Genomic DNA, 55548 nt, shown 5'->3' with positions numbered 1-55548 from the left:
CCTGCCGAACTCCCTCGCCGGACGTGACGTGCTCGGCCGTGGCCGCACCGGTTCGGGCAAGACCCTCGCCTTCGGCCTCGCGATGCTCGCCCGCACGGCGGGCCGACGGGCCGAGCCGCGACAGCCGCTCGCCCTGGTCCTGGTCCCCACCCGCGAGCTGGCCCAGCAGGTCACCGACGCGCTCACCCCGTACGCCCGCGCCGTGAGCCTGCGGCTGGCCACGGTGGTCGGCGGGATGTCGATCGGCAGGCAGGCCGGGGCGCTGCGGGGCGGTGCCGAGGTCGTCGTGGCGACGCCGGGGCGGCTGAAGGACCTCATCGACCGCGGCGACTGCCGACTGGACGACGTCGCCATCACGGTTCTCGACGAGGCCGACCAGATGGCCGACATGGGCTTCATGCCCCAGGTCACCGCGCTGCTCGACCAGGTGCGCGAGGGCGGCCAGCGGATGCTGTTCTCGGCCACCCTCGACCGGAACGTGGACCTGCTGGTCCGCCGCTACCTGACCGACCCGGTGGTGCACTCCGTCGACCCGTCCAAGGGCGCGGTCACCACGATGGAGCACCACGTGCTCCATGTGCACGGCACGGACAAGCAGCGGACCACCACCGAGATCGCCGCGCGCGACGGCCGGGTGATCATGTTCCTGGACACCAAGCACGCGGTGGACAAGCTGACCAAGCACCTCCTGAACAACGGTGTCCGCGCCGCGGGCCTGCACGGGGGCAAGTCCCAGCCGCAGCGCACCCGGACCCTGGCGCAGTTCAAGGACGGGCATGTGAGCGTGCTGGTGGCGACCAATGTCGCGGCCCGCGGCATCCACGTCGACAACCTCGACCTGGTCGTCAACGTGGACCCGCCCACCGACCCCAAGGACTACCTGCACCGCGGCGGCCGCACCGCCCGGGCCGGCGAGTCCGGCACCGTCGTCACCCTGGTGACCCCGGAGCAGCGCCGCGACATGAGCCGCCTGATGGTGTCCGCGGGTGTCACCCCGCTGATCACCCAGGTCCGTTCGGGTGAGGAGGAGCTGACCCGCATCACGGGCGCCCAGGCCCCGTCCGGCGTCCCGGTCGTGATCTCGGTGCCCGCGCAGGCGACGGAGCGCCCGCGCCGCGGCAACCGCTCCTCGTCCCGGGGCCGCCGACGCGCTCCGGGCAGCGGCTCCACGGGCACGGGCGAGGGCAGCCGTCGTAACGGCTCCACCGGCGAGGGCGGCCGTCGTGGCGGCGCCACCGGCGAGAGCGGGCGCCGCGGCGGCTCGACCGGCGAGGGTGGACGCCGAGGCGGTTCGACCGGCGACGCCCCTCGTCGTGGCACGGCGCCGCGGGCACGGTCCAGCTTCGGCTCGGCCGCCTGAGTGCCGGTACCCCACCGGTCCCGCTTCCTCCCCAGTCCGCTCTTCCGCCCTCTGTGAGGCATCATGCGCTGCGTCATCGCCCGGTACCCGTTCGACCTCACCAAGGACGGCGTTCTGGAATCGATGAAGGGTGTCGACCCCGAACTCGTCGTCGGTGAGTCCGTGACCATCGGACGGCGCCGTTACCCCGTCAAGCAGGTGGGGCAGATCATCACCCGGCAGGACCGCCGCGACTTCACCAGCGGCGAGGTCGTCCGGGCGATGACCAAGCTCGGCTTCACCTGCCACCAGGAGCCCGCGGCCACGCCGGCCCCCGAGCCCTCGCTCAGCCCCCTCCAGGCGGCGTCGGCGATGCTCGGCGGCACGTCCGCCGACGAGAACGGTGGCCAGGCCGGGTAGCACCCGCACAGCACCACAGCCACGAGGGCCCTGCCGACGCGCGTCGGCAGGGCCCTCGTTCTCGTTCACGTCCCGCCAGCCCGGTCACCGGCGCGGCCGCCGCTCAGGTCACTGGTCGGAATAGCTGAAGTCGCCCACGGTCCAGGCGCTGACATCCTCGATCGCGACCCGGTACATGCCGCCCGTCTCGGGGATGCCGGTGGTGCCCTGAAGGATCCGGGCGAGATGGAAGTGCAGATGGGTGGGCACTTCGCCGGGGTCGGGCCGGGGCTGCGTCCGGTCGGTGGTGAAGACGTCGGAGAACGGACCAAGACGGTCCGAGTCCTTGAGGACCTCCGACACTCGCTCCCTCCACAAGGATTCGGGAGCCAGTCGTCCGGTGATGACGGCACCTGCGACGACGACGGTCAGCGACATCTGGTTGCTCTGCTCCCGCTCCACCATGACGGCAAGGGCGGCGAGCAGTTCGTCGGGGTTCGACATGAGAGCCGATTCTATGCCGGACCGCTCCCTTGGACCCCGTACTCGATCAGAAGGCGAAGATTCCTTCCGCCCTGGTGAGCTGAAATCTACGTTGGTCACCATAGACATTACTGATTTGCATGGGTATGGTTTCTGCGTTCAGTTTTCTCGGGGCCCTGGTGCCGTACGGCGTCAGGGCCCCTTCCACGCGTTGCTCAACGAGGTGACATGCCAGCGGATACTCCGCTCAGCGATCGTCTGGACGACGACGACTACCCCGCATACACGATGGGCCGGGCCGCCGAGATGCTCGGTACCACACCCGGATTCCTCCGGGCCATCGGAGAGGCCCGTCTGATCACTCCGCTTCGTTCGGAGGGCGGACACCGCCGCTACTCCCGCTACCAACTCCGGATCGCCGCGCGCGCCCGTGAACTGGTCGACAACGGAACCCCGATCGAGGCAGCCTGCCGCATCGTCATTCTCGAGGACCAGCTGGAGGAAGCCCAGCGCATCAACACCGAGTACCGGCGGGCCGCCCGCGACGGTGCCAGCACCGGCACCGGCTGACCCGACGGGCCGGCGGGGCCGGCGGACGCCCGCGCGCATCGCGCTCAGGCCCGCGCCCGGGCCGCCTTCACGAACGCCGTGATCAGAGCGGGATCCTTCACCCCGCGGGTCTGCTCCACGCCGCTGGACACGTCGACACCCCACGGACGTGTGGTGTCGACGGCGTCCCGGACGTTGTCCGGGCTGAGGCCGCCGGCCAGCAGCCACTTCTCCCCGGGGGCGGCCGACGGCTTGCCGGACCAGTCCCAGGCGAGGCCGGAGCCCGGGACGGGAGCGTCGAGGAGGAGCATGTCCTCGCCCATCTCCCCGCAGCGCGGCACGGGGTCGCCGAACGCGGTCGCACGGATCAGGGTCCAGCCGCCCGCCGCGAGGTCGTCGTAGTAGCCGCGGTCCTCAGGTCCGTGCAGCTGGACGGCGCGGATGCCCGCCTCGGTGGCCAGCGACCGCACCTCGGCCAGGGGCTCGGCGCGGAAGACACCGACCGTCAGCACGTGCTCCGGTACCCGCTTGCACAGCCGTGCGGCCGTGGCGGCGTCGACGCGGCGCGGGCTGTCCGAGAAGACGAACCCGATGGCGTCGGCGCCCGCCTCCACCGCCGTGTCGACGTCCCGCTCGGTCCGCAGGCCACAGATCTTGACGAACAGGGAATCGCTCACGTGCTGCTCCATCGCGTTCGGCGTACGTCGTCGGACCGGGGCAACGCTACTGGGGCCCGTCCGACAAACCGGCCGGCCGGCCCACCGGGACGGCGGCGACCGGCCCTCGCGGGGGCTACTCGAGGCCGATCGCCGCGCAGTCCGACGCGTACTTCGGGGTGCAGATGTCCTTGACGGTGTAGACGCCGTCCTGGATCACCGTGTCCTTGATGTTGTCCTTGGTGAGCGCCACGACCTTCACCAGCTGCGACGGGATGTTCTTCTGGGTGGGGCTGTCGACCGAGTCGGGGGTCAGCGCGTCGAACTCGATGGAACGGCCCTGGACCTTGGACACCGCCATCTCCGCGGCGTTGTCCGCCTCCAGCAGGAACGACTTGTACACGGTCATGAACTGCTCGCCGGCCACGATCCGCTGCACCGCGTCCAGATTCGCGTCCTGGCCGGTCACCGGCGGGATCTTGGTCGCGCCGGCCTCCTTCAGCGCGTCGATGACGGCGCCCGCCATGCCGTCGTTGGCCGAGTAGACGGCGGCGATGTTGCTGAGTCCGATGGACTGGATGGCCTGCTTCATGTTGGCCTTGGCGACCTCGGGCAGCCACTCCCTGGTGTCGTACTGCTTGGCTATGATCACGTGGCCCTCGAGCTCGCTGAGCGCGCCCTTCTTGAAGCGGGCCGTGTTGGGGTCGGCGACCGACCCGTTCATCATGACGATCTTGCTGGTCGCGGCCTTGTCACCGAGGGCACCGACGATCGCGCGGCCCTGCACCTCACCGACGAGCTCGTTGTCGTGCGAGACGTACGCGTCGATCGGGCCCTGCGCGAGCCTGTCGTACGCGATGACCGGTATCTGCGCGTCCTTGGCCTTCTGGATGGCCGGCGCGATGGCCTTCGCGTCCACGGCGTCGACCAGGATCACGTCCACCTTGTCGGCGACCATCGTGGCCATCTGCCCGCTCTGCTTGGACTGGCTCGCCTCGGCGTTGGCGTAGAGAACCTTGCCCTTGTTGTTGGTCAGCTCGGCGACCCGCTTCTTGATGAGGGGGTAGTCGAACTTCTCGAAGCGTGCCGTCTCCTTGTCGGGCAGGAGGAGCCCCACCGTGATGTCGTTGCCCTTCTTCGGGACCGCGGAGCTGCTGCTCCCGCCGACACCGTCGACCACACCGCACGAGGCGAGAGCGAAGGCCGAGGTGGCGGCGGTGACGGCGGTGACGATCCGACGGACCGCGGGACTACGTGGGGGGGAAGCGTTCACAACGGGTGCCTTCCGGAGGCGAGAGAGCAGCCTGTCGACCAGGGTGGCTGAAAGCCAACGCGGTTGCGGTGCACACCGTCAAGGGCTGCGGTTAACGAGATCGCAACAGCAACTACTGACGAGTTGCACAACGAGGCCTGCGTGTGGGGGGCCGGTGTCCGAACTCCGGTGAGCGTACTGCGGTGGATCATCCGGTCGCCGGGAAAGCGTCAGACCTGTCCGCGTCGCCCACCGCGTCGCCGGGGCCCCGGAGTTGACGGGCCGGCCGGTCCCCGGGCCGCTGTCCGCGGTCCTGGCCCCGCTATCCCCGCGCCGCGTGCAGCGCGGTCCGCAACTCCGCCCTGCTCCGGATGCCGAGCTTGCGGTACGTGCTGGTCAGATGGGTTTCCACGGTGCGCCGGGCGATGTGCAGGACGTCCGCTATCTCGGTGTTGGTACGGCCGTCGGCGGCGAGTTCCGCGATACGGCTCTCGCTGCCGGTGAGCGACCTGGAGCCGGTGAACGCGGCGGCGGAGCGGCGGGCACCGCCCGCTCGCAGGGCCTCCTCGACGCGGGTCCGCAGCCGTGGCGCGCCGAGCCGTTCGGCACGCTCGGCCGCCTCACGCAGACAGTCCCGGCCCCGCACCCGATCCCCGACGGCGGTCAACAACCGTCCCTGCGCGAGCAACGCCTCGACCAGTTCGTGCCCGCCGGGTGCGGGGCGCAGCACGGCGACGGCCTCCTCGGCCGGCTCCAGGCCGCGTCGGCCGCCGGTCGCCAGCCCCAGCACCCGCAGCGCACGGCCCAGCGTGCGCGGGGTGTCCCACACCCTCGCCAGCCGCAGTTCCTCCTCGGCGAGCTCCAGCGCCTCCCCGGGCCGGCCCATCGCGAGCCGGCACTCCGCGGCGGCCGTCCGCCACGGCGTGACCACGGGACTGACCACGGCCCGGGCCTCCTGGCGCCGACCGCACTCCAGGAAGTCGTGCAGGGCGCCCGTGACGTCACCCTCGGCGAGACGCAGCACGCCGCGCGCGTACAGGAAGCGGTTCATCTCCCAGGAGTCCGGCGCCCGACCGGGATCGAAGCGGTCCGCGAGCCGCCGTGCGGCGTCGGTGCGCCCGGTTTCCACGAGCGCGATGACGGCGTGCGCGTCGGCGTTGGCCGGGCTCGTACGGTGCTTCGGCACGGTCCGCTCGCCGTGCTCGGCGAGGACCCGGCCGTAGTCCCCGCGGGCGGCTGCGATGTCGGTGCGTACGTCAAGGAGGGCCCGCTCCATCGGGTGCAGCAGCGGGGTGTGCCGCACCGCCAGGCCGCGCTCCACCAGGCGTTCGGCGTGGTCGAGTTCGTCGGCCCACTGGGCGACGGCGGCGGCCGTGCCCAGCAGGAAGGGCTCGGCCAGTGCTTCGGCGGGCTGCGCCAGCAGCGTTCCCAGCCGGGCCATCGCCTCCTCGGCCGACACGGCACCGGCGGTGGCCGCGTACCGCACGAGCAGGGCCTGGCCCGCGGGACCGGCCGCCTCCGGGGACCGTTCGACGATGTCGCCCAGCCAGCGGTAGGCCTCCTGACGGATGGTGTGGTCGTGGTCGGACAGCAGCGCGGACGCCGTCCGCACGGTGTGCGCCAGGTCGGGGTGGCCGGTCAGCCGGTCCTCCAGGGTCCGCAGCACGTCCACGGCCGCCCGCACCTCGCCCCGGCGGGCCAGCGCGGTGCCGAGGGCGATCGCCGTGCGCACCCGGTCGTCGGGGCGGGCCGGCAACTGGAGCGCCTCGGCCAGGCGGGGGATGCCGGGGGCGTCGGTGGCGGCGTACTCCAGGGACCCCAGCTCGGTCAGCAGCCGCTGCCTGAGGTCGTCGTCCAGCGGCTCCTCCAGGGCCCGGCGCAGATAGTCGACGGCGTCTCGGGGCCGCGACTCCAGCAGGGCCGCCCGCGCCGCGTCCCGCAGCACACGCGACACCCATGGGGGGCGGACGGCCCCGGGGGGTGTTTGCGGAGTCGGGTTGTGCGCCGGGAGGGCGGGGGGTGCGGGGTCGGGTGGGGCCGTGTGAAGGGCGGGCCGTGCGGCGTCCGGCGGGCCCGCACGGAGGGCGGGCGCTGCGGGGCAGGCCGGGCTTCGCGGACACCCTCTGGTCCGCAGTAACGGCCTGGCCACCGCCTCGGCCGGGTCACCGCGCCGTACCATCGCCTCCGCCGCCGCCAGGTACACCTCCTGTCGCCGCCCGACCGGCCACCCGGCCAGCACCGCGTCCCGCAGCAACGGATGCGGGTAACGCGGGCGCCCGCCCGCATCGGCCCGCAGCACCCCGAACCGCAGCATCGCGGTGAGCCACCCGGCGACCCGAACGGGGTCGGCTCCCACGGCCTCGGCGAGGAGATCCACGGAGTCGGGCGCGGGCGCCGACGGTTCGCGCGCAGGTAACGACGGTTCGGGCGCGGTCCCTGTCGATCCCGACGCCGGGCCGACCGGGGGAGCCTCGGCTCCGGGTGCGTTGCCCGCCGCTCCACGTAACGGGCGCGCGGGGACACCGGACACGTCCCTCGCCGTCCCGTCAGCGGCGTAGGCCGGACGACACCCCACATCCCCGCGCGCCGAAGCGCCCGTCGCCTCGTCGCCCCCGTCCGGAGGCCACGTCGGTTCGAGGGCGGCGAGGGCTCGGGCGACCTCGGATGTCGCCGGGCCCGCGCTGTCCAGCCACCACTGGACGGCTGCCGGGTACGCGCCCGGGTAAAGGGCGGCGCCGGTGTCCGGCAGGGTCGGTGGGAGGGCCGTGGGCGGCAGGGCGCCCAGGTCGTCGAGCAGGGCCCGCAGCAGCAGCGGGCTGCCCGCGGTCGCGGACCAGCAGTCCGCCGCCCATCGCGCCGAGGCCGAGGGGAAGGTGGCGCGGACGAGTTCCGCCACCGCGGTGGGGGTGAGCGGGGCGAGGGTGTGCGAGCGGACGAGGGAGGGGGACAGCGCGTGGGCGAGTCCGGCCGCCGGCGGGTCGACGTCGTACTGGCTGCGCTCGGTGGCGACGAGCAGCACCGGTAATCGGTCGACGCGGCGGGCCGCGTCGACGAGCCAGCGTCGGGAGGCGTCGTCGGCGAGATGAACGTCGTCGACGGCGACCAGCAGCGGGGCCTCGTCCGCGTACGAACGCAGCAGCCGCCACAGCCGGGCCGCGCTGTCGCGTTCGTCGCCGCCCGCCGTCACCTCCGCGAACCGCGGTACCGAGCCCAGCAGATGGAGCACCGCGGCGAAGGGCACGTCGGAGTCCTCGGGGGAGCAGCGCCCCCGCAGCACGCGCATCCCGCGTGCGGCAGCGGCCGCCGAGGCGGCCTCCAGGACGGCCGTGCGGCCGGTGCCGGTGGCACCGCGCAGCAGGACGAGGCGGCCGTTCCCGGCGCGGGCACGCTCCGCCTCGGCTGCCAACAGCGCCTGCGCGGCCTCGCGTTCGTGCAGCGGTCCGGTCATCCCGGCCTCCCCTGATGGATGCGTCGCCCTCGGTGAGCAGGACGCGGGTGCACCGTGCCCGGTGCTGTGATCTGCGCCACGGACGGGGCCCGTCGCAGGCGTACCAGTGGGTCGGTGGGCGGGTTCCCTCCCCGTGCTGTGGCGAGGCTCACGGCGCCGCCCGGAGCGACCGCTCCGAACCGACCATCGCGCCCCTCACCCCAACTGACCTGCAACGTTGCCCGCACAGAGCGCCCCTGGCGGCGATCGCGCCGCTGGTCTCGTGGTCCGCCTCGTGGTGCTCCACGATTGCGCACGCCACAGGGGCCCCAGAAGTGTGGAGCACACCCACCCGTCACCGGTCCATACCGGACGGCGGGCCCGCGAACTTGGGGGAAACGGTTGCTCAGCTCACCCCGGACCACACACAGCGGCGCCACGGCCACCGGCGCCGCCGGACCCGGGCGCCGCACACCCGTGGCGGTGACGGCCTCCGACCCGCTGTCCCGTGAGGGCGCCGTCAGTCAGCTGCGCCGGCACCCGGAGATCGAACTCCGCGAGGAGACCGGCCCCGACACCGTGGCGCTGCTGATCGAGGACACCCTCGACGAGGCGGCGCTCACCCGGCTGCGCCGGACCGTGCGCAGCGAGGGCGCCCGTGCCGTGCTCGTCGTGGGCACGATCCGCGAGAACGAACTGCTGGACGTCATCGAGTGCGGCGTCGGAGCCATCGTCTGGCGCCGCGAGGCCACCCCGTACCGGCTGGTCCAGGCGGTCCTCGCCGCCGCCCGCGGGGACGGCGACCTGCCCTCCGACCTGCTCGGCAGGCTGATCAGCCAGGTGGGGACCCTGCACCGGGGCGCGGCGGGCAGACCCGGCACGCCGTCCCTGGGCCTCACGTCCCGCGAGGTGGACGTCCTGCGACTGGTCGCCGAGGGTCTCGACACCGGAGAGATCGCCAGCAAGCTGTCCTACTCCGAACGCACCGTCAAGAACGTCATGCACGGGCTCACCACCCGACTGCATCTGCGTAACCGGGCGCACGCCGTGGCCTATGCCCTGCGCGAGGGCTACCTCTGACCGGACGGGCAGATTCCGTCGCCCCCGCGGGCAGTACGGGTGCCCGGCCGCCGACCCCGGCGTGCCTGCGGCCGGCACAGCGCACGGGGGACGATCGGTGACGGACGGCACGGAGCGCGTCCGACAGCACCGCAGGGCAGGAGCGAGACAGTGATCCACGAGGTGGACGAGGTCCTCAAGAGCCTGCTCGGCGGCGGTGCGCTCACGGGTTCCGGCATCGAGGTGTCCTTCGAGGCCCCGACCCGGGACTGGGCGGCCCGGCGCAACGCGCCCGTCGTCAACGCCTACCTGTACGACATCCGGGAGGACGTGGCCCGGCGCCAGCGCGGTCAGATGGCCGTGCGCGACGAACGGGACGTGGTGGTACGGCGACGCCAACCGCCGCGCTGGTTCCGGCTGTCGTATCTGGTGACCGCCTGGACCAAGACACCGCAGGACGAACACCGGCTGCTGTCGGCGGTGCTGGCCACGATGCTGCCGCGCGAGCTGCTGGCCGCCGACGAACTCCCCGGGTCCCTGGGCGCGTTGGGCCTCGCGGTGCCGGTGACGGTGGCGGGCAGCCAGACCGAGTCCCGGTCGCTCGCCGAGATCTGGTCCGCCCTGGGCGGCGAACTCAAGCCCTCCCTGGACCTGGTGGTGACCGCGCCGTTCCCGGCGTACCCCGAGTACGACGCCGGACCGCCGGTCACCGAGGGCGCGGCGGTACGGGTGCGGGGCCTGGACGGGGACCCGCCCGAGTCCGCCGAACGCGCCCACCGCCCCCACCAGGTGGCCGCGGCCAAAGCCGCCCGCGCCGAGGCCGCCGCGCGTCGGACCGACCCGCGATGACCGCTCCGTACGCCGACATCCCGGGCGGGACTGGGGGAGCCGACGGTGCCATCGACCCCGCCCACCCGCTGCTGGTACGCCTCGCCGGGCTGCGGGAGCGGGTCGGTGCGCTGGTGGAGCGGCGGTCCGTCGACGACCCCACCGCCGGTGATCCGCTGCGCGGCCTGTACCTCTCCGAGGAGGCCGTACGGCATCTGCTGCACACCACCCCGGCCACCCCCGACGGCTCCTCCGGGGACGCGGCGTTCGCGCTCGGCCCCGGTGACCGTCTGGCCGCGCTGGCCGCCCGGACGGATCTGACCGAGCTGGACACCGCCATCCTGCTGGTCGCCCTGGCCCCGGACCTGGACCGCACCTTCGAACCGCTCTACGGCTACCTCAACGACGACGTCAGCCGCCGCCGAGCCACCACCGCACTCGCCCTCGACCTGTGCGCGACACCCGTGCACCTGGCGTCGGCCCGTGCCCGCTTCCACCCGTCGGCGCCCCTGCGGGCGCTCGGTCTGCTGGACGTGGAGGAGCCCGAACGCCCCTTCCTGTCCCGGTCGTTGGGCGTCCCCGACCGGCTGATCGCCCATCTGCTCGGCGACGACACCCCGGACCCCGCGCTGCACGCCCATCTGAGCCCGATGGCCGAACCCCCGCCCGCCGACGACGACCTCGTGCACCGGCTGGCCGCCCGCCTACGCTCCGGTCCGCTCACCGCCTACCTCCGTGAACACCGCGAGGGCGACGGACTCGCCGCGATCGGCGGCGCCCTGCGTGCCGCCGGTCTGGACGCCCTGCACTTCTCGGGCCCCGAGGACCGCGTCCCCGACCTGCTGCGCGAGGCCCGGCTCGGCGGCGGCGCCGTCGTACTGTCGGGCCTGCCGGACAAACCGGGCCCGCTGCTGCGGGCGTTGACGGCGGCGACCGACGTCACCGTGCTGCTGACCGACCCGCACCCCTACGACCCGCAGTGGAGCGTGCGCGACCCGCTGGTGCTGGAGGCTCCCCGGCGCGGGGCCGGCGGTACGGCAGCCTGGTCGGCGGCGCTCGGGCCGGAGGAGCCGGGGTTCGACCTGGCCGCCACCGTCGCCCCGTACCGCCTCGGCGGCGACCGGGTGGCCCGGGCCGCGCGGTCCGCCCGCGCCCTCGCCGCCTTCGAGGGCAGCCCGCTCACCGCGGCCCACGTCCGGCTGGCCGCCCGCCAGCAGTCGGCGTCCGGTCTTGAGCGGCACGCCCGGCGGATCCGGCCCGAGGTCGGCTGGGAGGACCTGGTGCTGCCCGACCGGCCCCTGACCCAGCTGCGTGAACTGGCCCTGCGCGCCCGCCACCGCGACCGTGTCCTCGGCGACTGGCGGCTGAGCGCGGGCGGCGGCCGGGGCCGGGGCGTGCTCGGGTTGTTCGCGGGCGAGTCCGGCACCGGCAAGACCCTGTCCGCCGAGGTCGTCGCCGCCGAACTCGGGCTCGACCTCTACGTGGTGCAGCTGTCCTCCGTCGTCGACAAGTACGTCGGCGAGACCGAGAAGAACCTGGAGCGCATCTTCACCGAGGCCGACCGCACCGACGCCGTGCTCCTCTTCGACGAGGCCGACGCCGTCTTCGGCAAGCGGTCGGAGGTGAAGGACGCGCACGACAAGTACGCCAACATGGAGAGCGCCTACCTGCTGCAGCGCCTGGAGTCCTTCGACGGCATCGCGCTGCTCACCACCAACCTGCGCGCCAACATCGACGAGGCGTTCACCCGCCGTCTGGACCTGGTGGTCGACTTCCCGTTCCCGGACCCCGAGCAGCGCCTGGCCCTGTGGCGGCACGGCCTCTCCCACGTCCCGTGCATCGCCGGCATCGACCCGGCGCCGCTGGCCAAGGACTTCGAACTGGCCGGCGGCTCGATCCGCAGCGCGGTCGTCACCGCCGCCTATCTCGCCGCCGGCCGGGACGAACCGGTCGGCGCGGACGACCTGCTGGAGGGGGCCCGCCGCGAGTACCGCAAGGCGGGCCGGCTGGTGCCCGGAGAGGCCAACTGGTAGCCGCGGTACCCGACTCGGGGGCGCGGGGCGGCCGGGTACCCATCGGTGCTCCGCACGCCCCCGCACCGATCACCGATCACCGATCACCGATCAGATCGTGAACTTGACGGCTTCGAGCCAGCGGTCGTTCTCCAGGGCCCCACCGAAGATGTACTTGGGGCGCTGTTCCGCGCACCCCTGCGGGCCCCAGTCGAAGCCGTGGACACGGGCGGTCTGGCAGACCTGGCCGCTGCCGATGTTGATGGCGAAGCCCAGCATGGCCGGCGCGTCCTTCTTGCTGCTGCCGATGTAGTTGTTCTTGCCGTCGGCGACGATGGCCGTCCAGGACGGCGACCACTGCCCCTTGCCGTCGGTCGAGTCGGGCTTGTGGAGGAAGGCGTTGGCCGCCGAGCCGCCGGCGCCGTACACCGCGATGTTGAGGGCCTTGATCGGCTTGTTCTGGCCCGTCGTGCCGGAGAACGTGCCGTCGCACACCGGCTTCTGCCAGCCGTCGCCGGTCACGAAGGCGCGGTAGCAGATGTGCCGGCCGGTCGGGTCGTCCTTGGCCAGGCGGTTCACGGCGGTGGCGGCGGTGTCCTGCGGGGGCCGCGCGGTCACGGTGGCCTTGCCTCCGCCGCCTCCGCCTCCGCCCCCGCCGCCCTCCGCGCCGGCCGCCGCGCCCTGCGTGTTCTCCACCACCGGGGCGGGGGGCGTCACGGTGGGCTGCGGCGGCGGGGTCGGTGTCGCGGTGGGGCTCGGCGGCGCGAGGGTGCTGCCTACCTCCTCGGACTTCGCCTCCGCCAGGCTGACCACCCGTGGCTTGTACGAGATCCAGATCATCACGAACGCGATCGCCAGGGCGAGCGTGATGCTCAGCGCGGTCGCCAGCCAGCGCGGCAGGAACCCCCGCTGCACGAAGGTGCCGTCCACCTCCGTCGGCTGGACGCCCGACCGGCGCACCGCGAGCCGGTAGGGCTGCTCCTCCTTCGATCCGAACCAGATGATCTGCCGGGGCCGCAGCGTGGTGTTCACGAACGCGGCCCGGCCGGGCTCGATCTGCACATTGGCCGGCTGGATCTCGTACGACAGCCGGTCCCCGGTGTCGCTGCCGCTGAGCGAGGCGGTGACCTTGGTGTTGCCCAGGTTGTCGATGGCGAGCCGCGGCCGTCCCCGGAACCGCCCCTTCACCGTGTGCGGCACCAGCTCGGCCCGCACCTCGCTGAACGGCGTGATGGTGAGGTTGCCCTCCGGGACGGTCACCGCGTCCGGATGCTCGGTCGGCGTGATCCGCACCGCGAACGGATTCGGTCCCGCCGTCGCGTCCGGGGTGCGGGGCGGCGCGAACGTCAGCTCCACCGTGCCCGTCGTGCCCGGATAGAGCCGCAGCGTGGGCGGCTCCACCGTCGTCCACGGCGCCACCGCCCCCACCGGCTCGAAGCGGTACTCGTCGACGACGTCACCGGTGTTTCTCAGCCGCAGGCGTACGCGCGTGCTGCTGCCGGGGTCGACGGTGGCGGAGGCGGGTTCGAGAGAGGTCCACAGGCTCACGCGAGGACGCTACGGCCGGTCCCCGGCCCGGGGCAGCGGACCGAGGGGCAGAGGTGGGCGCGGAAAGTCACCCACGCGCTGCCCGGAAGTCCCTTTCCCGGGGCCGCCGTGCCGGCGGCGACGGACACCCGGACACCCGGACACCCGGACACCCGCCGCACGGTCGCGGTCCGTCGCCCCGGCCGCCGGTCAACCGGACCCGGGGATCCCCAGTTCGGGCGCCGCCCCCTGGGCCAGCCGTCGGCCGTTCGCGGCGGACTGGACCTCGAAGGGGTCGTCGGCGGAGGAGACCTTCGCGCCCGCGCCGTTGTCGGTGCCGGGCACGGGGCCCAGGCTCTGCTGCCGGACGTGGTCGATCTCGTGGTAGATCGTCTCGTCGTCCAGCTGCGGGGACGCGGAGACGATGTGCGCGCCGGTGGTGTAGGCGAGAGCGCCGAGCTCCGTCGCCGAGCGCTGCGCGACCGGGCCGCTGTGCACCCGAACATGGCCCAGGTTCATGCCGTAGGCCTGCTCCGCCGTCGCCCGGATACGCGCGTCCAGCGGCCGCCAGGGGGACGCGACGGCGTCCTCCACCGACGGACTCCGCTGCACGCTCGGCTCCTCGGCGGCCGACTGCGGGTCCGTGGACTGCTGGACGGCGGGCGACCGCGGGGCGGTGGACTGCTGGACGGCGGGCGACTGCGGCGCGGTGGACTGATGGACGGCGGGCGACTGCGCGTGTCCGCATCCGGGGGCGTGCTCGTGCCGCTCCTGTTCGATGGCGCGGGCCACGGCCGCGTTCCCGGCCAGGCGCTGCAGGGCCAGCAACCGATGCGCGGGCCCGCTCGGCGCGCTCGCCCGGCGGGCCTGGTCCTGGCCACCGGTCTGCTGGGCCCGTGTTCCGTGTGCGCGCACGACGCTCCCTTCGACACCGGACGACTGGCCGTCCACCTCTACCGGACCGGGCCGGAGGGTCGAAACGTCCTCCGGGGCAACATCGCGGGCAGCGGGCCCACCCCGACGGACCGAAGGCCGCGCAGAAGTGCCCTTGAGGGCAGGAGGGTTGCCCCCGATCCGGCACCCGAGGCCGTTTCGGCCGACGCGCTTCGCGCGTGAGGTGAGAGGCGACCTGACTCGTACCCCGAGGAGAGCACAGTTATGCCGTCCTACCTGTCGCCCGGCGTATACGTCGAGGAGGTGGCCAGCGGCTCCCGCCCGATCGAGGGGGTGGGCACCTCGGTGGCGGCCTTCGTCGGGCTCGCCCCGACCGGCCCTCTGAACGAGCCGACCCTGGTGACCAACTGGACGCAGTACGTGGCGGCCTTCGGTGACTTCACCGACGGGTACTACCTCGCCCACTCCGTCTACGGCTTCTTCAACAACGGCGGTTCCGCGGCGTACGTCGTCCGGGTGGGCGGTTCCTCGGCGGGCGCCTCCGGCGACTCGGCCGCGCCGGCCGCGGTGTCCGGTTCGGCCGCCCCGGCCGCGCTGCCCGCCGGTGAGCCCAGGCAGCTCGGCACGTTCGCCGTGACCGCCAACGCGACGGGCCAGAACGGCAACCCGCTGAGCGTGGAGGTCGCCGACCCGGAGGGCGAGGGTCCCGCCGAGCGGTTCAAGCTGATCGTCAAGGACGGCGACAGGCCGGTCGAGACGTTCGACGTGACGGCCAAGAAGGGCAACCGCAACTACGTCGTCACGCAGGTCAAGGAGCGCTCCAAGCTCATCACCGTGGCGGAGGCCGCGCCGGCCGCGCAGCTGGCCCGCCCGGACAACCAGACGATCGCGCTGGCCGCGCCGCCCGCCGTCCCGGCCGGTGTCGAGGAGCCGCCCGCGCAGTCCGTGGGCCCGGCGCAGTACCTCGGCGACAGCGCCGACCGCACCGGCTTCGGCGGCCTGGAGGCGGTCGACGAGATCTCCATGGTCGCGGTGCCCGACCTGATGGCCGCCTACCAGCGCGGCGCGATCGACCTGGAGGCCGTCAAGGCCGTGCAGCTCGGCCTGATCGCGCACTGCGAGCTGATGGGCGACCGGGTCGCCATCATCGACCCGCCGCCGAGCATGAACGCCCGTCAGATCCGGGTCTGGCGCCAGGAGACGGCCGGCTACGACTCCAAGTACGCGGCCCTGTACTACCCCTGGATCAAGTCCTTCGACCCGGCCACCGGCCAGGCCCGACTGGTCCCGCCGAGCGGCCACGTGGCCGGTGTGTGGGCCCGCAACGACTCCGAGCGCGGCGTGCACAAGGCCCCGGCGAACGAGGTCGTCCGCGGCGCCGTCGACCTGGAGATCCAGATCACCCGGGGCGAGCAGGACCTGCTCAACCCGATCGGCGTCAACTGCATCCGCGCCTTCCCCGGCCGCGGCATCCGGATCTGGGGTGCCCGCACCCTGTCGTCCGACCCGGCCTGGCGCTACCTGAACGTCCGCCGGTACTTCAACTACCTGGAGGAGTCGATCCTGATCGGCACCCAGTGGGTGGTGTTCGAGCCGAACGACCACGCCCTGTGGGCCCGGATCCGGCGCAACGTCTCGGCGTTCCTGGTCAACGAGTGGCGTGCGGGCGCCCTGTTCGGCGCCAAGCCCGAGGACGCCTTCTACGTCAAGTGCGACGAGGAGTCCAACCCGCCGGAGTCGGTCGACGTCGGCCGGGTGGTGTGCGAGATCGGCATCGCGCCGGTCAAGCCCGCCGAGTTCGTGATCTTCCGGCTGGCCCAGTTCTCCAGCGGCAACGGGGAGCTGGAGGAGTAGCCGCGCCTCCGCTCCCGCACATCGAGTCAACTCCCCTAGAAGGACGAACAGATGAGTCTCCAGCCGGGTGACGCCCTCACTTCGCACAATTTCGGGCTGCAGATCGACGGCGTGATGGTCGAGTACCTCGCCGAGGTCAGCGGCCTCAGCCTGGAACAGGACGTCATCGAGTACCAGCAGGTCTCCGCGCAGGGCAAGCCCGTCACCAAGAAGCTGCCGGGCGTGAAGAAGGCCGGTACCTGCACGGTCGTACGCGGTATGACGCAGTCCGCGGCGTTCAACACCTGGATCACCGAGTCGATCAACGGTGTGATGGGCAGCGCCCGCAAGAACGCCACGATCATGGTGATGGACTACCAGAACAACCCGGTCAAGCGGTACAACATGCGCAACGCCTGGTGCAGCAAGATCGACACCAGCACGGTGAAGGCCGGTGAGGCCTCGGCGCTGACCGAGACCGTGACGATCACGTTCGAAGAACTGGTCATCGAGTAATGCGGCGTACCGCTGTACGGGCGGCGGCGGGCGGGGAGCAGGTCGCTCCGGCGCCCGCCGCCGTGCCCGCCCCGGCGCCCGTTTCCGCTCCCGCGCCGACGGCACCGGCGTACCGCCTGCAGACGGAGTTCCCCTTCGAGCTGCCCCGCGGCTACGTCGACGAGGCGGGCACGGTCCACCGGGACGGTGTGATGCGGCTGGCGACGGCACGGGACGAACTCGTGCCGTTGCGGGACATCCGCGTCCAGGAGAACCCCGCGTACCTGTCGGTGGTGCTGCTGGGCCGGGTCATCGCCCGCCTGGGCACGCTGCCGATGGTGCACGACGGGATCGTGGAGAACATGTTCGCCTCCGACCTGGCGTTCCTCCAGGACTTCTACCGCCAGATCAACGCCGAGGGCCACACCCGCGCCTCGGTGGAGTGCCCGCACTGCGCGGAGCCCTTCGAGGTGGAACTCGGCGGGAGCCGCCTGGGGGAATCGTGACGTACGCGACCGACCGGCTGCACGAGGAGATCGCGTACGTCGCCTTCCACTTCCACTGGAGCCAGGACGAGATCCTGGACCTGGAACACCACGACCGGCGCCGCTACGCCGACCGCATCGCGTCCCTGGTGACGCGGGGCGGGGCGGAGGGCTGAGCCATGGGGCTTCTGGACCGATTCCGGGGCCGGGGGGCGAGCGCCCGTCCGGGGGCCAGTCCGGTCGCCGGCCCGCAGGCGGCCGCCGGCACGGAGAGCGCTGGGCGGGGCGAGACCGAGGGCGGTTACGCGCCGACTGGTCCCACGCCAGCCGACGCGGTGCGACCGCGCCCGGCCGCCTGGCCCTCCCTGCCGCCCATCCAACGGTCGGCCCGGGGCACGTCGGGGGTGGCCGACACCGACTTCGGCAACCGCCTGGCCACCTGGCGCAACCCCTCCTTCGGCGACCCGCGCCCGCATGTCGTCCTGAACACGGCACCGGACGGGCTGACGGTCAACCGACTGTCCGCACCGGCGCGCCCCGCGGAACGGGCGGGGGCCGCGGGTACGGGGGCAAGAGGTTCGGTTGGCTCTGCGGGGGCCGGGGGCTCTGCCGGTTCTACGAGTGCTGTGGATTCTGCGGGTTTTACGGGTGCTGCGATCCCTGCGGGCTTTTGGGGCGCTGTGGGGTCTGTCGGTTCCGCGGGCGCTGCGGGCTCTGCTGGTTCCGCGGGCGCTGCGGGCTCTGCCCGTACCGCCGACGCTGCGGGTTCTGCCGGTTGGGTCGGCCCCTCGAGTCCTGCGAGGTCGGTGGAACAGCCCGTCCCCGTCCAGCCGGTGACCGCACCGCCGCCACCGGCCGACCCGGCTCCTCCCGTACAGAGACGGGGTATCCGCGTACTCCCGACACCCCCGGCACCGCCCCGCCCCACCACGCCACCGGCCTCGCTGACCAGGTCGACCACGCCTCCGGTACAGCGGCGCACGCTGCCCGCCCGGATACCGGGCACGCCCGCGCCTTCCGGGGCCGCCGCGGGCGGGAGCTCAGAAGCGGGCGGCGGCGGGGAGACCGGTGGCGGCGGGACGGCCACCGGCAAGGAGCCCGCTCGGGGCAGCGTCCCACTGCCGGATGCCGGTGGCCTGCCCGCGTCGGACGGTCCGGTCCGGGAGTACGACACGGGGGCAGCGGCCATCCAACGGACACCGTCTGTGCGGCCCGGCCCGACCGGTGATGCGTCCGACGCGTCGGCTGCCGTGCAGCGATCGGTGAACGCCGGGGAGACCTCCACGGCTGCGCCCACCGCACCCAAGTCGGCTTCTTCGGCGGCCGGTTCGGTCCCGAGCGTCCAGCGGAGCGCCTCGTCCACCGCGTCCACCGCGTCGCCGCGTCGCGCGGGCTTGGGTGCGCCGGCCCCACGGGGGGACGTGCCGGGGTCCTACGGGGCCAGCGAGGCGCTGTTTCACGTGAAACAACGCCCCTCGCCTCCACCGACCGGTCAACCGACGGTCCCGCAGACCTCACCGTCCACCGAGCGGGAGGCCACCGGGGCCACCGGACCGAGCACGCCGTACACCCCTCAAGGCACACCTCCGGCCTCGCCCACCGCCCCGCGGACCCGGCCCTCCATCCAGCGGTCCACCCCATCGAATCCCCAGCCCGTCACCGCCACCGGGCCGGTGTCACAAGGGACTTCACCTACTTCACCGACGGCGCAGGAGGCCACGCCCGCCTCCCCGGACACCCCCACCGACACGCAGTTACCCGCCCCCGCCTCGCACGGCACACCTACGACCACGCCGTCCGCCCATCCATCCACACCCCCGGCCCCGCAGACCTCCCGCTCCACCGGGCCCGCACTACGAGGAACCACGCCCGCCCCTCCGGGCACGCCCTCCGCCCAGCGATCCACCGCGCCCGCCCCGCACCGGACTTCGCCAGCGCCCCAAGGCTCGTCCACCACCCCGCCGCGCCCCCCGACCGCCTCGCAGGTCACCTCGAGGACCGCACCGACCGCGCCCTCCGCCCAGCAGTCGCCCGCGCCTGCCCCGCACCGGGCGGCACCCCCGCCGCAGACGGCCGCGCCCGCCTCCCCAGGCACGCCGACCACCCCGCCGGAGGCCCCGGTCACCCTCGGGGGCACGCACACCGCGCAGCGATCCACCGCGCCTGCCCCGCCCGGGACTTCGCCCACGTCGCCCGCACCGACGGCAGCGACCGCACCCTCCGCCCAGCGATCCACCGCGCCTGCCCCGCCCGGGACTTCACCCAGCCCGCCCCGTCCCGCAGCCGCCCCCCAGGGCGCCCCGTCCACCTCGCCGAGTCCCTCTGCCGCCGCACCCGGCACGCCGCCGACCCCACAGGCCACGCCCTCCGTCCAACGGGCCACCTCGTCGGCGCGGCAAGCCTCCCCCTCGTCCGAGCACCCCACCGTGAACGCCCCACAGGGAAGTCGGCCGGTCCCTCAGCCCACCCCCGCCGCCGCTGCCGAGCCGTCAGACTCACCCACACCGCAGAGGACGTCGCACGGCCCGCACGCCACGCCTCCGGTCCCGCAGCCGGCACCGGCCACCCGACAGGCCACCTCGCCTGCCCCGCATGGGACTTCATCCACTCCGCGAACCACACCGCACGTACAACGAGCCACCCCCTCACCCCCGCGGCCCACGCCATCCACCGAGCAGGCCACCGCACCCGCGCCGCAACGGACATCGTCCGCCCGCGTGGGCACCACGACGGGCACGCCCGTTCAAGCCCCGCCGTCCGTCGAGGCCTCGCTCCCGGCCTCCGGGCCCCCGCCCACCGAACCCGGCGCTACGACACAGAGCCCGAAGAGCCCACGGATTCCACGAGAACGACGGGACGCACGGCCACTGCCCCCGGTCCAGCGCACCTCCGCCCTGGGCGCCCCCCTTCCGCACGCCACCCCCGCCCCGCCGCGAACCCGTACCGCACCGGCCGTCCGCCACGCCCCCGCGTCAGCCGCTCGTCCCCCGCTCGGCGCCCCTCTCTCCTCCCGCCCCGTCGACGCGACGCCGCTCGGCAGTACGGGAGCGGTGCCCGCCGTGCAGCGCACCGCCGCCACCCGCCCAGCAGGCGCGCGGAGTTCGGCGCCCGGGGCCCCGTTTCTCCCCACCGCGCTCACGACCCCTCGCGCCGCGACCCCGCTCCCGCCGCGCGCCCAGTCACCATCCGCAGCCGAAGGCCACCCCGTGCCCGCACCCACACCCACCCCCGCGCCCTTCCCCTTCACCACCCCGGCGGCCCCCACCGCCCCCACCACCCCCTCCGCCGCGACCAGCACCACCCCGACACCCATGAAGCCCACCCCGCAGACCCCACCCCGCCCACCAGCAGCAGCACCGACAGCCCCCACCGCACCGACCGCACCGACCGCACCCACCATCCAGCGCCGCCCCACCCCGACGGCCGTACCGCTGCGTCGTACCGCACCCGGTGCCGAACCCCGGCCCGTCGTCCACCCCCAGCACGCGTCGGCGCAGAGCACCGCCCCCTCGGCGAGCCCCCGGCCCGCCGCCGCCCCCGCCACGCAGGCCCCCGCCATCCAGCGCACCCCCGAGAGGGCCCCCGCCGCCCCGAGCCCCACCCTCGCGGCGGCCCCGCCCGCCACCCCGCCGCCCCCGTACTCACCCTCCGGCAGCCCGCCCCCCTACTCCGAGGGAGCGCCTCCGCCGGCCTACAGCCCTGGCCCGACGCCGCCGCCCTCGTACTCGGCGGTCCCCAAGGACGCCTTCGACCCCCGTGCCCTGACCGACTTCCAGCTCGACGAGCTCACGCACCGCCTGACCGGCCGCATCACCCGGCTCCTGCGCACCGAACTACGCCTCGACCGGGAACGCATCGGCAGACTCCGCGACCCCCGCGGCTGACCCGCACCACACCACCCACCACCCACCACCGCCCCCCCTCACCGCAGCGCAGCGCACCACCCCGTAGAACCCGCCCGCCCCCAGAAAGGCCCCCGCGATGTCCCGCGATCTCGACCCGGGCTCCACCATCTTCTTCACCCTGACCATCGACGGCGAGAGCCTCGGTTACTTCAACGGGTGTGAGGGGCTGTCGTCCCAGGTGGAGGTCGAGCACCGGCAGGAGGGCGGCAACAACGGCTTCGTCTGGCAACTCCCCTCCCGTGTCACCTTCTCCACGATCCGGCTGACCCGTCCGCTCACCCCGGACACCACCAAGGTCGCCAAGTGGATCTCCTCGGTCACCACCGGCGTCACCCGCCCCACCGCCCAGATCGCCGCGCTGCGCGCGGACGGTTCGGAGGTGGCCCGGTGGGGCCTGATCGACGTGCTGCCGGTCAGCTGGAAGGGACCGTCCCTGGATCCGGCCAGTCCGGGGGTCGCGACCGAGGTCCTGGAGATCGCCCACCACGGGTTCACGGACTGACGGGAGCAACGACCATGGCCAAGGGAAACAAGGGCGGTGCGGGCAAGAGCCTGGTCCGCGCCACCCTCGCGATCCACGAACCGCCGGTGGGGACGAGCACCAAGCCGGGCGGACTGATCAAGTCGTTCGCGTTCGACTTCAACCCGTCGCAGCTGTCACTGTCGCGCCGCTCCCAGTGGAAGGCGACGCCGACACCGGCCGTACGGGACGGCGCCACACCGGAGTTCATGGGGCCCGAGCCGCGCGAGATGACCGTCGAGATCTTCCTGGACTCCTCCGCCGAGCCGAGCAGCAACAGCGTGCTCAAGAAGGTGGAGTCGCTGCTGGAGTGCTGCGAGGTGACCACCAAGAGCATCGCGGCCAAGCAGCCTTCCCCGCCCTGGGTGGTCTTCCAGTGGGGCTCCTTCTCCACGGCCCGGTTCACCGCCTACGTCAGCAGCGTCGAGGCCACGTACTCCCTGTTCGGGACGACCGGGGTGCCGATCCGCGCCACCTGTCAGGTGAACCTGCACGAGATCCCCAGCAAGACCAAGGGGCAGAACCCGACGTCCGGCGCGCTGACCGCCCAGCGGGTGCACCGGGTGGTGGCCGGCGACTCCCTCCAGTCCCTCGCGTGGCGCGAGTACGGCGAGGCGTCCGCCTGGCGGTCGATCGCCGAGGCCAACGGCATCGACGACCCGAGCAGGCTGCCCACCGGCATCGAACTCGTCCTGCCCGCCGCCGAGGAGGTGCGTTTCTGATGGTGCAGTCCGCCTACTCCAGCGTCATCCAGGTCACCCTCGGCGGCCGTCCGCTGCCCCCGGACTTCGCGCCGCTGCTGGTGGACGGCTGGGTCGACCAGGGACTCGGAGTGCCGGCCGCGTTCCGGCTCACCTTCCGCGACCCCTACCGGCTGGTCCTCGGCAAACTCGGCGTGAAGTTCGGCACGCCGGTGGTGATCACCCCCATCGCCGACGGCAAGGGCGGATCCGACCCGCTGCTGACGGGTGAGGTGAGCGGCCTGGAGGCCGACTACGACGGCACCGGCTCCTTCACCGTCATCCGCGGCTACGACCACGGGCACCGGCTGATGCGGCAGCGCCGGGTGGCCGCCTACCGCAACCAGAGCGCCTCCGACATCGCCCGGAAACTGGCCGCCCAGGACGGCGTCCCGATCGGGCGGATCCAGTCGACGAAGACGGTGTACGAGTTCATCAGCCAGGCCAACGTGACCGACTGGGACTTCCTGGCCCGCCTCGCCGACGAGAACGAGATGGTCATGTCGGTCGACTCGCAGGGGAAGTTCCAGTTCGTGAAGCCGGACCCGGCGTCCGGCGCCCCGGCGGTCAGCACGCCCGGCGACAAGAGCCCGTTCGTCCTGGAGGCCGGCACCGACATCCTGCGGCTGCGGGCCTCGGTGACCGCCGCCGAGCAGGTCAACACCGTCGAGACCCGCGGCTGGGACGTGACGACGAAGAAGAAGCTCACCGCGACCGCGCCCGCCACCTCCAACCCGGGCATCAGCATCGGCACCACGCCCGGTGAAGCGGCGGCCAAGTTCAAACCGGCCAAGCTCGTCGACCCGCAGACGCCGTACGACCGGCAGTCGGAGGTGAAGTTCGCCGCCGAGGCGCTCGCCGACGACGTCACCGGCTCGTTCGCCGAGCTGGAGGTCATCGCGCGCGGCACACCCAAGCTGCGGCCCGGCCTGCCGGTCACCCTCGCCGACGTCGGCCCGCCCTTCGAGGGCAAGTACACGGCGACCTCCGTACGGCACGTGTTCGGCGACGGCAAGCACTACGAGGCCTGGGTCACCGTCAGCGGACGGCAGTGGCGTTCGCTGTACGGGCTGTCCTCCGGTGGCGGCGGCACCGGCAACGGCCTGCGGCTGCCCGGCACCGCCAACGCCCTGGTCACCGACGTCCGGGACCCCCTCAGGCAGGGGCGCGTCAAGCTCCAGTTCCCCTGGCTCGACGACGCCTACGTCAGCGACTGGACGCGTGTCGTGCAGTGGGGCGGCAAACGCGGCGGCTCGATCTTCCCCCTCGACGTCGGCGACGAGGTGCTGGTCGGCTTCGACCGGGGCGCCCTGGACCACCCGTACGTCATCGGCGGCCTCTACAACGGCAAGGACAAGCCGACCCCCGTCAAGGACGTGCCCCTGCACGACGGCGCCCGGCAGCGCGCCTCCCGGCACACCCTGTCCGACCGCGAGGGCAACCGCCTGGACCTGCTCAGCCAGCGGACCGGCGGCAAGAAGGGCGTACGGCTGACCAGCGGCGACGACAAACTCGTCATCAACCTGGACCGGGCGCAGACCGAGATCACCGTCGACAGCAAGGGCTCGGTCAGCATCAAAGGCAGCCGCTCGGTGTCCATCGAGGCCGGCACCGACCTCTCGCTGAGCGCACGGCGGAACCTGACCATCAAGAGCGGCGGAATGCTCACCATGCAGGGCCGCGGCATCGTCAACCTCAAGTCGCTCGGCGGCGCGGTGACGGTGGACGCGATGGGCGCCCTCAACCTCAAGGCGGTGGGCGCCACGATGATCAGCTCGGGCGGCACCCTCCAGGTCAACTCCATCGCGAACGTCGGCATTCGCGCCGCCACGCTGCTGCTGCAGGGCGTGGTGCTGGTCAACAACAAGCCGTATCCGCTGCCGTGACGGCGAAGCGGTCGGACGAGAGATGTCGTGACAGAGAAAGGCGGGTGGCCCTCTGATGGCCGAGCAGTTCGTCGGATCCGGATGGGCGTTCCCGTTGCGCATCGGGCCCACCGGAGGCATCGCCCTGGTCAGCGGGGAACGGGAGATCGAGGAGGCGATCCGGCTGGTGCTGGCCACCGCGCCGGGCGAGCGGCCGATGCGCCCGGAGTTCGGCTGCGCCATCCACGACCTGGTGTTCGCGCCGGTCAACGAGGCCACCGCGGGCCGTATCCAGCACGAGGTGTACGCCAGTCTCGACCGCTGGGAGCCGCGTATCGAGGTCAATGACGTCGAGGTCAGCGCCGGCGCCGAACAGGGCGTGCTGTTCATCGACGTCCGCTACTCGATCCGCGGCACCAACAACCCGCGCAGTCTCGTCTTCCCCTTCTATGTCATCCCCTCCCACGAGGAGCCGGGCTCGTCCGACGGCCCCGGCAACTCCCCTGAAAGCGACCGCTGATGGCCCTGCCCTCCCCCAACCTCGACGACCGCCGCTTCCAGCAGTTCGTCGACGACGCCAAGCGCTACATCCAGCAGCGCGCCCCGGAGTGGACCGACCACAACGTCTCCGACCCGGGCGTGACCCTGGTCGAGACGGTGGCCCACATGGCCGACCAGATCGTCTACCGGCTCAACCGCGTCCCGGACAAGAACCATCTCGCGTTCCTGGACCTGGTCGGCATCCGTCTCTTCCCGCCCTCCGCGGCCCGTACGGACGTCACGTTCTGGCTGTCGGCACCGCAGGAGGAGCCGGTACTGCTGCCGGTGGGCACTGAGGTGGCGACGGTCCGTACCGAGAGCGAGGAGGCGGTCGTCTTCGCCACCGAACGCGAACTGGCCGTCGTGCCGTGCTCGTTGACGTATCTGGTGGTCCAGCTCAAGGGTGAGGCGGTGGTCGACCGGACCACGGACCTCGTCGAGGGCAAGGACCTGCTGTGCTTCGCCGAGTCACCCCGGGTCGGTGACTGCATGCTGCTCGGACTGAGCTCCGCCGTCCCGCACTGCGCCCTCGCCCTGGAGCTGGACAGCAGGGTGGACGGCGTCGGCGTCGACCCGCGCCAGCCGCCGCTGGTGTGGGAGGCGTGGACGGAGGACGGCTGGCAGGCCTGCGAGGTGGACCGCGACGGCACCGGCGGCCTCAACCGGCCCGGCGAGGTGGTCCTGCACATCCCCGGCGGCCACGTCCTGTCCCGCTCCGGCGGCCAGGAAGCGGGCTGGCTGCGCTGCCGCGTCACCGAACCGCTGCCGGCCCAGCCCTTCTACACCACCTCCCCGACGGTCCGCTCGGCGGACGCCTTCACCATCGGGGGCACCGCGCCCGCCGTGCACGCCGAGACGGTGTACGACGAGGCCCTCGGCGAGTCGACGGGACTGCCCGGCCAGCGGCTGCGGCTGGCCCACGCGCCGGTCGTGGGGGACGACCCGCCTCTGCTCCTGCAGACCGCCGAACACGAGGGCTGGACGGACTGGCAGGTCGTCCCGCACTTCGCCGCGTCCGGCCCGCACGACCGTCACCTCACCCTCGACGCCGCCACCGGCGAGATCGCGTTCGGCCCGTCCGTACGCGAACCCGACGGCACCCTGCGCCAGTACGGCGCCGTCGCCCCCAAGGGCGCGGTGATCCGCGCCCGCCGCTACCGCACCGGCGGCGGCCGGGCGGGCAACGTGGCCCGGGGCGCCGTGCAGGTGCTGCGCACCTCCGTGCCGTACGTCTCGGAGGTCGTCAACCGGGAGGCCGCGCGTGGCGGGGTCGACGGCGAGACCGTGGACGAGGCGAAGGTCCGCGCGCCCATCACGCTGCGCGCCCAGGAGCGGGCGGTGACCCTGCGGGACTACGAGGAGCTGGCCCGCCGTGCCGCGCCGGAGACCGCGCGCATCACCTGCCTGGAGGGCCAGGAGGGCGAGCACGGGGCGTACGCGGTACGGGTGTTGGTGGTGCCGCAGGCCGTTCCGGACCCGGGCGGCCGACTGCGTTTCGAGCAACTCGTGCCCGGTGACGCCCTGTTGGAGCGCATAACCCGGCACCTGGACGAACGCCGCCTGATCGGGACGAGGTTGGCGGTCGGACCGCCCTACTACCAAGGGGTCACGGTCGTCGCCACCGTGCACGCGTTCCGCGGGGTCGACACCGACCGGGTGCGCCGCCAGGCCCACGACGCCCTCTACCGCCACCTCGACCCGTTGACCGGCGGCACGGACGGGCGGGGCTGGCCGTTCGGCCGGCCGGTGCAGTCCGGTGAGGTCTTCGCGGTACTGCAGCGGGTGCCAGGAGTGGAGCTGGTCGACCAGGTCACCCTGCACCCCGCGGACCCCCTCACCGGCAAACGCGGCGACGCGACCGACCGCATCGACCTGGACGCACCGGCGCTGGTGTTCTCCTACGACCACCGCGTCCGGGTGATCGGCGACGGGTCCGAGGGGGCCGGCCGATGAGGGGATCCGTCGACGGGCTCGGCTCGTCCGCGCCGATCGGGATGATGCTGCCCGCGGTGTTCGCCGACGACGACCTCGCGCAGCGTTTCGTCGCCGGGCTCGACGAGGTGATCGCGCCGATCCTGAACGTCCTCGACTGCCTGCCCGCCTACTTCGACCCGGCCCTGGCGCCGGTCGACTTCACCCGCTGGCTGTCCGGCTGGGTCGGCGCCGAGACCGACGGCACCGAACCGGAGCGGAGGCTGCGGGCCGCCGTCGCCGCCGCCGCGTACCTGCACCGGGTCCGAGGCACCCGGCGGGGCCTCGCGGAGGCGGTACGGCTCGCGTTCGGCGTGGAACCGGAGATCTCCGAGAGCGGCGGTGCCGCCTGGAGCGCCCGCCCGCTCGGCCCGGTCCCCGGCGCGCCCCGCCCCCACCTTCATGTCACCGTCCGGCTGCCCGACCCGGGCCCGGCCGACGAACACCGCCTGGACGCCCTCGTGGCGGCCGCCCGCCCCGCCCATATGCCGTACACGGTCAAGGTGACCGCGGCCGAAAGGATTCCGGAGAGATGACCACCCAGAACTGCGCCGAGTGCGGCACCAGGGCAGAACCGGGCCAGTCGTTCTGCGACGCGTGCGGCGCCGTACTGAGCTGGACGGACCGGGGACGGACAGGTACGGCGGAACGGTCCGGCGAGCGGTCCGGCGGGCGGTCCGGAGGGGTCGCCACGGGAGCCGGCCCGAACGACGGTGCGGGCGCCGCCGCCGGGGCGGTCGGCACGGCCACGGTGAGCGGGGGCCCCACCGCGTCCGGTGACCGCCCGGCACCCGCCGACGTCCCCCGCACGGACACCGACCGCACAGACCCGGCCCGCACGGCCCCGGAACGCGCGAGCGCCGACCCCGTGAGCGCGGGACACACCCACCCCTCAAGCACCCCGCACCCCGGCCCCGATCCCGACGCCGACCCCGCCCGGCAGCCTGCGCCCCCCAACCCCTACTCCACCCACCCCGCACCCGACGACACGGCACCCACCGAACCCGTCCCCACGACCGCGTCCCCGGCGTCTCCCGCGTCTCCCGCGCTCGGGGACACCATGGCCGCCCGCGCCCGTTCCCTGCTCGTCCCCGTCGCCGATCCGGAAGCCCAGCATCCGGCGCCGCAGCCCGTCGCGCCGGTGCTGCCGGGCCGTCCGGTGGCGGACCGGCCGCAGGTGCGGGCGCCCGGACCGGAGCAGGGCGCCGAGAACGGGCCGCCCTGCCCGTGGTGCGCCACCCCCAACCGGCCCGGCCGGCACTACTGCGCACGCTGCGCGATGCCGATGACCGGGGACGACCGCGCACCGGAGCGCCACCGCCCGTGGTGGCGCCGCCTGTTCGGCTTCGGCAACGGCGAGATCCCGTGGGCCGGAGACCGCCCCCGGCTGCGGCGGACCTTCGACCGCGTGGTCACCTGGGTCACGGCCGCGGTGGTCCTCGCGCTCCTGATCACCGCCGCGATCTACATCCCGGACGCCGTCCAGGGCACCCGGGACCACTTCGCCAAGCGCGCCCCGATCCCCCCGGACCGGGTCGCCGCGTCGCGTTCCTACCCGCAGCACAAGCCCGAACTGGCCTTCGACATGCTCAACAACACCTGGTGGGGCCCGGGCGTAGGAGGGTCGGGGAAGGGCGAGTGGATCGAGGCCAGCTTCGACGAGCCGACCCGGCTGCTGGACGTGATCATCACATCGGGCGTCTCCACCCGCCCCGAGGACCGCACCAAGGCGGCGCTGCCGCACCGCCTCACGGCGACCATCACCACGAAGGACGGCAGTACGACGACCCGGCAGCTCACCCTGGACCAGTCCTCGGGCGGCCAGCGCCGCGCGTTCCGCGTCGGTGAGGTCACCAAGGTCCGCTTCACCATCGATTCGGCCTTCAAGACCTCCGGCAGCAAGCAGGTGTCCATCGCCGAGATCGAGTTCTTCGGCCGGTCGAGCGCGAACTCGTCCTGACCGCACCGTGAACCGTGGTGTGCCGGGGCCGCTCAGCCCAGCTGCAGACGGTCGGCCAGTCCGGCGGCAGTGAACGCGGCCACCAGGTCCTCGCGACCCTCGGTGAAGTGGGCCCAGCTGTCACAGTGCGCGGGGACCACCCGGCGGGCGCCCAGGATCCGCGCGGCCTCGGCCGCTCCGGCACTGTCGAGGACGATCGGCGCACCGTCGAAGAGGACCGGGAAGCGGGGCGCCCCGGCGAAGAGTACGGCGGTGTCCACGGGCCCGAAGCGCTCGGCGATCCGCTCGACCATGATGAGTGAGGCGTTGTCGCCGCTGACGTAGACCGTGGGCAGGTCGGCGGAGGTCAGCACGAAACCGATCACCTCGCCGGTGACCTCCTCCACGCCCTCGACACCGTCCGGTCCGTGCAGGGCGGGCGCCCCGGTCACCGTCACGGTGCCACCGTCGGGACGGCGCAGTTCCACCGACTCCCAGGGCGCGAGCCCTTGCGCGGTGCCGCCGAGGCGGGGCGCGCCGCTGGGCGTGGTGAGGGTGACGGGTACGTCGGCGAGGAAGGCCCGGCCGGAGTGGTCCAGGTTGTCGGCGTGCTCGTCGTGCGAGAGCAGCACCGCGTCCACGGGGCCGAGGTCGGCGGGGGCGACGGAGGCGGGCGCGGTCTTGGTCAGGGTCGGCCGGCCCGGCCTCGAGTAATCGCCCGGGGCATCGAAGGTGGGGTCGGTGAGTATGCGCAGCCCGCCGTACTCGATGAGGGCGGTCGGCCCGCCGAAGACACGGACGGGGACCTGCTCGGCGGACGCGCGGGCGGCGGCAGGGGTGGGTAAGGACACGAGAGAACTCCTCACGGATGACAAGGGGTCTAGCCGTGAGAGACGGTAGCCGTTTCTCACGGATGGACGCAAGACGTACCATGAGAACCATGAGAGACACCGTGACCGGGTCGTCGGGGCGGACGGCGGCACCGGAGCCGACCACCACATCACCATCGGCCTCACCGGACGACTCGTCGGCCTCGCGGGCCGAATCGTCGGCCACCGCGCCGGAGGCGGTTGTCCCGCCCGCCCCCGGGGCCGAGCAGTACGCCGCACTCGACTTCGCGAACAGCGTGATCGCCCTGCCCGGCGGTCAGATTCTGGACTTTCTCGATACGCCCGCCACGACGAAACAGTGGCTGATGGACCGCGGTCTCGCCCCGGTGGACGTCGACATCCAGGAGATGTGCGCGGCCCGCTCCCGGGCCCTGCGGGAGCAGATCCGGGCGCTGCTCGCCTCCCGGGTCGACGACCTGCCCGCTCCCGTCGGCGCCCTCGCCGCTCTCAACGACGCGCTGACCAAGGCCCCCGCGGCCTCCCTGCTGCGCTGGGATCCCGAGCGGGGTCTGTACCGCGCTCCCTCCCACCCCACGACACAGATCGTCGACCACGCCCTGGCGAGCCTGGCCGCGGACACCGCCGACCTGCTGACCGGCCCGGACGCCGAGCGCCTCACTGCCTGCGGATCACCCCCGTGCAACCGCTTCCTGCTTCGGCACGGCCGCCGCCACTGGTGTTCCACCCGCTGCGGTGACCGCGCCCGCGCCGCCCGCGCCTACGCCCGCCGGACCAACACCGGCACCAACACCAGCACGAACTGACCGCGACCACCGCCGGCCGGCCGCCCACCGACGCGGCCCCGTACCCGTACCCCGACGCCGACGCCGACGCCGACGCGACGACGCCGACCCGTCAGCCTGAGGGCCGGCGGATCGGCGTCGGAACGCTGCGTGGAGAGTGCGGGGCGGTCAGCCGAGGGTCGGGAAGGACTCCGAGCGGGGCGCGGGGGTCTCCAGGGGCGCTGTGTGACAGGTGAAGCCCAGGCGGGTGAGCGCCCTGGTGACCTCGAAGGCGGTGAAGTCGCGGCGGTCCTGTCGGGTGATGATCTCGCCCACCTGCTTGACCGGGAACACCTTGCGCCCGATGGCCACGCAGGCCCCGGTGGCGGCCTCCGGTCGGACGCCCTCCATCTGTGTCTCCACCTCGGACTTGATCAGGTCGAAGGGGTAACGGGCGATCACGCAGCGCATGGGTGCCTCACCAAGGGTCGAGGGAACGGCGGGGGGATGCCTTCGGGGCCGGTGTCGGTCAGCTGCCGGCCGGAGCGGTGCCCGGCCGTGACCGTGGTCCGCGGACGATGGTCAGCGGGGCTGTGCTTCGCGGACCGGGATCAGCGAGGGCTGGGGTCCGCGGTGGGCAAGTCGGCGGGGGCCGTGGTCAGCACGGCTGTCCAGGACGCCCGGGCGCGTATTCGCGAGGGTCGATCACGGGGGACACGCCCGACATCACGGCGCGGGCGGCGCGCCAATTCGGGGATCTGGATCCGGCTCGGTTTCCCGGCGGAACAGGGGAAACAAACGGGGCCCGCACCTTGGGTGCGGGCCCCGTTTCGCCGAAGCGCGCGAGCGATCGCGGATAAATCAGGCAGGGACGATGTTCTCGGCCTGCGGGCCCTTCTGGCCCTGCGTGACGTCGAACGTCACCTTCTGACCTTCCTGCAGCTCACGGAAGCCCTGGGTGGCGATGTTCGAGTAGTGAGCGAAAACGTCGGCGCCGCCGCCGTCCTGCTCGATGAAGCCGAAGCCCTTTTCCGCGTTGAACCACTTCACGGTACCGGTGGCCATGTCATATCTCCTGAAGGCAGTGCTTGGGGACCCGCACTGCGCGGGCCTCCTCATCGCTGCGATGATCACCTGCCCGGAAAAACCGGCAGCAAAATGGCAACCACACTTGCAACTGAGTCCGAGCCTAGCACGGGAGGTCCGGAAACAAATCGGAGGCAAGGGCGAAGTAATGCGACCGAGTTAAATGCGCTAAAAGCCTGCCGGGATTCACCGAGGAATTCTTTTCCACCGCGGCCCGCAATCCTGCTCCGACGATGTCAGGTTTTCACTCGCCGCGCGCCCCTGCTCCGGAGACCCCCGCCGGGCGGCGCAGCTCCTCGTTGTCCCGCAGGGCGTCCTCCAGCCGTTCCTCCAGACCGATGATGCGGCAGGCGGCCTCGACGGGCGTGCCCTGGTCGACCAGCTCCCGCGCTCGGCCGGCCAGCCGCAGTTGGTGTCGCGAGTAACGGCGGTGACCGCCGTCCGACCTGGACGGGGCGATCAGCCCGGTTTCGCCCAGAGCCCGCAGGAAACCGGGCGTGGCACCGATCAGCTCGGCCGCCCGGCCCATGGTGTACGCGGGGTAGTGGTCGTCGTCGAGCGGGTCGCCGGCGGGCGGCTGCTCTTGTGGGGGCATGTGCGCCTTCCCGCGGGCCGCCGGAGCGCGCCCGCCACAGGGGCTGGGTCCTGCTCCAGAACTTTAGTCGCCCGGGTGGAATCCCTGCTGCGGCGAACACAGATATTCAGCTGGATGTTCAGCTGCCGTACCCGTTCCGCTCAGGGATCGACGACGAGCGCCCGGCGCGGGCCGGACGGCGTACCGAGCAGACCGTCGTCCCGGGGTTCGGCCGTGACCGACCGCCACCCCCAGGACCGCAGCGCCTCCAGGGTCGCGACGTCGCCCCGGTCGACCAGGAAGACGCCGAGCGCGCCGTCGTGGTCGCTGAGCAGCCGTTTCTGCAGGCGCCTGGCGAGGTTCCAGTCACGGTCCTGGTCATGGGCCCGCACCCGGTCCGGCACCAGGATCCCGGAGACCGCGAAGAGCCCGCCGGAGGCGGCCAGACGGAGCAGGTGCCCAGGGAGGCATCCGTCCAGGCCCCGCCACCAGGGGCCGTCGACTCGTACCGGAAAGCCGTACGCGCACCCCGTCAGCACGGACGTCTCGTCACGGACGACGGTCTCCGCGACCAGCAGCGCGAACCCGGGCTGCCGTACGTCGACCGCCAGCCGCCGCAGAAAGGCGGCGCGGGACCCGGCCCACTGCCCCGGCTCGACGCCCGAGGTGTCCGCGTACAGATCACCGAGTTCCCGCCAACGGTCCTCGACCTGACCTCGGCTCAGCGGGCGCACCCGTTCCCCTTCGAGGGGCGAGGGGTATCGGCGCCGGCGCTGCGGCGGGGTGCGAGGGGGCACGTCCAAGGTCATCGCCCGAGCCCTGCCCCGGGCGCGGACGGGTCCGGCCCGGCGTCGTGATCCGCCGAGAGCGGCACCGCGGGAGGGGCGCACGAGAAGCCCTCGGCCCTTTCACGGTACTCCCGCCCGCACACCACCAGCCCGGCCCCGCACCGTCCGACCGGCCACAACCGCCCTGGCGTACGGTGGACATAACGGGCATGCGGCGAAACCGGAAACAGGTGACCGTGATGCACACGAGGTCCGACAGTTCCCCCGGCACGCAGCGCACGCCGACGGCTCCGCCCGTCTCCACCCCCGTACGCACCGAAGCGGACGCGCACTTCGCCGCGGGCATGTCACCCCCCGAGGGCGAGGGTCTCGCCGAGGTCCGCATCATCGCGGAGGACCCCCTTGTCAGCCAGCGCGTCGCGCTGCTGCTCCGCCACGGCTTCCACTGCGACGAACCGCGCAGCTACCCGGCGGACCCGGACGGCCACGGCACCCTCCTCCACCTGACGGTCGACACCCGCCAGCCCCCGGACGAGCCCCCCACCGCCGCCGCCCCCTGGCTGATCAGCAGCCGCTCCCAGGCCGCCCGCACCCACCCGGACGAGCCCTGCTGACCGACCGGCCCGGCAGGCCGAAAGTCTGCCCGGGAGGACCTTCAGGGGTGGGCCGGATGCGGCTAGAGAGGAGCGGATGGCGGGCCCGGCGTCGGGGGCTGCCCCCAGGAAAGGTGTTGCTCTTGCGTGCCCACAAGTCCGAGCAGTCGTCGCAGGTCCAGGGGGCGCCGTCCCGGCGGGGCGGGGCCGTGGGGCGGACGCCCGCGCTGCTGGAGCTCCAGCGCAGCGCGGGGAACGCCGCCGTGAACCGGCTGCTGGGGGCCGGGGACGGTGGCCGGGCTGTCGTGCAGCGGGCGCCCCTGAGCACGGAACGGCCGCTCGTCGAGTCCGCGGAGGGCCTGGCCTCGTCGCAGCCCATGCGGTTCCTGGAGCAGATCTTCGACGGGCTGCGGGTGGACGACTTCCGCTTCCGCCGGGGCGAGCAGGGCAACCTCGGGCTGAACATGATCTCGGAGTGGGTGACGGTGCCGCTGGACGGCGGGGGCAGCCTGGCCGTGCACCTCAACTGCATGGTGCGCGCCTCGCAGTTGCAGGGCGGGGCCATCCGGCTGCACGTCGCCCAGTTCCACCTCACGGCCCGGTCGACCAGCACCCAGCGGACCATCGACACCCACGGGCCGTCCGCGGCGACGGCCGGTGCGAGCATCCACATCAACACCTCCACCCAGTGGGGGCGCCCCGACAACATCAAGGCCCTGGCCGCCGAGGTCGCCGCCAACGGTGGCGAAACGGTGCTGATCCAGGGCCTGACCCGGACGACCGGCTACTCGCACCCCTATGTGAAGTGGCTGGTCGACCACTTCAAGGAGCGGGTGCGGCACGCCGTCCAACTCCGCCTCGGTGGCGGGGTGGAGCTCTCGTGGAGCGGCGACGCGACGTTCTCGTAGGCGGGCGGCGAACGGGGCGGGGGCGGTCGTCGTCGGAGCGGACCTCGGCCGGTCAGCCGACGCTCCCTACGCCGACCCCGTACCCGCTCCCGCGCCCTCGCCCGCCATCCGCTCCAGCTGCGCCGCCGTGACCGCGCGGACCATGAAGACCCCCGCCACGGCCGCGGCCACGATCGCCGCGTCGGCGGCCAGGAGCATCCCTACGTCGGTGTAGGCGCGGGCGATGATCTCGTCCGTGGTGTCGTCGGACATGACGCCGACGCCGCCGACGAAGCCGATCAGCCACAGGCCCCACCACCAGTTCACCGAGCTCGGCAGCCGCCTGCCGGGCGCGCTGGCGCGGTGTATGTCGACGACGAGACCGCGCGGGATCCAGAGGTTGGCGATCGGCAGGATCCAGCCCAGGTACATCCAGATCCAGGAGTAGCGGGCCGGTTCGCCGGACAGGGCGCGGGCGTTGTCCCGTACCCGCCACAGCCAGGACAGGAACAGCAGCGCGCAGAGCACGACCGTGGCGCCGCCCAGGGTGTTGACGAAGTGGTACGCGTTCTCCAGCGAGGTCAGTTTCCGGTGATTGCCGTCGCCCTGGTCCGGAGGCCCGGACGCCGGCTGCCCCGTCATCGCGAGGCGGGTCTCCCACACCGCCCGGGCCAGCCAGGCGACGCCGGCGAGGACGAGGGCGGCGATGGCACAGCGGGCCGTCCACAGGACGGGCCGCAGGTCGGAGGGAGAGTTGGCGGGCTGCGGTGTTTGATCGTTCATCCGGTCAATCTTGAAGGGTGACGTCAAGCGCGGGCCATCACCAAAGAGCCCCGCGTTTGTCACAGCCATGCCATACGACCATGCCATACGGTCCGAAGGCGGCGTCCGGTACCCGTCCCCGTGATCAAGCCGGGGACAAACCCGACCTCACAAACTTCTCGTTTTCGTCCATAATCGACATATGAGTACGGCGACGTTTGTAGTGGCGGCCACGTCGAACGAAGTACTCAACGTGATCGCCGCCTTCGCAGGTGGGCTGTTCATCGCCGGCGCACTGGTATGTGCCGTGGTGTTCGGCATGCGAGTCCGGGACCGGGAACTGCCGCGGCCACGCCCGGAGGATCAGCCGCACCTTCCCACGACCGGCCCGATCCATGAGATACGGGAGATACGTGAGCCGGACGAAGTGCCGGTGTCCGAGGAGCGGGAACGGCTCATGCCGTACCAGCTCCACTCCTCCGGAACCCGGCGCGGCAAGGACCAGGTCCGAAAGCGCTGGCTGCCGGGTTCCAGCGGCTCCTTCGGCAGCGGCGGCATCGGTCACACCTGAGCCCTGCCCCGGCTGGAGCAGGGGTTCCCGGCGGAGGAGGGGCCGCCGCCGTGAGGGCTGAGCCATGCCGTGCCATGCCGTGAGGGCTGAGCCATGTGGATGCACCCGGCATGCGCCCGTCCCCACGCGGACCTTCACTGGACGGGACACCCCACACCCCGGGAGGCGAAATGGCCGGTACCCGTGCGCGCCGGACGAAGGGCGCGGCGCCGACGGCGGTCACGACCGCCGCCCTCACCGGTCTGGCCCTGACCGGTCTGGGCCTGGCCGCGCTGACCGGCCTCGCCGGCTGCTCCGGCAACGACAGCGCGTCGAGCACGGTCAGCGAGGCCGAGTCGGCCGCCCGGTCGGTCGGCAAGGAGGCGACCGCCGCCGCGTCCTCGCTCGCCTCGGAGGCGTCGGAGGCCTCGTCGGCGCTGGCGTCGGCGACGGCGGAGGTGGGCCGGAAGCTCGACGACATCAAGGGCGGCGCGAACGCGAAGGGCTCCGTCGGACTGGGCGAGCCGACCACCGCCGACGACCGTACGACGGTGCAGGTCATCGCAGCGAACTCCACCGACTCCACCAAGTCCTTCGCGGTCCAGGTCGACTTCACCGACCAGTCCGGAAAACTGCTCGACGCGGTCGTGGTGACCGTCTCCGACGTCCCGGCCGGCGACTCCGGCAAGGCGACCGCCCGCAGCAACCGTCAGCTGACCGGCAAGGTGCGGACGGAGGTGGCGCGGGCGGTGCGGTACTGACCGGCAGACCCACCGAAAGGGACCGTCGGCCAGGACAGCCAGGCAGAACGGCCAGGCAAGACGATGACTGAGATACCAAAAGGCCTGACACCGCACGAGCAGGACTACGCCGCCCGCATGGACCGCGCAGCCCGCTATGCGGCGACCGTCGGGCTGTCCGGGCTCCTCGTGACCCCCGGCCCCGACATGGTCTGGCTCTGCGGCCACCGCCCGACCGCGCCCACCGAACGCCTCACCCTCCTCGTCGTCACCCCGGGCTCCGCCCCCCGGCTGCTGGTCCCCGCGTCGGAGCGCCCGGACGCGGAGGCGTCGCCCGGGGCGGGTGCCCTGCGAATCTCCGCGTGGAGGGACGACCAGGACCCGTACGCCGTGGCGGCCGGGCTGCTGCGTCCGCACGGCCGTTACGGCGTCAGCGACTCCACCTGGGCGCTGCACCTGCTGGGCCTCCAGGAGGCACTGCCGCTGACCACGTACCGCCCGCTGACCGTCGCGCTGCCGAAGCTGCGGGCCGCTTCGGCGTCCGCGTCGAGGACGTCGTGAGACTCAGACCGCCCACCAGCAGGCCATCAGGCCATCAGGCCATCCAGAAGAAGACGGCCGTCATCCGCTTCTCCGCCAGCGTGCGGCCGAAGTAACCCGTCGCGCTGTGCACGAGGTTGGCGTTGTAGAGGAGCAGACGGTTGTACCGGTGAGGCACGCGTACGTCCTCCTCGAAGGCGTCGGGCGCGACGAACCGCGTTCCGAGGGCGTCGACGAGGTTGTTGTGCGGGGCCTGCACGACATTGCCGCCGAGCCGCCCGCCGGGCAGGGACTGCCGGTAGAAACTGGTCCCGCAGTCCTTGGGCACGCCGGGGTTGAGATACAGCACGGCGGCGTACCGGCACAGCGACCGCGAGTCCGTGTGCGGCCGGGGCGTGCTCTCCCCCTCCCCCACCACCTGCACGCAGTTGTGGTTGAGGGTGCCCCCGCCGGGCGCCTTCTGCACCCAGAGCTCCTTGACCCCGGTCGCCTGCCTCACCACCCGCTCCACCCGCGCGAGTTGATCCTGATCGAGCCCCGGCATCGCCCGTAGCCCCGGCCACGCCTCCGGCTTGTGCGGATAGCCCTCGACCCAGTCGTCCTTGCCGAGGCAGCCTTCCCGCACGGCGTCGACGTCCGGCAACACGTCGTCGATCACCCAGTAGTCGCGGCCCTTGGTGGGCTTGCGGTAGGGGAGTACGGGGAGAGCCGCGGCAGCCCTCCCGGGCCGCGAGGACCGCTGTGGCATGGACATGCCGCGAACCTAGGCCCGAGGCCGGTCAGGAGTCTCCCGCGTTTGCCTCCGCAGTCTCCCGCGAAGTGGTCAATGTTCGGTCAACCGAGAGGAGAGACAACGGAGAGGCAACGGGAGAGGCCACGGAAGAAGGTGCCGCAAAAGGAAACGCCCGCCTCCGAAGTGGTGCCCGCGCGCGCCTACTTGGACTCGACCCTCCCGAGCGGGTCGGGACTCGCCGCCAGCTCATCGCACGCCGTCCGCCAGGCCGCGTCCCCGGGGTAGAGCTCGCTGCGCAGGTAGGCCCAGGTCAGGCGCTGGACCGCGGACACTCGCTCGGGGTTCTCGTCGGTGGTCTCGGCGACGTCGTATCCGGAGACCCCGCCGAGCCCGTGTTCCGCGTCGAAGAGGGTGAGCAGGGACTTGGGGCCCGGGGCCAGGTGGTACGGGTCGGTGTGCCAGTCCGGGCCCCGCACCGTCAGGTGGCCGGAGGTGTCCTTGTCGCCGGCGACCACCAGCGTGGGCGTCGTCATCCCGGAGAAGTCCGTGGTCAGGAAGAAGGGGAAGGACTCGGCCACGGACTCGGTGAGGGCGTCACCGCCCCTGCCGGGCGCCGCCAGCAGGACACCCGCCTTGATCCGGGGCTCGGCCAGGTTCACCTCCGTTCCGTCGTCCGGATCGGTGAGCCGGGCGCCCAGCAGCAGGCTCGCGGTGTGTCCGCCCATCGAGTGCCCGGCCACGGCGGCCCTGCCCCGGTCCAGGCGCCCGTGGAGCTGCGGCACGGCGGCCTCGATCACGTCGAGACCGTCCAGGACGCGCGTCATGTCCTCGGCTCGGGACCGCCAGTGCAGCGGTCCCCCGGGGGTGTCGGGATCCAGGCGCAGCGTCCGCGAACTCAGATGGGTGGGCTGGATCACGACGAAGCCGTGCGCCGCCCAGAAGTTGGCGAGGGGGGCGTAGCCGTTCAGTGAGGAGAGGTGGTTGGAGTAGCCCTGACCGTGCGACAGGAGGATGACCGGCAGGTCGGTCCCGGTCACGGGCGCGGACACCCGCACCTCCAGGTCCACGGCCCGGCCAGGAGCCGGCAGCACCACCGGGCTGACCGAGAGGACGGGAGCGGGCGAGCCGAACATGTCGGCCGGGTACGTCGATTCACTCATGGGGTGACTTCCGTTGAAGGGCCTCTGCCGCGTAATGCCGGGCCTTCGGCCGGCGAGCTTGGGCGAGGCGGTCAGGAGCGTCCGGCTTCAGACAGGCTGAAACGGAGCAACGTTCCACTTACGATACGGAACACCGTTCCGCTTTGTCAACGGTCATCACGGTCCTCGAAAGAGCCTGGCCGCGGCGGCCGCCCGCGGACACGGGAAGCGGGAAGTCCCCCGCATCGACGGCGACTTCTCCCCGCCCCCACTCACACCCCGAGCATTTTTTTGCCAATCCGATGAACTTCAGGGGCCCCCTCATCCGTACCTCTGTGCGTCAGGCCCGCCGACCGGTGGGCACCCGGCCGGGGCAGGAGGCACCGTGGGCATGTCGCGGAACGCAATGGGAACTCTCTTCGTGGGCGGAGCTCTCACGTTGACCCTGGCAGCGCTCGCCTATCCCTCGATGCTCGGTCTCGACACCGTCTCCAGCGCCCAGGACAGAGTCATCTCCCAGACCCAGTGGGGCCCGCTGACGGAGGGGGACCGGGACTTCGTGGTCAAGGTCCGCGCGGCCGGGCTGTGGGAGTACCCGGTGGGGCAGATCGGAGTGAGCAAGGGGACGGCGAAGGAGGTCGTGACGGCCTCCAACCACCTGATCGACGGTCACGCCGCGCTGGACACCACGTGTCGCAAGATCGCCCCGATGCTCAACATCACCCTGCCCAACGTGGCCAGTCCGCAACAGGTGGGCTTCGTCAACCAGTTGACCGCGGACCCCAAGGGCACGCAGTTCGACTCCGACTTCGCCAACATCCTTCGGGTGACGCACGGTTCGATCTTCAACACCATCGCGAAGGTCCGGTCCACCACGAAGAACAGCCTGGTGCGGCAGCTGGCCGACCAGGCCAACGCCACCGTCCTGGACCACATCACGGTCATGGAGAACACCGGCATGGTCAACTTCGACCAGGCCCTCTTCACCCAGACCACCCCGCCGAAGCTGCCCTCGGACCAGCTCACCCCGCCCGCGGCGCAGCCCGGCGAACCGATGGTCGTCCTCACCCCGCCGCCGACCGCCACGACGACCCCGCCGACCATCAAGCAGTAGTCGGCCGGCTGAGGGGGCCTACGCGACCCACACCGTGGTGTCCGGGCCGAGCCGCCCGTCCGCCAGGGAGGCACTGCTCAGCAGAACCTCTCCGGGCGGCAGCGGCACGGCCGTCCCGGACAGGTTGGCGACACAGCGCCAGCCGTCGTGGCGGCTGAAGTCGAGCACCCCGGGCGGGCCGCCGTCCGCCCAGGTCAGCGACTCGCCCTCCTGGAGCTTGCGGCGCACCCGCAGGGCCGTGCGGTAGAACTCCAGGGTCGAGCCGTCGGTCCCGTCCTGCGCCTCGACGGCGTACCGCGCGAAGCTCTCCGGCTGCGGCAGCCACGCGCCACCCGCCCCGAAGCCGTACGACGGTCCCGTCGTCGCCCACGGCAGCGGCACCCGGCATCCGTCACGCCCCTTGCGGACACGTCCCGTCTGTTCCCAGATCGGGTCCTGGAGCACCTCGACGGGCAGGTCGGCCACCTCGGGCAGGCCGAGCTCCTCACCCTGGTAGAGGTACGACGATCCGGGCAGCGCCAGCATCAGCAGCGTGGCCGCCCGGGCCCGTCGCAGGCCCGCCGCCTCGTCCACCGCCGGGGCGTGGCCGCCGGACAGCAGCCAGGCGTTGTCGTCGGTGCCGGGCGGCAGCATCAGGCGGGAGGCATGCCGCACGACGTCGTGGTTGGAGAGCACCCAGGTGGCGGAGGCGCCGACCGCCCGCGCGGTGGCCAGCGAGTCGGTGATGACCTGGCGCAGCTCGTCCGCGTCCCAACCGGTCTGCAGATACTCGAAGTTGAAGGCCTGGCCGAGTCCGTCCGGGTGGGCGTACAGCGCGCGCCGGGCGCCCGGGACCCAGGCCTCGGCGACGGCCATCCGGGGTGGACGGTAGGCGTCGAGGATCTTGCGCCAGTCGCGGTAGATCTCGTGGACGTCGTCACGGTCGAAGAAGGGGTGGGTGCCGGGCGGGAACTCGGACAGGGCCGCCTCGGCGCTGAGGGCGGGGGCGCCGAGGTCGCGCAGCGGTTCGTCGAGGTCCTTGGCGAGGGCGTGGGCGACATCGACGCGGAAGCCGTCGACCCCGCGGTCGGCCCAGAAGCGCAGGGTGGTCCGGAAGTCGGCGCGGATCTCGTCGTTCGCCCAGTTCAGGTCGGGCTGCTGGGGCGCGAACAGGTGCAGGTACCACTGCCCGTCGGGCACCCGCTGCCAGGCGCTGCCGCCGAAGACGGACTGCCAGTCGGTGGGCGGGAGCTCGCCGTGCGTGCCGCGCCCGTCGCGGAAGACGTAGCGGTCCCGGGCGGCGGAGCCGGGACCGGCGGCGAGCGCCTCCTGGAACCAGACGTGCTGGTGGGAGGTGTGGTTGGGGACGAGGTCGACGATCACCTTGAGGCCGAGCCGGTGGGCCTCGACGGCCAGGGCGTCGAAGTCGTCGAGGCTTCCCAGGCGCGGGTCGACATCACGGTAGTCGGCGACGTCGTAGCCGCCGTCGGCGAGTTCGGAGGGGTAGAAGGGGCTCAGCCACAGGGCGTCGACCCCGAGGGCGGCGAGATGGGTCAGCCGGCGGGTGACGCCCTTCAGGTCCCCGAGCCCGTCGCCGTCGGCGTCGGCGAAGCTGCGGGGATAGACCTGGTACACGACCGCCTGCCGCCACCAGTCGGGGTCACGGGAGGACAGGTCGGCAGGCAGGTCGGGGCGAGCGGAACGGTCGGAGTGCGGGGCGGTCACGCGGTCTCCCTCGGGGCGGTGGTCAACGGCTGGCACTGCGCCACTTACGTACCTGTCCCCATTGTCGGTAAAGCGAACTCGAACGCCTTCGGAGTGATTCATTCCCCGTGTGATGAAATTGTGACGACCCCTTGAACCCTCCCCGCATTGCCGCAGGTTGACAGCTTCCGCACGGAGATCCACGATGTGCGGACACTGTGATTCACGTGAGGCACGTGACGCGCAAGATGCACATGACTCATGTGCTGCATGTGATGCATGTGCTGTTTCTGATGCATGTGATGCCTACGTGCTCCATGTGCTTTATGTGCTCCGTGTGGCGCACGTGACGCATGTGCTGCATGCAGGCGATTCGCCTGACCAGTGAACCCGGTGACTGTCACGACGGTGCTCTGCGGAGCACCCGCCACCCCCTCACCCTGATGGGATCCGCATGTCCATAGCCAGACGTTTCACCGCGCGCCGCCTGCTGGGGACGGGTGCCGCGGCGCTCGTCCTCTGTGCTGTCTCCGCCCCGAACTCCTGGGCCCAGGGCACTCCCGGCGGCGACGGCTGGAAGTCCGGCGGCACCTACAAGCCCGGCACGGGCGCCGGCACGGAGACCGGAACCGACCGCTGCCAGTTCTCCCTGGACGGCACCGGCTTCTTCGACTCCGTCAAGGTCGACGACCAGAACCTCAAGCCCACCGACGACGGCAAGGTCCACGTCAAGGTCCGCACCGCCGGTGACGCCGACTCCTGCACCGCCTCGCTGGCCTCGTACCTCGCCCACGGCGCCTCCTTCAACACCTCCGGACTGCAGGTCTTCGTCGACTTCGACACCGTGACCGTGAAGCCGGGCCAGACCGAGTCCCTCGACATCGCGGTGCCGGACGCGGGCTGCTTCGCGCAGGTCGACCTGTACCGGGGCGCGGTCAAGTTCGACGGCGAGCTCGACGCCAAGGACGGCTTCGTCCACGGCGACCTGCCCAAGGGTCCGGACCGCCCGGTCATCAAGGACAAGCTGATCGCGAGCTGGAACGGCGGCACGAAGGACTGCACGACGGTCCCGTCCGAGCCGCCGACCACCCCGGCCTCCCCGCCCGCGACGACCCCGGAGAAGCCCTCCGAGCCCGCGACGCCGCCGGCGGAGGAGACCACGCCCCCGGCCGCCACCGAGCCGCCGGCCAGCGAGACCCCGGGCACCGACAGCCCCACCCCCTCGGCCTCCGAGTCCACCACCGCCCCGGCCGTCACGCCGAAGGGCGGCGGCGACGACCTCGCGGAGACCGGCGCCAACAGCAGCACCGGCCCGATCGCGATCGGCGCGGCCGTGCTGCTCGCGGGCGGCGCGGGCCTCGTCGTGATGACCCGCCGCCGGAAGGCGACGCGCTCCTGACCGACGGGGACTGAGCAGTCCTGGCTGACCTGAAGAGGCCGCCCGCCATCATGGCGCGGGCGGCCTCTTCGGCGTTTCTCGGCTGCGGTTTCTCCTCGCGGCGTTGGCTGGAATCACCTCACCTCCCGGAAACGGTCTGGGTGTTCGCTGTCACTGCTGGTAGTTACAGTTACTTACGAGTCGTTGACTGTTGATGACCTACGGGGGAGGACAGGGTGTCGCCGAGCGACAGTGGCGCGGCGTCTGGGCCGTCATGGGTGTTTGACGTGTTCGACATGGCACAGGAGGCTGCCGGCGCGGCAGCCGAGGTCGTCGCGGAGTTCTCGTCCTTCACGAAGTTCCAGGCCCGCGTCGACGAGCTGATCCGTGACCTGAAGAGTTCGGCGGCGGGCCCGGACAAGGTCCGCCAGGAGCAGCTCGTACGCCACCAACTCGGCGGCGGGGACGGGGCGTGGGCCGAGGCGGCCGGCCTGTACACCGCGTACGAGACGGTGATCGGCGAACTGGAGACACTGTCGAAGCTCCTGTCCGACTCCATGGAGGGCATGAGCATCGCCGTACTGGCCTCGCACAAGGGCTACCAGGGCATCGACCTGGACGTCCGCGACCGCATGGTGGCGATCAGCACCGAGACGACCAAGCACTACGGCGGAAGCTACGACCCCGAGAAGGCACGGACGGGTCAGACCGGCGCCCACAAGGGCCCGTCCGACAGCGACGCCGGAGGCTCCATCTGATGTCTGCCGAAGCACCCTCGGGCGGTACGCCCTTCGAGGACATGAGCCACGAGCAGATGCTGGCGTGGCTGGATCAGGCCAACTCAGGCACGGTGCAGGCCGCAGCCGACCGCCTGATCGCGGCGGCCAAGGAGATCCGCAGCATCGCCGAGGACCTCAAGGTCCGCCCGCAGTACGTGGAATGGAAGGGCGACGGCGCCGAGGCCTTCCGCACCTGGGCCGGCGACCTGGCCAACTCCACCCTGCGGCTGGGCGACTTCAGCGAGGACGCGGCGAAGTGGCTGGGCCAGACGTCGGGGGCGATCGCCACGGCACAGGCGTCCATCCCACGCGACATGCCGGGCGCGAAGGCGAATCTCGCGGCGGCCCAGTCCGCGCACAATGATCCCGACGCGGCAGCGGTGAGCGCCAAGTCCCGCACCGAACTGGCCGCGCTGCAGGCGGACCGGGAGAAGGTCCGCCTGGAGGCGGCCGCGCAGATGCGGAAGCTGGGGCAGACGTATCAGGTGTCGGCGACGGAGATGGGGAAGCTGGAGAGGCCTAAGTTTCCGCCGCCGCCGGAGGCGTTCGTGCCGGTGCGAGACACTGAATACAAGGACCTGGCTCGTCCGGCGGCTTCCGGACAGAACATGTCCCGGGCGGGCACTGTTCCGGTTTCTCACGCGACGCACGGCTCGGATACACGGTCCGATGCGACCGCTCCTCGCCAGTCCTCAGCAGTGCCATCGCCTGAACGCCGTCCACAGCTGGACTTGGATCAGCCCACGCGGATGGGCATCGACTCCGTTGGCACGCTGCCTCCGCATACGCAGTCCCCGCATGGTGTGCCAGAAGTCTCGCCCAGCCCGGACCAGTTGAAGGGTGGCCCGACGCCTCAGACTGGCGCGGCTCCACCGGCGTTCGGCACCCTAGTCAACACCCCGCCAGTGCAAGGGCGGAATCCTGGCATGGGCCGGATGCCCGTCCAGCCTGGGCTGGGGGCGTCGGCGAGTCCCGCAGGGATGGCCCGGGGCGGCACCGGAGGCGGTAACGGTGTGGTCGGGGGCCGCCCTGTGCCACAGTCCCCAGGCAAGTCAACGGGCATCCCACGCGGCACCATCGTAGGCGGCGAGGGTATGCCCACGCGTGGGCCGATGGGTCCGACCGCCGGTTCGACAAACCCAGTCGGTCAGGCGATGGGCCAGCAGGGACAGGCGCCTGGTCGTCGTGTCTCGAACGGTGGCGTCATCGGTGGGCGTCCACTGCCGAACGAAGGCGCGGGTACTGCCCGTCCCCAGCAGCCGGGACGTGCGGGGGCGGCGGTGTCCAGGCCTGGCAACCCAGGCAGCGCAGCGAGTCCTGGCACTGCGGGCCGCGGCGCGTCCACACCTGGCAACCCAGGCACCGCCGCCAATCCCGGCACCGCGCGCCGTGGTGTCGTAGGCGGTACGTCCAGCGCGGGCCGTCAGGGCGAGAGGCAGGGGGGCGGATCTGGTGCGTCTCACCGGCCTCCGGGGAACAGAACACACGACGGCAACGGCAACGGCAACGGCAACGGCAACGGCAACGGCAACGGCAACGGCAACGGGCGACCATATGGCGTGGTCGAGGATGAGGAGACCTGGCGACAGGGCGTCCGCCCCGCCATGCCGCCGGTCATCGACTGACGTATCCGGGAACGAAGAGAGCGAAGTTCATGCGTACCAGTAGCACTCGACACAGGGGCCGCCGAGCCACGGCAGCGGCGGTCCTCGGCCTGCTACTGGTGGGCGCCGCAGGCACGCCGGCCAGCGCGGAGTCGACCCGCGAGAAACAGTGGTTCCTCGATGCCATGAAGGCCGAGCAGATGTGGCAGACGAGCACGGGCAGGGGAATTACTGTCGCTGTGATCGACACGGGAGTCGATCCAGACAACCCCGATCTGAAGGGCCGAGTGCTCGCCGGGAAGGACCTTGCACCCACAAGCCGTGCCGGTGACGAGCACACGGACTACGACGGCCACGGGACAGGGATGGCTGGGCTCATCGCTGGTACGGGTGCATACGAAGGTGGAAAGGGCGCGTTCGGCCTCGCACCGGGCACGAAGATCCTCCCCATCCGGATGCCGGGCAAGTATGACGAAAATCCCTTCTCAGGACCGGCCTACCTCAGCAAAGCCATTCGTTACGCAGCCGACTCTGGCGCACGGGTCATCAACATCTCAGCCTCCACGACGGCCCACTCGCCCGAACTGGATGCTGCTGCGAAATATGCCCTGACTCGCGGTTCGCTTGTATTCGCAGCTGTGGGCAACAGCGGAGACAAGGGAAACCCGGTTGAATACCCAGCGGCCACACCCGGTGTCGTAGGCGTGGCATCGGTAGGAAAGAACCTCCGGCGGGCTTCCTGGTCCCAGTACGGCCCTCAGGTGGACATGGCCGCTCCCGGTGAGGACATGGTCCACGCCTGCGGACGCGAGACCGGCCTGTGCGAGACCAGCGGCACCAGCGACGCCACCGCCCTAGCCTCCGCCAGCGCCGCCCTCATCTGGTCCAAGCACCCCACCTGGACCAACAACCAGGTCCTCCGCGTCATGCTCAACACCATCGGCGCCCCGACCGACGGCAAGAAGCGCAACGACGCCATCGGCTACGGCATCGTCCGGCCCCGCATCGCCTTGCAGAACCCCGGCGACCCCGGCAAGGCCGACGCCTACCCCCTCCCGGACCTCGCAGCCGCGGAGGCATCGGCATCACCGAGCTCGAAGGCCTCGGCGCCTGAAGCCGGAAACGCCCCTGCGAAGGGACCCGACTCCCAAGCCGCAGCTTCGTCCTCGGAGGACAGCGGGAGCACAGGCCTCTGGATCGGCCTTGGCATCGGGGCCGCAGTGCTGTGCGGGGCTCTGGCCGGCTTCGTCGCAGTCAGGCGCCGACGCGCATGAGCCGCGGATATTCTGCCGTGCGGATTTGCCGCGCGATCACCTGGTACGACCGGGCACGGGGAGAGGCATGACGATGGCTGGCACGGGACTGGGCGAAGCTCCGGACAGCGCAGAAGGACCGTCGGTGGGTATGCGGCTCAACCAGCTGCCGGCCGACTCCGGCGGGACCACCACACCGCCTCCGGTACTCGGCGGCGGCCAGAAGGATCTGGCCTCCTCACCCGCCGAAAAGAAGGCCGCCGCGAACGCGATCGAGCAGCACATCGAGCCTGATACGGGCAAAGCGGGCCGATGGGCGGATGAGGACACCGAGTCCGCGATCAAGGCGTTCAACGCCAAGGACGGCGAGGGCTGGCTGACGTCGTCGGCTCTGAAGAAGGCACACAAGACGTGGGGCGAGCAGGTGAAGTCCCTGATGGATCGGCTCGGCTCGGAGAAGGAAGCACTGCGTAGCGCGAACACAGTGCTTCAGAGCACGGACCTGACCGTCGGATCGAGGGTGCGGCAGGCGTCCTCGCTGGACGGGTTCTGACGGTCGCCGCCCGACCACCGCAGCCCTACTTCGCTTCTCAGAGGAATTCTCGGGGAAATACATGCCGACGTATCACGAGATCATGAGCACCGACCTCTCCGCACTCACGACTGCGGCCGACCGCTGGGACGGCATGGCAGGCGAGTTCGAGAAACAGGAGAAGGCGTACCGGCGGGACGTACACGGCATCTCCCTGGGCAAGGCGTGGAACGGTCTGAGCGCCGAGGCTGCCAACGCCCGCTTCAACGTCACACTCAAGGAGTTCCAGTACGCACAGACGGAGGCAAAGGCCGTTGCCGGACTGCTGAGGGACGCGCACACCCAGTTCGTCGAGCTGCGCGGAAAACTGAAGTCCGCGCGGCAAGAGGCCATCGCCGCAGGCATGAAGGTGTCGGACCAGGGAGTCGTCAGCTTCGACACCGAGAAGATGACCGAGGCGGAACGCAGCGCGCTACACCATGACCCCGGTTATATGGAGGCCGCGCAGTCCTGGCAGCAGCTAATCAACAACGCGGTCCGGGACGTTGCGGACGCGGACGCGGGTGTCGAGATCGCCCTCAAGTCCGTGGTGATCGACTCGAGCATCATCGCCGGCGGCAAGGGCTTCAACGGCGAGGCCACGAACGACATCGAGAAGTACGAGGGGCAGGCGGCCGAAGAGAGCTTGAAGAAGCTCGGCAAGGGTGATCACCTCTCGGACAAGGAACTCGCTGAGCTCGAGCGCCTCTTCCGCGACAACAGCGACAACCAGGCGTTCTCCCGGACACTCCTCGACGGACTGGGCGCCAACGGCACGATCCAGCTGACGAACGAGCTGAACGACCTCATCCACGTCAGGGGCGGGGACCGAGTCCGCGACTACTCCACGATCGAGACGGGCCTGGCGAACTCCCTCGCCACAGCGACCAAGAACACCAAGTCCGACTGGTACGAGGACTGGCGTGACGACATGCGGAAAGCCGGCGTCGAACGGCACGCCACCGACGCCCAGGGCGCCCGCCTCGACAAGGCCGTCGGCTACCAGTCGCTCGTCACCCTCATGGAGAAGGGCCACGGGTATTCGCCCGGCATGCTCTCGGATCTCACCGACGACATGATCGCGGCGGAGAAGAAGGACCCGGACATCTGGCAGTTGAAGGGCGAGTACAGCGGCAAGAAGGGCGGCTGGTTCGCCAACGACCCGGTGGACGGCATGCTCGGCATCATGAGCCACGACCCTGACGCGGCGGCGAACTACCTCAACTCCGATGACCGCATGAAGTACCTCATGAAGGATCGCGACTGGGACGTCACCCTCCACGAGCACGAAGGCCCGAAGGTGTCCACGTACTCCCCCGGCCTGGACGCCGACGACCGCAAGGGCTTCGGCTCGGCCCTGCAGGCAGCGGCGACCGGTATCGATCCTTCGGACGAGAACGCGAAGTACGTCAAGCACAGCGCAACGAGCAACGCCGTCTTCAAGTCGGCGTTCACGTACTTGGCCGACAGCGGAGACGACATGCCCTCGTCGTTGAGGGAGCCCATGGCGAACATCCTCGTCAACCGGGGTGACACGGTACACGCGTCCATGAGCGAGATCGACATCAGCAAGGCCCCCTTGGACCAGGGTGATCTCTTTGAGGTCGTGAAGCAGGTATCCAAGGACGAGGACGCGTACGGAACACTGAACGGCGGTCTCAACCAGGCCATGGTGGCCGACATCCACGCAGATCACTCGAAGTCCGATGAGCCCCTGCTCCGCAGCGGCCGGACGGTGGGGTTTCTGGAGGAAGCCCGCGTTCAGGCACAGGGAGACCCCGAGGTCGCGGAGTTCGAGGCAAAGCCTCTCGTCGACAAGGCAATCAGCTATATCCCCGTGGCCAGTGACGACGTCCAGGCGGGGTTCGACTACGTCACGGACAAGTGGCTCGAAGACGAACAGAAGCGCCTTGACGAAAAGGCGACCGAGGACAATGTGGCTCACTATGAGAGCCGTAAGCAGCAGTTGATGGCCTTGGCGGACGTGTGGAACCAGAATCACGGGGATAAGCAGCCCGAACTCTATGGCGTCCAGAATTCGATTGACGAGGCAACAGAAGCCGGCATTCGACAGGCTCGTGGAGTCTCAGGAGAGGCCAGTAAGTGAGTAGGAATTTTAAGATCCTTCTGTCTGTTGTCCCGGTCGGCTGCTTCATCGTTCTCGTGATCATCTGGCGTACCACCTGGGCCGCTTCTCCCGAGACACCGAAGTCCCTCTGCGGCACGCCCGTGAGTACGAAACTGTCAGAGCCGCTGCTGGACCCGCGCGGCGACGTGACCGAGTCGAACCGGGTGAACAGAAGTAAGCCGACCATCGGCGAGTATTGCTTCATTCGCGTTGACGGCAAGGAAGCCATCGAGTTCGAGTTCAGCTGGCATGCGGGAACCATCGACCCGTTGAAGTACGCCTCTCCGGGTCACGAATCCACAACCACACTTCAGAGTCCGCGACGCATTCAAGGCCTTGGCACCCGGGCGGTCGTCGGGGATGACGGCGCGTTTGTAACAGCCCCCTGCAAATCATCAATCGACAGCAGTGACGGCCCCAAGGAAACTGACGAGTTCTCTCTCTTCATGCGGGTGTCCCGAGATATTCACGGCGCCGATCACCGCGAATCCATCGAGAAGTTCATGCGTACCTACTTCCCCGCCGCCATCGAAACATTGAATTGCGCCTAAGGGATCGTCTCGATAGGGGGCGACCCGTCAGCCGGAAACTGAGCTACGCTCCGCGTGGTAACTCGGTTGCGATGGGCTTGGCCACCTGAGCGAAGATGCCTGCATGAGCCCAGAGATAGATGAGGTACGCGCAGCGATCGCAGGTGAGGTGCGCCTTATGAACCCCAGCGTGCGTATGTCACGCTCGCTTGCCCGTCAGCTGCTGGACCCGGATTTCGTTGAGGTCGGCGCTTCGGGGCGACGGTGGACGTATGACGACATGCTCGCCGCGCTGCCCGAGCTGGACGGTGCGGGAGAGAGCGGTCCGCGCTATGAACCCTCAGAGTTCACCGGGGTCTTGCTGGCACCCGGGCTGGTGCACCTCACCTACGAGACCACGTTCGATGGAAACCGCGCACGGCGGAGTTCGCTCTGGCGCAAGCAGGGTGCGGCCACAACGTGGCAGATGTACTACCACCAGGCCACACCCATCCCGCCCGACAGCATGTAGCTACGAGTCGCGGACGGTGATCGTTCGGCGGCGGAGAGCTGACGATCCGGCAGTACTCCCGGCGATCAATATACGTGGCCACAACAGGGTGCACCTGGCGACAACTGCCGCCGGTCTTCGGCGCTTCCTGGCAGACCGTGCACCACCGCTTCACGTACTGGTCCAGGGCCCGAGTGTGGGCCAAGCTGCACCGTGTCGTGCTCGATCGACTCGGCACGAACGGCGAGTTGGACTGGTCGCGGTGCGCGATCGACTCTGATCGATACACCTAGCGCCCGCCGAGAGGGGCCGGCACCACATGTCCATCGACCAGACCTCCTGGGAAGCCGCGGTACGCCACCTGTTCGCGGACGCATACCCGTACGACGCCACCGGTCCGCGGCGCCACAAGGACTGGGTCCTCGACGTCCTCGCGTTGATGGCCCGAGCCGTCCCGGACCCCCGGGGCTGGACCGGTCTGGACCACGCGGCGCAGGCCCCGGAGCGCGAGGCGTTCCCCACGTACCCGTTCGCCGTCCACCCGCCGGAGTACATCGCCCCGCGCCTCCATGAAATCGACCGGACCAGCGCCGAGAACCTGCTGCTGGCCCTCACGGACGACTGCTGCACTCTGTCCAACCTGAAGCGCTTCACGGAGAGCGAGGAGGAGTTGCGGGACATGGCACGCACGATCCTCGCGCGGTACGGGGATGCGGCCACGTACCACACCAACGTCAGCAGGCCCGGCCCTGTGCCCGGCACACTCGACTTCATGACGTCGCACTGGGGGTACAGCCCGCTGGCGCTGAGCAAGGACCACTCGGAGGACTGCGGTTTGATCGTCGTCTCCGACACCGAAGTGGGCATGTTCTGGAACTTCTCCGACTACTGATCCGGCTGCCGATCTGTGCAAGCGCAGCTTCTGACCAGGTGATCTGAGAGGCTGCCCCCATGCTGACCCGCTCCGCCTCCTACCCCGACCGGGACACCGCCCACGGAGCCACCCAGCAGGTGGTGACCGCCAACGAGCAGGTGATCCACCGCTGGCTCGCCCAGGGCAATGCGTTCCAGTCTCAGGGTCCGGATGCCGACCCGCCTATGACGTGGGCTTCACAGCTTGTTCAGCGTGCACCTCTGCTGGGCCGACACTGCGGGTTTCTGACGAAGTCAGAAAGCTACCCCCGGTCGACCCCGAACTCATAGGCCACTTCCCAGCGAACGTCCGGCACGACGATGTCAGCGGTCTCAACAGGCCGCCCGCCGGTGTCGTAGTACGTTCGCTCGATCTCAAGCACCAAGTCCCCCACGCTGATGCCCAGCAGGTTGGCCTGAGCCTGGGTCGCCCTGGCGGGGCGCGGCACTTCCACCGCGGTCTCGACCTCCACGCCGATGGAGCGCAGGCGCTCGACCACGCCCGCGCCGGCCAGGGGCCCCATTTCGGGGAGCACGATCGGTGTTCCGTCCGTGACGGCCATCGGCTCCCAGGACTCGGACAGTTGGACCGGGCGTCCGTCTGCCAGGAACTCGTACCGGGTGGTCACGCAGAGATCCCCCGGGTCGATGGCGAGCCGCTCCGCGATGGGTTCCGGGGCGGGGACTCGGGCCTGACTGTGCGATTCCCAGGTCCCGGCCTGCCCCCGCTCCCTCATGTCGGCGCGGAAAGGGGAACCTCCTCGGCGTTCGCGGTGTCGTGAGCGGACCATGCGCATCCGTTCGCGCGGCCTGCGGACGTAGGTGCCTGATCCCGCGCGTCCTTCGAGGAGCCCCTCGATGATCAGGCGGTCCATGGCTCGCTGCGTGACGTTACGGCCGACGCCGTACTCCTCGGCGAGCTGTGCCCGTGAGGGGAGGCGGACGCCGACCTCCCACTCTCCCCTGAGGATCCGGGCGCGCAGCGAGTCGGCTACTTCGAGGTACGGCGCCTCTCGAGGCATGGGCTCTCCGATTCCTCCGCGATGCGATGCGGTGGGTCTTTCCGACGACATTGACAAGCTACTGCATCAGGTAGAAGCTACTGGAGTAGAAATACTCTCCGTACTCACAACGTCACAGGAGGTTCTTCGTGTGTTCTGCGAAGTCGCGAGCGGTCGCACTGGCCGCCCAACTCACTGCTCTGGCAGGGAGCGCGGCGCACACCGAAGAGTTCTCCGACCGGATCCGCGTCCGGATCACGCTTCCCCCACACCTCCCTGATGGCCGGCGCCGCGCGCTTCTGGCCGCGCTCGCCGACGCCGACCGATACGGCCACGACGTGACAGCGGACCGCTCGGTCATCTGGGTCGAGGTCGAGGTCGAGGTTGACGACACCGGTGAGAGCGGAGTGACGCAGGACCCGACCACGGCTCGCCCAGATCGGAGTTGACCACATGTCCCACGCGCTCGCTCGCACACTGGACCGCGTCCGAACCCTCTTCGCGCCACAGGGGAAGCACCGTATCGAAGTGCTTTCGTCGCATCCCGCCCCGTGGAGATGGTCCACGGTATGTATCGGCACTGCGGAACCTCCCTTTGATCAACCGCAGGCGGAGATCGCCCCCACGGCCCGCCCCTGGTACACCCCCATCGACGCCACCTCCACCCCCCTCGTCCGCCCCTACCTCGCCGCCCGCGAGCGCGAGGAGGAGGCACGTCTGCAGCAGGTCCGTCGTGACACCCCCTGGTGGGCCACGTACGGCGTCGACCTCGATGCCCGCGACCTCCACGCCTGTCTGGGGGTGGCCTCATGAACGACGAGACGAGTGGCGGGACGAGTGGCGAGACGAGTCACGCACGGCTCCTGCCCTGGACCGGCGCCCATGGACAGGCCTGTCTGCTCGTCACTGACGGGGACGGGGCCGTTTCCCGGATCGCCGACCGGGCCGAGGACGTGCAGCTCGGGCTCGCGCAGAGGCTGTTGGTGCGGGCGCGGGAGGTGGTCGCGATGCCCGAGCTGTCGGCTGGTGAACTGGGTGAGCTGACAGTCCAGTTGGTTGATGCGCTGCACGATGCACTGCTCATCGCCGGTTGCCGGAGTGCTCGTCTCGCATGGGCGGAGCAGTCGGGAGTGCGCGAGCAGGACGGGACACCGGGGGCACGTCCGACCCCGGTCGAGGCCGTCGTCCGGCTGACGCTTCCGGGCCACGACCGTGCCTCCGCCGGCGTCGCCCGACGCCATGTGCGCGACACCGCCAGATCGTGGGGGCTGCCTTCGGGTGCGACGGACGATCTGGAGACGATCACCGGAGAGCTCGTCGCCAACGCGGTGGAGCACAGCGGGAGTCACGCCATCACGATCACGTGCGCACTCTCCGCCCGGTCGGCCACGGTCAGCGTGACGGACGGAGGCGGCGGACGACAGATGCCCGTCGCTCCGGCCGTACCGCCACCTCCGGACCAGGAACACGGACGCGGTCTGCTGATCACCGACGCGCTGGCCGACCGATGGGGAACGCGACGGGCGGGCGGCGAGCTGACGGTCTGGGCCGAAGTCGGCATCGAATCGCTCGACTCGCCGGAAATCGCCGAATGACCCTGGCCGCGCCACGTGCCCGTGAGCCGTCGTCAGGTCGTATCGCGCCCGAACCTGACAACGACTGTGTCGACAAGGTGCAGGCCGCTCCCCGACGAGTATCCGGGTCTGCGCATGACCCCGTACACATCCTCACCATCTCCCGCCGGAGCCTGGCCGGCCGGTCCGCACGGGAGGTAGGCCATCGCGCTCAGCTGGTCTTCGAGGGTGTCGATGACGGACTCGATCCATTGCCGGCGCCCGGGCGCCTGGCCGGGGGGCAGGCGCCATCCGTGACCGTGGCGGACACATTGACGGTCGCGGGGACGAGGTCGTGGCCGGGAGTCCTGACAGCCGTGGTGACGTGCATGCAGAAGGCGCTGTCGATGTCTTGGCTGGTGACTTCGTAGTCACCGGCGTTGCTGTCGCTGACGTTGCCGTCGCTGTCGGTCTCCGTAATGTGTTTCACCGTGGGCGTGACCCCGTGCTGTGGCCCCTTGCCTGACTCGTCGATGAGCTGTGCGATGTCGTCCTCGAGAGGTTCGTCGGCGAAGTAGCCTTTGACGGGTCCGTCGGCGGACTCTGACCGTTTGCCCAGCTCCACAGCCGCTTGCTGCACCGCGTCCCGGAGCTTGTCCTTGTCCCAGTGCGTCTCCGTGTCCAGCCAATACCATCCGATCAGTCCGGCCACCAAGACGCAAAGCAGCAGCCACGCCCCCGCCGGAATGTGGAGCTTTACCTTCGGACGCCGGGACTTCGGCAGGGCTGTGACGCTGCCTTGGTGCCACGGGGGCGAAGGCGGAGCAGAGGCGCCAGGGTCTGTCCACGCGGCGGGAGGCGGGTCGCTCGCAGGGGCAGGGCGCGGCGCAGTTGGATCAGGGGGACGCACCAGGACGAGATTGCCTGCGTTGTTGACCACCCGGCGCTGAGGCCGCGGCATATCGCGCACCGCGAGATCACGTCGTACCTCGTCGAAGAGGTCGTCCAGGCTCAGCTCCACCGGCCCTCGCAGGGCCGCGAGCAGAGCGCCGGTAAACGCCGTGTGCGTCGCGCCTTCGGGCGCGTAGGCGACGGCGTTCGCGGAGGTGGAGGCGAGCGTGTAAGTGCCGGCAACGTCGATCTGCCCGGCGACCGTGCTGTGCCCGCTCGTCATCGCCTCGATGGCCCGTCCGGAGAAGCAGCAGTCCAGCACGAGCACTCGGATCGCCGCCGGGCTGTCGAGCAGTTCCTCCCGCAGGGTTTCGAACGGCAGCGCGGTCCAGCGGATGTCTGCGGCATCGGTGCGGGGTAATGCGAGGTGGAGCCTGCCCCGGTCGTCCACCAGCCCGTGCCCGCCGTAGTACACGAACAGCAGGTCGGTCGCTTCCGTGGCGGCGCGGGCGAGGAGGGCACCCACCTCGCCCGCGGTGGTGGGATCAGCTGCGGTGATGCAATGCTCCACTGGCAGGGAGCCGGTGGCCGGATCGGTGAGCACCTGCCGCAGGTCTGTGAGGTTGGCGCCGATGGCGGGCAGACTGGGCAGACCGGATCCGTCGGCGTGGGTGCCGGTGCCTATGAGAACGGCGCGCGAGCGATCCGGGTCCGGCAACCGCGTCACTGCGGATTTCCCTCCGCTTCATCGCTGTTGAGCATGCGCTCGATATCCCGGGCGAGCGCCTGCGGATCGACGCCCTTGGCGTCCACCTCTACGGTGCGGCCGTCTCGCGTGCTCACCGTGATCCGCATGTCAGAGCGTCGTTGGCCGATCCAGGTGGACAGGCAGTTGGCGAGCACCGCGCCCATACCTCCGGACCCGACGGCCACCGCAAG

Annotated in this window: 54 protein-coding genes and 2 pseudogenes (2 of these 56 cut by a window edge); 38 read left to right on the top strand and 18 right to left on the bottom strand. The window is 71.3% G+C overall.

Annotated elements, in window-relative coordinates; genetic code table 11:
* Both ACFYRY_RS29165 and ACFYRY_RS29160 read left to right on the top strand, forming a co-directional pair.
* Positions 1 to 1360, top strand: partial view of a DEAD/DEAH box helicase gene (locus tag ACFYRY_RS29165; RefSeq protein WP_389151934.1) — the 3' portion only. The gene continues 287 nt to the left of window position 1, outside the view; only the last 1360 of its 1647 coding nucleotides appear in the window; its start codon lies off the left edge, out of view; its stop codon occupies positions 1358 to 1360.
* A 63-nt stretch (positions 1361 to 1423) separates the two neighbouring features.
* Positions 1424 to 1759, top strand: coding sequence for an SCO5918 family protein (locus tag ACFYRY_RS29160; protein WP_389151931.1), 336 nt, complete (start codon positions 1424 to 1426; stop codon positions 1757 to 1759).
* A gap of 108 nt (positions 1760 to 1867) precedes the next feature.
* Here the strand turns inward: ACFYRY_RS29160 and ACFYRY_RS29155 are convergent, their stop codons facing one another.
* On the bottom strand, positions 1868 to 2242 hold the full coding sequence (locus ACFYRY_RS29155; protein ID WP_389151929.1) for a hypothetical protein: 375 nt from the start codon (positions 2240 to 2242) through the stop codon (positions 1868 to 1870).
* Positions 2243 to 2449: 207 nt separating this feature from the next.
* Between ACFYRY_RS29155 and ACFYRY_RS29150 the strand changes: the two genes are divergently transcribed.
* Positions 2450 to 2791, top strand: coding sequence for a MerR family transcriptional regulator (locus ACFYRY_RS29150; RefSeq protein ID WP_389151926.1), 342 nt, complete (start codon positions 2450 to 2452; stop codon positions 2789 to 2791).
* A gap of 44 nt (positions 2792 to 2835) precedes the next feature.
* Here the strand turns inward: ACFYRY_RS29150 and ACFYRY_RS29145 are convergent, their stop codons facing one another.
* From ACFYRY_RS29145 to ACFYRY_RS29135, 3 genes are all read right to left on the bottom strand, one after another.
* Complete coding sequence (locus ACFYRY_RS29145) at positions 2836 to 3447, bottom strand: phosphoribosylanthranilate isomerase (protein ID WP_389151923.1); 612 nt, start codon at positions 3445 to 3447, stop codon at positions 2836 to 2838.
* Between the two features lie 115 nt (positions 3448 to 3562).
* A complete protein-coding gene (locus ACFYRY_RS29140; RefSeq protein WP_389151920.1) occupies positions 3563 to 4699 on the bottom strand; it encodes a sugar ABC transporter substrate-binding protein in 1137 nt (378 codons plus the stop codon).
* Positions 4700 to 5000: 301 nt separating this feature from the next.
* Positions 5001 to 8126, bottom strand: a complete 3126-nt coding sequence (locus tag ACFYRY_RS29135; RefSeq protein WP_389151918.1) for an AAA family ATPase — start codon at positions 8124 to 8126, stop codon at positions 5001 to 5003.
* A gap of 381 nt (positions 8127 to 8507) precedes the next feature.
* Between ACFYRY_RS29135 and ACFYRY_RS29130 the strand changes: the two genes are divergently transcribed.
* The 3 genes from ACFYRY_RS29130 (at position 8508) to ACFYRY_RS29120 (ending at position 12025) form a co-directional block, all read left to right on the top strand.
* Positions 8508 to 9185: a response regulator transcription factor gene (locus ACFYRY_RS29130; protein ID WP_389151915.1), complete on the top strand. Its 678-nt coding sequence runs from the start codon at positions 8508 to 8510 to the stop codon at positions 9183 to 9185.
* A 150-nt stretch (positions 9186 to 9335) separates the two neighbouring features.
* A complete protein-coding gene (locus ACFYRY_RS29125; protein ID WP_389151912.1) occupies positions 9336 to 10013 on the top strand; it encodes a DUF4255 domain-containing protein in 678 nt (225 codons plus the stop codon).
* Positions 10010 to 12025, top strand: a complete 2016-nt coding sequence (locus ACFYRY_RS29120) for an ATP-binding protein (protein ID WP_389151909.1) — start codon at positions 10010 to 10012, stop codon at positions 12023 to 12025. The genes ACFYRY_RS29125 and ACFYRY_RS29120 overlap by 4 nt, the downstream gene beginning before the upstream one ends.
* Before the next feature lie 90 nt (positions 12026 to 12115).
* Here the strand turns inward: ACFYRY_RS29120 and ACFYRY_RS29115 are convergent, their stop codons facing one another.
* Together ACFYRY_RS29115 and ACFYRY_RS29110 are read right to left on the bottom strand one after the other, a co-directional pair.
* Complete coding sequence (locus tag ACFYRY_RS29115; RefSeq protein ID WP_389151906.1) at positions 12116 to 13552, bottom strand: hydrolase; 1437 nt, start codon at positions 13550 to 13552, stop codon at positions 12116 to 12118.
* Between the two features lie 189 nt (positions 13553 to 13741).
* A complete protein-coding gene (locus ACFYRY_RS29110) occupies positions 13742 to 14446 on the bottom strand; it encodes a DUF4157 domain-containing protein (protein ID WP_389151903.1) in 705 nt (234 codons plus the stop codon).
* Between the two features lie 243 nt (positions 14447 to 14689).
* Between ACFYRY_RS29110 and ACFYRY_RS29105 the strand changes: the two genes are divergently transcribed.
* The 12 genes from ACFYRY_RS29105 to ACFYRY_RS29050 all read left to right on the top strand — a co-directional run bounded on the left by ACFYRY_RS29105 (position 14690) and on the right by ACFYRY_RS29050 (position 28739).
* Complete coding sequence (locus tag ACFYRY_RS29105) at positions 14690 to 16279, top strand: phage tail sheath family protein (RefSeq protein WP_389151900.1); 1590 nt, start codon at positions 14690 to 14692, stop codon at positions 16277 to 16279.
* A gap of 51 nt (positions 16280 to 16330) precedes the next feature.
* The gene (locus ACFYRY_RS29100; RefSeq protein WP_356773890.1) at positions 16331 to 16774 is read left to right on the top strand and encodes a phage tail protein; all 444 of its coding nucleotides are present in this window, start codon (positions 16331 to 16333) and stop codon (positions 16772 to 16774) included.
* The gene (locus ACFYRY_RS29095; protein ID WP_389151897.1) at positions 16774 to 17259 is read left to right on the top strand and encodes a hypothetical protein; all 486 of its coding nucleotides are present in this window, start codon (positions 16774 to 16776) and stop codon (positions 17257 to 17259) included. The genes ACFYRY_RS29100 and ACFYRY_RS29095 overlap by 1 nt, the downstream gene beginning before the upstream one ends.
* Complete coding sequence (locus ACFYRY_RS29090; protein ID WP_356773893.1) at positions 17256 to 17414, top strand: DUF6760 family protein; 159 nt, start codon at positions 17256 to 17258, stop codon at positions 17412 to 17414. Before ACFYRY_RS29095 ends, ACFYRY_RS29090 begins: the two co-directional genes overlap by 4 nt.
* A 3030-nt stretch (positions 17415 to 20444) precedes the next feature.
* The gene (locus tag ACFYRY_RS29085) at positions 20445 to 21122 is read left to right on the top strand and encodes an extensin (protein ID WP_389151894.1); all 678 of its coding nucleotides are present in this window, start codon (positions 20445 to 20447) and stop codon (positions 21120 to 21122) included.
* A gap of 97 nt (positions 21123 to 21219) precedes the next feature.
* On the top strand, positions 21220 to 21645 hold the full coding sequence (locus ACFYRY_RS29080) for a phage tail protein (RefSeq protein WP_389151892.1): 426 nt from the start codon (positions 21220 to 21222) through the stop codon (positions 21643 to 21645).
* A 14-nt stretch (positions 21646 to 21659) separates the two neighbouring features.
* On the top strand, positions 21660 to 22385 hold the full coding sequence (locus ACFYRY_RS29075) for a peptidase M23 (RefSeq protein WP_389151889.1): 726 nt from the start codon (positions 21660 to 21662) through the stop codon (positions 22383 to 22385).
* On the top strand, positions 22385 to 24289 hold the full coding sequence (locus ACFYRY_RS29070; protein ID WP_389151887.1) for a VgrG-related protein: 1905 nt from the start codon (positions 22385 to 22387) through the stop codon (positions 24287 to 24289). Before ACFYRY_RS29075 ends, ACFYRY_RS29070 begins: the two co-directional genes overlap by 1 nt.
* A 55-nt stretch (positions 24290 to 24344) precedes the next feature.
* Positions 24345 to 24788 (top strand): GPW/gp25 family protein, encoded by a 444-nt coding sequence (locus ACFYRY_RS29065; protein ID WP_356773903.1) that lies wholly within the window; start codon positions 24345 to 24347, stop codon positions 24786 to 24788.
* The gene (locus ACFYRY_RS29060) at positions 24788 to 26761 is read left to right on the top strand and encodes a putative baseplate assembly protein (protein WP_389151884.1); all 1974 of its coding nucleotides are present in this window, start codon (positions 24788 to 24790) and stop codon (positions 26759 to 26761) included. Before ACFYRY_RS29065 ends, ACFYRY_RS29060 begins: the two co-directional genes overlap by 1 nt.
* Positions 26758 to 27315 (top strand): phage tail protein, encoded by a 558-nt coding sequence (locus tag ACFYRY_RS29055; protein WP_389151881.1) that lies wholly within the window; start codon positions 26758 to 26760, stop codon positions 27313 to 27315. The genes ACFYRY_RS29060 and ACFYRY_RS29055 overlap by 4 nt, the downstream gene beginning before the upstream one ends.
* Complete coding sequence (locus ACFYRY_RS29050) at positions 27312 to 28739, top strand: NADase-type glycan-binding domain-containing protein (RefSeq protein ID WP_389151878.1); 1428 nt, start codon at positions 27312 to 27314, stop codon at positions 28737 to 28739. The genes ACFYRY_RS29055 and ACFYRY_RS29050 overlap by 4 nt, the downstream gene beginning before the upstream one ends.
* Positions 28740 to 28771: 32 nt before the next feature.
* Here ACFYRY_RS29050 and ACFYRY_RS29045 read toward each other — a convergent pair whose 3' ends face one another.
* Positions 28772 to 29569, bottom strand: coding sequence for an MBL fold metallo-hydrolase (locus ACFYRY_RS29045; protein WP_389151875.1), 798 nt, complete (start codon positions 29567 to 29569; stop codon positions 28772 to 28774).
* Between the two features lie 89 nt (positions 29570 to 29658).
* Between ACFYRY_RS29045 and ACFYRY_RS29040 the strand changes: the two genes are divergently transcribed.
* Positions 29659 to 30372 carry a CGNR zinc finger domain-containing protein gene (locus ACFYRY_RS29040; protein WP_389151872.1) on the top strand — a complete coding sequence of 238 codons (714 nt, stop codon included), beginning with the start codon at positions 29659 to 29661 and terminating at the stop codon, positions 30370 to 30372.
* 147 nt (positions 30373 to 30519) lie between these two features.
* Here the strand turns inward: ACFYRY_RS29040 and ACFYRY_RS29035 are convergent, their stop codons facing one another.
* From ACFYRY_RS29035 to ACFYRY_RS29020, 4 genes are all read right to left on the bottom strand, one after another.
* Positions 30520 to 30801 carry an SCO5918 family protein gene (locus ACFYRY_RS29035; protein WP_362433017.1) on the bottom strand — a complete coding sequence of 94 codons (282 nt, stop codon included), beginning with the start codon at positions 30799 to 30801 and terminating at the stop codon, positions 30520 to 30522.
* 390 nt (positions 30802 to 31191) lie between these two features.
* Entirely contained in the window at positions 31192 to 31395 is a 204-nt protein-coding gene (locus tag ACFYRY_RS29030) for a cold-shock protein (RefSeq protein ID WP_010986199.1), read from the bottom strand.
* A gap of 265 nt (positions 31396 to 31660) precedes the next feature.
* On the bottom strand, positions 31661 to 32011 hold the full coding sequence (locus ACFYRY_RS29025; RefSeq protein ID WP_389151869.1) for a MerR family transcriptional regulator: 351 nt from the start codon (positions 32009 to 32011) through the stop codon (positions 31661 to 31663).
* 140 nt (positions 32012 to 32151) lie between these two features.
* Positions 32152 to 32724 (bottom strand): hypothetical protein, encoded by a 573-nt coding sequence (locus tag ACFYRY_RS29020; RefSeq protein WP_389151866.1) that lies wholly within the window; start codon positions 32722 to 32724, stop codon positions 32152 to 32154.
* A 293-nt stretch (positions 32725 to 33017) separates the two neighbouring features.
* Between ACFYRY_RS29020 and ACFYRY_RS29015 the strand changes: the two genes are divergently transcribed.
* Positions 33018 to 33392, top strand: a complete 375-nt coding sequence (locus ACFYRY_RS29015; protein WP_389151863.1) for a hypothetical protein — start codon at positions 33018 to 33020, stop codon at positions 33390 to 33392.
* A 122-nt stretch (positions 33393 to 33514) separates the two neighbouring features.
* Positions 33515 to 34279 (top strand): hypothetical protein, encoded by a 765-nt coding sequence (locus ACFYRY_RS29010; RefSeq protein ID WP_389151860.1) that lies wholly within the window; start codon positions 33515 to 33517, stop codon positions 34277 to 34279.
* Positions 34280 to 34345: 66 nt separating this feature from the next.
* On the opposite strand, the gene ACFYRY_RS29005 is transcribed toward ACFYRY_RS29010, so the two are convergent.
* Positions 34346 to 35041 carry a DUF4328 domain-containing protein gene (locus ACFYRY_RS29005; protein WP_389151857.1) on the bottom strand — a complete coding sequence of 232 codons (696 nt, stop codon included), beginning with the start codon at positions 35039 to 35041 and terminating at the stop codon, positions 34346 to 34348.
* A 181-nt stretch (positions 35042 to 35222) separates the two neighbouring features.
* On the opposite strand from ACFYRY_RS29005, the gene ACFYRY_RS29000 reads away from it, so the two are divergent.
* The 3 genes and pseudogenes from ACFYRY_RS29000 to ACFYRY_RS28990 all read left to right on the top strand — a co-directional run.
* Positions 35223 to 35591: a DUF6479 family protein gene (locus ACFYRY_RS29000; protein WP_389151854.1), complete on the top strand. Its 369-nt coding sequence runs from the start codon at positions 35223 to 35225 to the stop codon at positions 35589 to 35591.
* A 170-nt stretch (positions 35592 to 35761) separates the two neighbouring features.
* On the top strand, positions 35762 to 36331 hold the full coding sequence (locus ACFYRY_RS28995; protein ID WP_389151851.1) for a hypothetical protein: 570 nt from the start codon (positions 35762 to 35764) through the stop codon (positions 36329 to 36331).
* 63 nt (positions 36332 to 36394) lie between these two features.
* Positions 36395 to 36841 (top strand): annotated as a pseudogene (locus ACFYRY_RS28990) (aminopeptidase P family N-terminal domain-containing protein); the annotation flags it as partial.
* A gap of 64 nt (positions 36842 to 36905) precedes the next feature.
* On the opposite strand, the gene ACFYRY_RS28985 reads toward ACFYRY_RS28990, so the two are convergent.
* Together ACFYRY_RS28985 and ACFYRY_RS28980 are read right to left on the bottom strand one after the other, a co-directional pair.
* Entirely contained in the window at positions 36906 to 37604 is a 699-nt protein-coding gene (locus ACFYRY_RS28985; protein WP_389151848.1) for a DUF6445 family protein, read from the bottom strand.
* Positions 37605 to 37783: 179 nt separating this feature from the next.
* A complete protein-coding gene (locus tag ACFYRY_RS28980) occupies positions 37784 to 38743 on the bottom strand; it encodes an alpha/beta hydrolase family protein (RefSeq protein ID WP_389151845.1) in 960 nt (319 codons plus the stop codon).
* A 370-nt stretch (positions 38744 to 39113) separates the two neighbouring features.
* Here ACFYRY_RS28980 and ACFYRY_RS28975 point away from each other — a divergent pair, with 370 nt between their 5' ends.
* Positions 39114 to 39836 (top strand): DUF4142 domain-containing protein, encoded by a 723-nt coding sequence (locus ACFYRY_RS28975; RefSeq protein ID WP_389151843.1) that lies wholly within the window; start codon positions 39114 to 39116, stop codon positions 39834 to 39836.
* A gap of 18 nt (positions 39837 to 39854) precedes the next feature.
* Here ACFYRY_RS28975 and ACFYRY_RS28970 read toward each other — a convergent pair whose 3' ends face one another.
* On the bottom strand, positions 39855 to 41540 hold the full coding sequence (locus ACFYRY_RS28970) for an alpha-amylase family glycosyl hydrolase (RefSeq protein ID WP_389151840.1): 1686 nt from the start codon (positions 41538 to 41540) through the stop codon (positions 39855 to 39857).
* Between the two features lie 433 nt (positions 41541 to 41973).
* On the opposite strand from ACFYRY_RS28970, the gene ACFYRY_RS28965 reads away from it, so the two are divergent.
* The 10 genes and pseudogenes from ACFYRY_RS28965 (at position 41974) to ACFYRY_RS28920 (ending at position 51144) form a co-directional block, all read left to right on the top strand.
* Positions 41974 to 42918, top strand: coding sequence for an LAETG motif-containing sortase-dependent surface protein (locus tag ACFYRY_RS28965; protein ID WP_389151837.1), 945 nt, complete (start codon positions 41974 to 41976; stop codon positions 42916 to 42918).
* Positions 42919 to 43193: 275 nt separating this feature from the next.
* Complete coding sequence (locus tag ACFYRY_RS28960; RefSeq protein ID WP_389151835.1) at positions 43194 to 43655, top strand: hypothetical protein; 462 nt, start codon at positions 43194 to 43196, stop codon at positions 43653 to 43655.
* The gene (locus ACFYRY_RS28955) at positions 43655 to 45301 is read left to right on the top strand and encodes a translation initiation factor IF-2 (protein ID WP_389151832.1); all 1647 of its coding nucleotides are present in this window, start codon (positions 43655 to 43657) and stop codon (positions 45299 to 45301) included. Before ACFYRY_RS28960 ends, ACFYRY_RS28955 begins: the two co-directional genes overlap by 1 nt.
* Before the next feature lie 29 nt (positions 45302 to 45330).
* On the top strand, positions 45331 to 46554 hold the full coding sequence (gene mycP, locus ACFYRY_RS28950) for a type VII secretion-associated serine protease mycosin (RefSeq protein WP_389151829.1): 1224 nt from the start codon (positions 45331 to 45333) through the stop codon (positions 46552 to 46554).
* A gap of 130 nt (positions 46555 to 46684) precedes the next feature.
* The gene (locus ACFYRY_RS28945) at positions 46685 to 47086 is read left to right on the top strand and encodes a hypothetical protein (protein WP_389151826.1); all 402 of its coding nucleotides are present in this window, start codon (positions 46685 to 46687) and stop codon (positions 47084 to 47086) included.
* An 82-nt stretch (positions 47087 to 47168) separates the two neighbouring features.
* Positions 47169 to 49211 (top strand): hypothetical protein, encoded by a 2043-nt coding sequence (locus tag ACFYRY_RS28940; RefSeq protein ID WP_389151823.1) that lies wholly within the window; start codon positions 47169 to 47171, stop codon positions 49209 to 49211.
* A 56-nt stretch (positions 49212 to 49267) separates the two neighbouring features.
* A complete protein-coding gene (locus ACFYRY_RS28935) occupies positions 49268 to 49783 on the top strand; it encodes a hypothetical protein (protein ID WP_389151821.1) in 516 nt (171 codons plus the stop codon).
* Between the two features lie 103 nt (positions 49784 to 49886).
* Positions 49887 to 50273, top strand: a complete 387-nt coding sequence (locus ACFYRY_RS28930; RefSeq protein ID WP_389151818.1) for a DUF4440 domain-containing protein — start codon at positions 49887 to 49889, stop codon at positions 50271 to 50273.
* Positions 50274 to 50304: 31 nt separating this feature from the next.
* Positions 50305 to 50530 (top strand): annotated as a pseudogene (locus ACFYRY_RS28925) (transposase); the annotation flags it as partial.
* Between the two features lie 41 nt (positions 50531 to 50571).
* Positions 50572 to 51144, top strand: a complete 573-nt coding sequence (locus ACFYRY_RS28920; protein ID WP_389151816.1) for a hypothetical protein — start codon at positions 50572 to 50574, stop codon at positions 51142 to 51144.
* A gap of 283 nt (positions 51145 to 51427) precedes the next feature.
* Here ACFYRY_RS28920 and ACFYRY_RS28915 read toward each other — a convergent pair whose 3' ends face one another.
* On the bottom strand, positions 51428 to 52186 hold the full coding sequence (locus ACFYRY_RS28915) for a GntR family transcriptional regulator (protein WP_389151813.1): 759 nt from the start codon (positions 52184 to 52186) through the stop codon (positions 51428 to 51430).
* A 128-nt stretch (positions 52187 to 52314) separates the two neighbouring features.
* On the opposite strand from ACFYRY_RS28915, the gene ACFYRY_RS28910 reads away from it, so the two are divergent.
* The 3 genes from ACFYRY_RS28910 to ACFYRY_RS28900 all read left to right on the top strand — a co-directional run bounded on the left by ACFYRY_RS28910 (position 52315) and on the right by ACFYRY_RS28900 (position 53760).
* Positions 52315 to 52614, top strand: coding sequence for a hypothetical protein (locus ACFYRY_RS28910; RefSeq protein ID WP_389151810.1), 300 nt, complete (start codon positions 52315 to 52317; stop codon positions 52612 to 52614).
* A gap of 79 nt (positions 52615 to 52693) precedes the next feature.
* Positions 52694 to 52978: a hypothetical protein gene (locus ACFYRY_RS28905; RefSeq protein WP_389151807.1), complete on the top strand. Its 285-nt coding sequence runs from the start codon at positions 52694 to 52696 to the stop codon at positions 52976 to 52978.
* Complete coding sequence (locus ACFYRY_RS28900) at positions 52975 to 53760, top strand: ATP-binding protein (RefSeq protein WP_389151804.1); 786 nt, start codon at positions 52975 to 52977, stop codon at positions 53758 to 53760. Before ACFYRY_RS28905 ends, ACFYRY_RS28900 begins: the two co-directional genes overlap by 4 nt.
* Positions 53761 to 53950: 190 nt before the next feature.
* Here ACFYRY_RS28900 and ACFYRY_RS28895 read toward each other — a convergent pair whose 3' ends face one another.
* Positions 53951 to 55336, bottom strand: a complete 1386-nt coding sequence (locus ACFYRY_RS28895) for a caspase domain-containing protein (protein ID WP_389151801.1) — start codon at positions 55334 to 55336, stop codon at positions 53951 to 53953.
* On the bottom strand, positions 55333 to 55548 hold the 3' portion of the coding sequence (locus ACFYRY_RS28890) for a hypothetical protein (RefSeq protein WP_389151799.1). 162 nt of this gene lie beyond the right edge of the window; the window shows 216 of its 378 coding nt (coding positions 163-378); the start codon falls outside the window, past its right edge; its stop codon occupies positions 55333 to 55335. Before ACFYRY_RS28890 ends, ACFYRY_RS28895 begins: the two co-directional genes overlap by 4 nt.

The sequence above is a fragment of the Streptomyces sp. NPDC005263 genome, assembly GCF_042872365.1.
Taxonomy (GTDB): Bacteria; Actinomycetota; Actinomycetes; order Streptomycetales; family Streptomycetaceae; genus Streptomyces.
Note: the sequence above shows the minus strand (reverse complement) of the source record. Positions and strands in the feature narration are given on the sequence as shown.

Bases quoted from the DNA above. Each gene is read 5' to 3' on its own strand.
- ACFYRY_RS29160 (WP_389151931.1), top strand. From the start codon at position 1,424: ATGCGCTGCGTCATCGCCCGGTACCCGTTCGACCTCACCAAGGACGGC.
- ACFYRY_RS29155 (WP_389151929.1), bottom strand. From the start codon at position 2,242: ATGTCGAACCCCGACGAACTGCTCGCCGCCCTTGCCGTCATGGTGGAG.
- ACFYRY_RS29150 (WP_389151926.1), top strand. From the start codon at position 2,450: ATGCCAGCGGATACTCCGCTCAGCGATCGTCTGGACGACGACGACTAC.
- ACFYRY_RS29135 (WP_389151918.1), bottom strand. From the start codon at position 8,126: ATGACCGGACCGCTGCACGAACGCGAGGCCGCGCAGGCGCTGTTGGCA.
- ACFYRY_RS29120 (WP_389151909.1), top strand. From the start codon at position 10,010: ATGACCGCTCCGTACGCCGACATCCCGGGCGGGACTGGGGGAGCCGAC.
- ACFYRY_RS29105 (WP_389151900.1), top strand. From the start codon at position 14,690: ATGCCGTCCTACCTGTCGCCCGGCGTATACGTCGAGGAGGTGGCCAGC.
- ACFYRY_RS29100 (WP_356773890.1), top strand. From the start codon at position 16,331: ATGAGTCTCCAGCCGGGTGACGCCCTCACTTCGCACAATTTCGGGCTG.
- ACFYRY_RS29095 (WP_389151897.1), top strand. From the start codon at position 16,774: ATGCGGCGTACCGCTGTACGGGCGGCGGCGGGCGGGGAGCAGGTCGCT.
- ACFYRY_RS29080 (WP_389151892.1), top strand. From the start codon at position 21,220: ATGTCCCGCGATCTCGACCCGGGCTCCACCATCTTCTTCACCCTGACC.
- ACFYRY_RS29075 (WP_389151889.1), top strand. From the start codon at position 21,660: ATGGCCAAGGGAAACAAGGGCGGTGCGGGCAAGAGCCTGGTCCGCGCC.
- ACFYRY_RS29070 (WP_389151887.1), top strand. From the start codon at position 22,385: ATGGTGCAGTCCGCCTACTCCAGCGTCATCCAGGTCACCCTCGGCGGC.
- ACFYRY_RS29065 (WP_356773903.1), top strand. From the start codon at position 24,345: ATGGCCGAGCAGTTCGTCGGATCCGGATGGGCGTTCCCGTTGCGCATC.
- ACFYRY_RS29060 (WP_389151884.1), top strand. From the start codon at position 24,788: ATGGCCCTGCCCTCCCCCAACCTCGACGACCGCCGCTTCCAGCAGTTC.
- ACFYRY_RS29055 (WP_389151881.1), top strand. From the start codon at position 26,758: ATGAGGGGATCCGTCGACGGGCTCGGCTCGTCCGCGCCGATCGGGATG.
- ACFYRY_RS29050 (WP_389151878.1), top strand. From the start codon at position 27,312: ATGACCACCCAGAACTGCGCCGAGTGCGGCACCAGGGCAGAACCGGGC.
- ACFYRY_RS29040 (WP_389151872.1), top strand. From the start codon at position 29,659: ATGAGAGACACCGTGACCGGGTCGTCGGGGCGGACGGCGGCACCGGAG.
- ACFYRY_RS29035 (WP_362433017.1), bottom strand. From the start codon at position 30,801: ATGCGCTGCGTGATCGCCCGTTACCCCTTCGACCTGATCAAGTCCGAG.
- ACFYRY_RS29030 (WP_010986199.1), bottom strand. From the start codon at position 31,395: ATGGCCACCGGTACCGTGAAGTGGTTCAACGCGGAAAAGGGCTTCGGC.
- ACFYRY_RS29025 (WP_389151869.1), bottom strand. From the start codon at position 32,011: ATGCCCCCACAAGAGCAGCCGCCCGCCGGCGACCCGCTCGACGACGAC.
- ACFYRY_RS29015 (WP_389151863.1), top strand. From the start codon at position 33,018: ATGCACACGAGGTCCGACAGTTCCCCCGGCACGCAGCGCACGCCGACG.
- ACFYRY_RS29005 (WP_389151857.1), bottom strand. From the start codon at position 35,041: ATGAACGATCAAACACCGCAGCCCGCCAACTCTCCCTCCGACCTGCGG.
- ACFYRY_RS29000 (WP_389151854.1), top strand. From the start codon at position 35,223: ATGAGTACGGCGACGTTTGTAGTGGCGGCCACGTCGAACGAAGTACTC.
- ACFYRY_RS28995 (WP_389151851.1), top strand. From the start codon at position 35,762: ATGGCCGGTACCCGTGCGCGCCGGACGAAGGGCGCGGCGCCGACGGCG.
- ACFYRY_RS28985 (WP_389151848.1), bottom strand. From the start codon at position 37,604: ATGTCCATGCCACAGCGGTCCTCGCGGCCCGGGAGGGCTGCCGCGGCT.
- ACFYRY_RS28980 (WP_389151845.1), bottom strand. From the start codon at position 38,743: ATGAGTGAATCGACGTACCCGGCCGACATGTTCGGCTCGCCCGCTCCC.
- ACFYRY_RS28975 (WP_389151843.1), top strand. From the start codon at position 39,114: ATGTCGCGGAACGCAATGGGAACTCTCTTCGTGGGCGGAGCTCTCACG.
- ACFYRY_RS28965 (WP_389151837.1), top strand. From the start codon at position 41,974: ATGTCCATAGCCAGACGTTTCACCGCGCGCCGCCTGCTGGGGACGGGT.
- ACFYRY_RS28960 (WP_389151835.1), top strand. From the start codon at position 43,194: ATGGCACAGGAGGCTGCCGGCGCGGCAGCCGAGGTCGTCGCGGAGTTC.
- ACFYRY_RS28955 (WP_389151832.1), top strand. From the start codon at position 43,655: ATGTCTGCCGAAGCACCCTCGGGCGGTACGCCCTTCGAGGACATGAGC.
- mycP (WP_389151829.1), top strand. From the start codon at position 45,331: ATGCGTACCAGTAGCACTCGACACAGGGGCCGCCGAGCCACGGCAGCG.
- ACFYRY_RS28945 (WP_389151826.1), top strand. From the start codon at position 46,685: ATGCGGCTCAACCAGCTGCCGGCCGACTCCGGCGGGACCACCACACCG.
- ACFYRY_RS28940 (WP_389151823.1), top strand. From the start codon at position 47,169: ATGAGCACCGACCTCTCCGCACTCACGACTGCGGCCGACCGCTGGGAC.
- ACFYRY_RS28930 (WP_389151818.1), top strand. From the start codon at position 49,887: ATGAGCCCAGAGATAGATGAGGTACGCGCAGCGATCGCAGGTGAGGTG.
- ACFYRY_RS28920 (WP_389151816.1), top strand. From the start codon at position 50,572: ATGTCCATCGACCAGACCTCCTGGGAAGCCGCGGTACGCCACCTGTTC.
- ACFYRY_RS28915 (WP_389151813.1), bottom strand. From the start codon at position 52,186: ATGCCTCGAGAGGCGCCGTACCTCGAAGTAGCCGACTCGCTGCGCGCC.
- ACFYRY_RS28900 (WP_389151804.1), top strand. From the start codon at position 52,975: ATGAACGACGAGACGAGTGGCGGGACGAGTGGCGAGACGAGTCACGCA.